Genomic DNA, 57,671 nt, shown 5'->3' with positions numbered 1-57,671 from the left:
CCGGACGCGAGCAGCATCGTGTTGTTCGGGCCGGGCGTGATAGTCGTGACGAGCGCGAACAGCATGCCGGCGGGCAGCGCGCTCAGGGTGAGGAATTCCATCGCGGATTCTCCATGCGGTTCTGGACTGGGATGGAGGTCAGTTTAGCGACAGTTTTCTGTACAGTACCGGTACAGTTTGGTTGACGAATGCCGGTACGGGGGAGTGATGGGGTTGGAAGGGGGCGCGGGCTTGTTGTTGTCTCTTAGAAAAGATGTCCGCGGTCTCAAGAAATTGTCTTTGAATAAAAGACTGAATTCCTCGATTACTGGTTGCACTCTATGAGCTTCGATGAAAATATGATCGAAGAATATTTGGCTGCGGGTGACATCAGCGCAATGCTTGGTCAGCGGCATCGTGTCGTTTCGATCGCATGAGAGGCACTCAACTGCAGATTCGCATCCGAGGTTTTGGCTCGCGACAGATATTTTTTCTCAAGTACGGAGAGATGCGTCCCCAAAAGCAACAGAGCCGGCTTTGCGCCGGCTCTGTTACGTAAGCGTGCCTCGATTACAGGGGCGAATCTCGTCGGCCTTCGCGGGGCCTGCGTGGTCACGGCGAACTGATGATTGAGCAGTTCGCCGAAGCAGCGCGTATCTAACTTTCTTTCTGGATCCGGTCTTTGATCCGGTCAAGGTCTTTGGACGGTCCAAACGCACCAGAAAGGATCGGCAAATCGCTTGCCACCAGGCTTTCGATATTCAATCCCTTCAGTGCAACGTTGCCGACTAGTCGGTGCGCCATGGCACCTGCGTTGCCCTTGATCGTTTCCGTCCCGAACTCATGGAACCGGCTCATCAGGCCGCGTGCAAGGTCCGACCGTGTTTGGCCATCATGTATCAGTTTTTCAACAACCTGTTCGGTGTCGAAAACTGCGGCCGACAGAGCTTCGCTGTTCTGCACGCTCAAGGCGCGCGGAATCACGTCAACAAAGAATCCTTTGCCAAATGCATCAGAGCGTGAGACGGCTTGCCTCCAAAGTCTCGCCCGTTGTTCGTCAGGGACGGCACCGTCGACGAGCAGGTCGATCAGCAACATGCGTCCGCTGTCACCCTGAGCAGAAAGCCACACATTCAATGCAAAGTCTGCGTCTCCAGGCGCCTGAACGGCACCGCGACGAAGCAGCACAATGGTCACTGTCCGGCGCGTATCGTCTCCGGTGTGCCGTGATACGGCCTGCCATGCCTCACGGAGCGCTGCGATCTGTCCGGGCTCGCTGGTGTTCACCGTGCCGACGAGTGCATCAATCTGCTCGACCGACAGGTCGGGATATCGCCGGAAGAACGGTAACGCGGAATCAGGTTCGACCCGCCAAAGAGCGCATGCAGTCTCGATGATACGCACACGTTTTTCTTGCCCAACCAAGCCGCGGTCGAACATGTCGGACACGGAGTGGAGCACATCGTCCTTCATCACTGCCATGTTATTGATTGAAGTGGCGCAGGCCTCGTCAAACAGGACGGATGGGTCATATGGCGCGAGTGTCGGGGCAGACGCTGGCCAGCGGCCAACCATCCGTCGATGCAGGAACGCGTAGCTCGCTGGATGATTTTTGGCTTGCTGGAAAAGTTGCTGTAGCGAGTTTCCAAGTGTTTGGGGTGTTGCATAAGCGAGCACTGTTGCGATGGGCGGAAAAATCGCTTCTAGATAGTTACTGTTGCCGCTGCGGCTGGCGAGATTGCCTAAAGCGCTGTCCAGGTGCCCCTTGAATGGCGCCTTGTCCCAGCCGGGGGCGGGAAGCCCATCGACGAACGCGGAGTAACGGCTCGCCGTGGCATCGTTAATCGGTTCCGTAGTCAGAATAGCGTTCACTGAATTCATAACTGCGACCTTGAGGCTGTCATCCTCTTGGGGCAGAAGCTTCGTCAACATCTCAAGACACGGCAGGGGAAGATCGGAAATAACCCGTGGAGCCCATGTGGTCAACACTGCGGTGGCCAGTGCAGGGTTCACCCGACGCAGTTGGGAGACGACGTCGCACGCGTGTTGGGCTAGCACGTCTTCGCGGCTCCATGCTGTTGCAAGCGTGACCAGTTGTTGCAGCGCGCTGCCGTCAAGCGACTGTATCCGCGCCACAACCAGTTTCATCAACTCTGGGAATGCCTCATGAACGTCGACATCGGAACTGTCGTCTGGGATGTCCTGCAGTAGACGGGTGACAAATGCACTGACAAGCGACGAGATTTCAGCATCGGTGGCGAACCCATCATTTGACACGGCAACCTGCCAGGCGACTCCGACGGCATCTGGCTGCCTGAGCCTCATAAACCGGCATACGATTGGCCATGTTGCTCGCCGTGCCTCTTCCCCAACCGCCATCTGCGCCGAGAACACGTTTTTGGCTCGCTGCGTTGCGGCGTCCATGTCGAATGCTGCCGGCTGATCTTTTTCAAGTTCACTCGCAAGTGCTTCCGCGTAACGCGTCCCCAAAGAACCAGCGATGCTGCCAGTATCGGTTGAGAGCCAGGCTTCCAGCTCATCAAAGCTGAGCTGTCTGGAGGCGTTGGGAACGCGAACATTGCGAGCCAACAGCCAATCGAGGAACTGCGTGTCTTCCCTCGCTTCGAGGCCCTGTTCTCCACGCACACCGATGGCAAGCGCAACAATAGTTCTCACCATCTCTATCGCCTCGTCCAGACTCGGCGTTTGCCCGGAGTCAAGCTTGAGGCTCAGATCTTCGTCTCTTGCCATCGCGTCACCAATGAGACGGGAAGTTACAGCGCGCTTGTCGGAACCCGCAGCTTTGACGAGCAAATTCTTGATTCGTACAGGTCCGAGTTGCGATCGCAGGCTTGGACTTTCATCAAGCGTTCTGCAAAGTTCGTTGAGTACCTGTGCGAGGGGAGGGTCTGGAATTCGATCGACTACGTCCGCCATTACACGTGCGCCATTGGTGCGACGGACTTCCGTTTCGCCTCGGAGATCTTCAAAGAGGTTGTACAGATTCTTTGCCTGATCGACGCTCAAAGGCGAAAGATCATGATGCCTGCCCAGCCCCTCCAGAACACCATCGGTGTCGCCGGAGATGAATGCGTTTCGCAACTGCGCAATCTTTGGTCCGAGCCGCCGAGAGATAGGGTCTTCGGAGAGCAGTAGCAGGCTCTCCAGCGGCTGAGCCCATCGAACACCTACGAGCCCCGCGAGAAATTGACGCAGCGGCCTGAATTCCGGTCGTAATTGCGGCTTTTGTTTAGCGGAAGCCTCCTCTCCACCAGAGGCAGGCTCGGGGACCAGATACTTGTCGGCCAGGATTCGCTGGATCGACTCAGGACGCTCAGACAGACTCTGTCCTCTCACGACGACTTCGGTGAAATGAAAGAGAAGCTCGGGGTCATCCTGCAGTTCGCGATAAAAATCCGGGAAACTCACCTTCATGGCCGAAAGTGCGCCAAGTGAGATAGGGTGGTCAGTGACGGCCCCTTCGTGCAACCCGCCTGCACGATCGCTACCCACTCCATCGGCTTCACGCTTTTTGGCCAGCCACCACGATTGCTCGAACGCGTTGACAATTTGCAGCGCATTTCGCGGATCCTGCACGCCGACATGAATCATTCTGTCAACGACGGGTGCTAGGGGTACACCGCGCGCTGAGAGATCGGCTGCAACACCACCCATGCTGACCAATTTCCGGGTAGCAAACTCTCGCATGTCGTTGTGTGGTGGCGGCGGGATCTCCAGACGGAACTGGAAGATTCGGTCGAGGTACCGCCGGGCGTCAAACCGGTTGAACACCGTCGCGGGCAAATCGGCCGAGCGTCGGCCCTTGGCCAGCGCATCCGCGATCTTTCCTTCGTCACATGAAATAACGAATACCAGGCCGAGTCCATCTGGCAGGCGACCTTTGGGAATTTCCATGAACGTGCGTACGCCGTCCAGGCCGAGCACCATCTCTTCAGCAGACAACCGGTCGAGATCATCGACAAACACAACCAGCCGTTCACACTTCCTTCCATCCCGCCCGTCTGGGGATCTGTTTTCTCCGGCCTTGTAGCGGGACAGTTGTCCGAGCAACATATCCTCGTACTGCTCCGAACTCGTGCTGGGAAGCATAACCCGAGTCATGGCGGACGCGGCCTTCACCTCCGGTGGTTTCACATGCTTGAGCACGTATCCAAAGAGAAACGACACACACAACGATCCGGCCACTTTGGTCACATCTTGACCGGCGCCGAAGATCCAGTTGACGGCGGCGAGGACACCGACAAATGCGACCATTACCGCGAGCACGGCGGGAATCGGCAACAGCCAGGCGCGAAGCGTTTCCAGGCAGTATTGAAGCGCGGGCTTAGGTTGCTCCGAGACGTGGCTAATCTGGCGGAAGAGCCGGTCCTGCAGGCTTTCCTCGTGCCCGCCGAGCTCAAGGAATACGTGGCGTAGCAATGCTCGTTTGATGTCCTGGTCGCGCCCTCCGAAGCGCCATGCATTGAAGGTTATGCATTGAATTTTCTCCGATCGCTTCGTGCCTTGATGCTTAGTGGCATCGTTCCGAAGCTCTTCCATGTACATCTCTTTGATGCTGCTCTTGCCCGTACCCCAGCCACCGAGAAGGCCAATGCTGAAAGGCGTCGGGTGATCGCTTGATTCAATCAGACTACGTAACGCCAGTGCAAAATGACGATGACCAAACGCGTCGAGTTGAGTGTCCGCGATCTCCCGGTCCAGAACGGATGGCATCTCATTGGTGGTGGAAGTGTCTCTTTTCATTATCGTGTTTTAGTGGCATTGTTTTAAATTAAAATGAATCATAAGCCAATGCGATATTGTTGAGCGGCTATCGACATATGACTTGCCCCGCGGTTATCTCGCCTCCGGCATCGTCTAGACAGTTTTTTCGGCCCGGATGAGTGCATGGTAGCACCATAGTAGGTAAACTCATGCGGTTGCTGTTTGTGTGGCGTCGACGTGCCGCACAGCCTTGTCCCGTATCCCTTATTCTTTTCTTTTGTCGCGTCATTTGAGTTACACATGCCGAGCGGTAGTGTGTCCTCGTGCCCTTGATTTGGTTGCTTGGAGCTAGCCGTAACGTTTCATTGTCAGAAAATATCAATCGCCGACGTCGACGGAAATCACTAAATAACAATGTTGATTGGAAAGATGCCATCTAAACAAGCTGAGTACTCTGTTTTGTTGATATCGGTGCTCTCCAACGAGAATAACTGAAACTTTATGCTGATTACGGAAGAATTTCTGGCGGCGGGTGCAAGCGCCGGTGGTGGATATACGCGTCGACAGATAGAGTTGCTAGGGGTGCAGCCTGTAACCGGGTGGAAGAAAGCAGCCATGGGTACTGAAATCACTGAGGAGGCTGCGCAGGAGTTCATAAGTCTTGCGGGCTTCGGTAGTAAGAAGCATAAACTTGAAACCACGCCGGTCAATTGGTGTGGAGCCGCCTCACCTAAGGATATTTATCTGTATGTCCTCGAACTGGAGGAAGGACACTTTTATGTCGGCCTGAGCGGCGTCCTGGACCACCGATGGGGGCAGCACGAGTCCGGCGTCGGTGCAGAATGGACCAAGCGATACAGACCACTGCGACGCATTTATGCCATCAACACCGGTACTCGGGATACGCATAGCGCCGAAGCCATGGAGAACGAGGCTACCATCGCATTGATGTCAGAGCACGGCATTGAGCGGGTGCGCGGTGGACATTTTTGCCAATCCGATCAGGCAAAAATGGAGGTAGCTCTGCGAGCAACAGGAGCATGGGATCGCATCAAGCAAGCTCAAGCATCGAGAGCCGCATGGAGTGTGGACGCATCGTGGAGCGAGGCACTCGATGAATTTTTAAATATCGCCGTGCAGTATTACGATGCCGGCGCTCCGGAAAACTTGCGCGACAACGTATTTGCCGCGGCATATCGTTTGACGCGATACGGCTTTTGGCGGAAAGAGTTTGCTCCCGGACTGGCGTGGGATTTCTGGAATCCCAAGGGCATACTGCCAGTGCTTCTATCGTTCAAGCACCATCGCCCGGTGTCCAGCGGGCTATCCTCGTCCTACGATGTACTGGCTGCCGCATTGAACCGTGGGCGAGGAGGCAAACATCCGATGCGGCGACTCTTCCTCTTGGCTTGGCAGGCATACCAACCGCCGACAACCGACAAACAGGCCATCGCAGTTGAGCGATTCATGACATACCTTGGCGACGATGAAGAGTACGACTGTACGTACGACGATTTCGTGTCTGTCTTGCTCCCCGAAACGAGGAACTTGCTCAGAGCATGAGGGAGATCGTCACGAGCGCAAACATCCTGACGGACGCTGGTATAGACGTCGTCGACTCTCGTCCCTGGTTCAGTCTCCCGAAGACGCGCGCCGCCTTGTTGCTGCGCTGTCGTGGAGGGCAGCCGCCCAACGTGGGCGGCGGCATTCGACCCGAAGCGCTCAGTCGTGTGCGGAAAAATAAACGGCCGGATTGCGAAGCTCACTAGCTGATCGGTTCAGTTCAGAACCGACGGAACGGCCGCAATCGGACATATGGGACTCTAAATTTTTCCAAGCCTTTGCCGATAACAAGGCGATTGACGAACGAACAATCCACCAGAGACTGAGATCGGACGAGAATCAAGAAAATGATCAAGAACTCGATAGATGCAGATCGTCTTATCAGTGCGCTTAAGCGAAAGCTCGATGTTCAAAGTACACCCGAACTCGGGAAGCTATTGGGCCTTAGTCAGGCCAATTTCCGCGATTGGGAAACAAATGGGCTGACTGAAGAGAAGCTAGCGCGCGCCATTGTAAAGGCGATACGGTCTAGCGAGCAGAATGAACGTATCAAGATAGCGAAGGAAGCGATTGCCAGCCTACGCAACAAATTCGACGCCGGGACGAACGGGCGATTCAGTCGCGAACTCGGTATCTCTGCCGGGACGGTAAGCAACTGGTTGAAGTACGGCCTAACGGGCAGAAAACTATCCGATGGGCTGTTGAAGGCGAGGCAGCGTGCAGTCAAGTCGGCACATGAATGCGCGATTGCGCCGGTCGTTGAATATTTTCAGCTTTCGGCTTATCGAAGATCAGCTAACGGGACCGCAGAACTGTTTCCAACGCGGCCGCCGAACACAACCAAAGCGCTGCTGGGCCTTAAGAGCGCGCTGGAGGAAAGTCACGGAATATATGTCTTTTACGACTCGCGGGGGCGCGGTCTGTATGTAGGCAAGGCGCAACGCCAAAGTCTGTGGAAAGAGATGAATCTGGCCTTCAACCGGGACCGCGACACGACCCAACGCGTATATCGCGTTCAGCATCCGGAGCGCGGCGAGTTCAGGACTTCTGATGAATATGCCCGTCAAGTAAGGCTGACGAGGCGCCATTTGAGCCACCTTGCTACGTATTTTTCCGCTTACAAGGTCGACGATGCGCTGATTAACGAATTGGAGGCTTTACTCGTCCGGAGCTTCGCAAACGACCTTCTCAATGTGAAGATGGAGCGCTTCGGCAAATGAATGGAGCAGCGCGGTCGGTTTCCGCGGTGGCTGGGAAGGCCGTTGCTCGTCATGCGTGCCGGCCGAACACGCCCTAATCAAGACCAAAGTGGACACGTGACCTTTGAGATAAAAAAGGCACTATCAATGGCTTTCAACTGAGAATATTCGAACCCATGAATTCACAGGAACTGGTAAGCGATCTTGAAACAAACATACAACATCAGATCAAAAAGATTGGGCGTCTCTACAGCCAAAGGGAGATAACCAATCGCCAGTATTTCAATGAATATGCGAATCATAAAATTGAATTCGACGAAGGAAATGCGCTATTAAATCAGGCGTATTCCGATGCCGTGCTAAATTCAATGGGGTCGCTCATCGACTATTATTGCATCTGCTGCGCCCTGAAAATTGGAATTCCCCTTAAGAAAATAAAAAAAGTACAGTATCGTGCTCTTACCAATAAGTTTCTGATTGAAAATTCATCGCTTTCGAAGTCAGATAAAGCGACGGCGACAATCGGCGAGCTGCAAAGCATATTCAATAAAAAATACCCGGAACTCGCAGCGCTTGGCGGCCATGGATACTGGATGGGTTTTATGGGTGAGGCGATATCACACACCCTGAAAGAATACGGCGCGCTGGATCGTAGCCAGTTTGAACCCCTCTACCACGCATCTGAAGCTCGACTGGAGCTCGATCCTAAAGTAGAGAAATATTATCACTACATGCGTCCTCTGTTTTGCAATATCGCCAACAGGTCGGGTGTCAGGCATAATGTTTACACTGATATCAATAACTTTCTCAAGCACAACGCCGTTCCCTATCTTTCGACGAAGATAGAAATTTTCGAGGAAGAGAGGCGTTTTTTTTCATATTTCGAAATCAAGCATGCCCACTGTGATTTCCTAAAGGATGGGATCCTGAAAGATCTTGTCGGAACCAGCTTTGAGAAATTGAAAACCGATCTGGAGGCGAAACACGCCAGTGGAAAGTACGGCGCTTACCTTTGCGGCCTGGAGCAAGCGTGGGGGCTTGGGCCGGTCCTCGACATAGATTTCGTCAATGGCTATATCAGCCCAGATAAGAAGACCCTGTATTTTTTTGTGGATACGGTCCTGATGGCAAAAACCGAAATCGCGACCTTGATTGATGCGGGCGGTAGCTTGTTGCAGTCACTGCAGGCACTTACGCGGGAAATTGATCGCGGCCTGAACTTCGAATTTTAATCTGCATCAGGCCATCGCTGTCCCGGATGCGCTGGCGCGTTTATCCGTCAGCATCTTTTTTCGAGTTTGCCACCGTTGTCGAGCCGACCGAGTACGGTTTCGCTCGGCTGCTTTTCCCGTCGCCCCGTCAGACCGGCGTCATGCTCGTGCCAACCGCTTCCCCAATTCATTTTTTCGACGCAGTAGTACGCACCGACGTGTTCAGCGATCAAACCGGTGTATTTCGTGTCGAGCATCTTCGATACGGCAAGGCGCCCGCGCGCGCAGCCCAACGTTGAGACGCCGGCTCAGGCGGTTGAAGCGAATTAAGCGCGCAGTGCTACCGAGCCGGAATTGATACTGAAACCTGTGCTGTAAGCAAGGCGCTCAGTCGGCAAGGAGGCGCCGCGCCAAACTTGTTGCACCAGTAACGGATCGTTTCGTATGTGACCACGACACCAGGCTCGAGCAGCAACTCCTCGATGTCCCGCAGGCTCAGGTTGAACCGGAAATACCAGCGAATCGCACAGTTAATGACGACAGCCGGGAAGCGGTGGCCATGATAAAGCGATTTTATCCTCTTTATTGTTTCATTTTACCGCTCTATCGCCTCAAATTTTACACTGCCAAAATAAGTGCATAGTGCGTTCTATTGCAGATATAAATTTATTTTCATGCAAATCAGGTTGCAGTATTAGTGAGCGATTTATAGAATCAGCCTTTATACAAAGACGTGAAGACGCTGCTTTTTGCGGCATTTTCCGGGGGACGCACGATGAAAGCGGCTTGCATCGCTGGATGGGCGGCGTTGATGCTTGTGGCCAACGAACCCGCGCTGGCGCAATTGGCCGCGCAGCCTTTTCTTCCTCCGCCAAAGCTGGCAGAGAAGGGGCCGCTGGAAGCGCTGGCGACAATCGAGAAGCAACCCTCTGCGACGACATGCAATCCTTCGGGCGATATCACTCGTGACGGGCAGACCGTCGCGCTGAACCTGCGGGTCGAAAAGCGAGAGAACAAGATCTACAACCCCGGCAATCCCAACGGAGCGGAGGATCGCGTCAGGCTGCGGTCGTATGGCGGCTGCCTTTCCGGCCCGCTGCTTGAACTGAAACCCGGCAACACGCTGCGGGTAAATCTTGATAACCGGCTGGACAAGAATGACCCGAGCTGTCCTGGCGGGCACGATCCGGCGGGCGGGAAGCCAGGCTGCTTCAACACGATCAACATGCATTTCCACGGACTGCATGTATCGCCTGCCGGAAACAGCGACAATGTTCTGCTCAATGTCGGCCCGCAAACAAAATTCGAATACGAGATCAACATCCCGTCCGATCATCCATCGGGCACCTTCTGGTACCACGCGCACCGCCACGGCTCGACTGCGCTACAAGTCGCGAGCGGAGCGGCAGGGCCGCTGATCGTGCGCGGCAATCGGCGCTACGTTGGTGCAGCGCCGGGAGACATCGATACAATCCTGCACGACGCCTCGGGACGGCCGATCCCCGAGCAAATCTTTCTCTTCCAACAGATTCCGTACGCCTGCTTCGACGACAAAGGCCAGATCATCCAGGCGAAAGGCCAATGGTCATGTCCGGCTGGAAAGGTCGGTGTCGTTGAAGACTTCAACAAGCAACTCTCTTCGGCAACCGTATGGGACGACAGCGGCCGGTTCACAAGCATCAACGGCGTTGTCCAACCGACGCTACGTAACGTAGCCGCTGGGGAAATTCAGCGCTGGCGCTTCATCCACGCAGGCATCCACGACACGATCAACTTGCAGATCGTGCCGATGGTTACGAATACGCCCGAGTCCCGGGCGGCACTCGCGGGCGTACTGGCGGGTTCGCGCAAGGAGCAGCTGGCCGCGATCGCGGCACTCTGCCCGGTGCTTGTGCCGGACAAGAGCAAGCCTGTCGATCTGGTGCCACAGTTTGAAATCGCATCGGATGGTCTGACCCGTACGGCCATACGCGCGATCGGCGTCGACAAGAAAAGCGTGAGCGGCGGCATCGGCAGCAATTTCCTGCAGCCGGGCTATCGCAGCGACGTGTTGATCGCGTTTCCGCGGCCAGGTACCTATTGCATCCTGAACCAGGCTGCAACGCCCGAGGAGCGCGCCAACGCTGGCTCCCATGGCGGCGGGCAAGGGCCAAACGAGACGCAACTGCTTGCAACGGTGGTCGTGTCGGACGGCAAGCCTGTGACTGGCGATCTCAAAACCTATGTCGAGCAGGCTCTCTACGACGGGAACAAGGCCGACAAATCGCTTCCCGCCGCAGCCTTGAATGGACTGCTGGCAGGTGACCTGACACCCTGGCGTGCCATGGACGACCTCAAGAACGTGGCTGTCAACCCCGATGTGCAGAAGGTCGATTTCTTCATCGGCAATCCACCCTTCCCGCCGGCGCCGCCTGCCACGCCACCCGCCAAGCCGGGTGCGCCCTGGACTGGACCGTTCGGTTTCTACATCAACTACAAGGCCTACGATCCGGACCGCGTCGACTTCACGCGCCAAGTGGGCACCACGGACGACTGGGTGCTCACCTCGCAGGGCGAACCGCACATCTTCCATATCCATGTCAACCCGTTCGAGGTGATGGATGTCCGCCACGCGCCGCCAGGAGCGCAGCCCAAGAGCATCTTCGGTCCGAACGGAGAGTGCCTGGTTTCACCCGACGAGGTCGGCCTGCAAAACCAGTATTGCGGGATGTGGCACGTCTTCAAGGACACCGTCTTCGTGCAGAACGACTACCAGGTGCTTGTGCGCACGCGCTACGACCGTTACATCGGCGAGTTCGTTATCCACTGCCATATCCTCGATCACGAAGACGGCGGGATGATGACCAACATCCGCATTGTTCCGGATGCGACGGCCCCCGGCGGCGGCATCGGCATGGTTGGCATGAATCACGCGAATCACGACCATCCGGCCGGCGACTTCCCCTAAGCCCCCGTCAGGTTTTCCACACCCCGGAGCTTAGCGACACCACCGCTCATGCGTGCGGTGCCGATTGGTCTGCGCCTTGATTTTTCTTTCGTCGAAATACTGCAAGGAGATATACATGGCATCCGGCCTGGCAGCTTCAGTCGTCGCCAATCCCTCCTGGTATGGACCGCTTCCCGTATGAGTTGATGGGCAACCCCGCCATCGAGGTAAATATCCCGCTGGAGACAGGCTGACGGACCAGGCACCTCTTCGCAACAGGCGCCGCAGTGAGCCCTTCCCGGAGTGACCTTGGAGGTACGCCATGACGCAAGAGCGTCCGCCGTTCCACATCACGATCCCGATCTATCCCGGTGTTGACCTGCTGGACGTGGCCGCGCCGGTCGAGCTGTTCAGTTGGACGGCCGAAACCTGGGCCACGCGGGCGACGACGATCACCCTGGCTGCGGAGCACCTGTCTCCGCTCAAAACTCGCGATGGCCTGACCCTCACGCCACAGCGCCGATTTGCCGACTACGCTGAACCTGAATCCCAAACCCACTTGCTATGGGTACCAGGCGGGAATCCGAGTGCCCTGCAGCAGTTGATGCAAGGTGGCCCGTATCTGGACTTCCTGAAGGCGCAGAGCGCTGGCGCGGACTACGTCTCGTCTGTATGCGAGGGTGCCATGCTGCTTGCCGCCGCAGGTCTGCTCGATAATTATTGGGCGACCACGCATTGGGCGTTTATCCCTTGCCTCAGCCGATTCCCCGCGATCAAGGTAGCCGAAGGCTTCCCCCGCTATGTCATCGATGGCAACCGGATCACCGGCGGCGGAATTTCGTCAGGACTGGACGAGGCGCTGGCCATCGTAGCGTGTGTCGCAGGATCGGATGTCGCCAAGGAGGTTCAGATGACCACACAATATTTCCCGCAACCGCCTTTCGAGCAAACCATCGTTCCGGCCACGCACTGCCCGCTCGATCCGTGATGCCGATGGCGAAGTGCCTTGTTGACCTTCATTGTACGGACTTTACGTCTGCCGCGTCGCTGGTACGACGGCTGTCCATCGACTACGTCGATCGCGATTTCTGGATCAAGAATTCACCTGAGGAGCTGACTCTTCTCATGGACGCGATCGAGGCATCACTAGCGCTCCGGTCCGCACTCACCTGGCGCCAGATGCATGTGTGATTCGCGAGCCAACCCTCACGCTGCAACAGCACGTGAATACGGCGATAGCCGTAGCGGCGCTTTTGTGCAGGCAATGGCGCTCATCTGGTCGGTTACCCCGACGCAGATGGGCAATCTTCCCACGGACGACTTTTCTGAGAATTCCCGTGCCCAAGGACACTTTTTCTGAGACGTGCGCCATGCAGTCGTCTCAAAAAAGATGTCCAAGTCCTTGATTTGTCCAGGGTGCCAAAGACAACTTTTCTGAGAGCCCACACTTGTTGTTGTCTCTCGGAAAAGATGTCCGCAGTGTCAATATGTTGTCATTTGAATAAATGACCACACTCTATGAGTGAAGAATGCGATCTGCGTTTCCTTATAAAAAAGACTAGAGACGAGAATATTGGATCGCGGGGCATCTCACACCATGCTCGGCTGACAACGCACTATCGTCGCGGTCGCATTGGAGTCACACAACGGCCATTTCACGTCCGAGGCTTGTCCGCATGAACTTGCGACGCGGTCATTGCTCCGCCGCCATACCGAACCCGGTGCAGCATGCAGTGGCATTTTGACCACCAACCTGCTCGCAGCTTCGAGGCGTCAATCCTTGCGCTTGTGTTGCGGCAGTACCCACAGCATCCGACCGACGGCTTCGGCCTGATTCCGCGAGTGTGTCTTTTCATAGATGGCACGCAACTGGGTGCGAACCGTCGCAAGCGACACACCCGCGCTGGCTGCACATTCGTCAGGCGTCTTGCCGCTGATCAACGCTTCAGCGACCGCGGCTTCGGCGCTCGACAAGCCGAACGACTGCCGCAGCTGTTGTGCGACGACGAGCGGGGTGGCGCTGCGTCGCCTGACCGTGACCAGCATCGTCGCATCGCCGAAAGTGGCTTGGAGCGCTTGTCCGGACAGTACCGCGATGCTGAGAAAAATTTCATGCGCTGCGACCGACGTGCCGGAAAGGGCAAGGCTTTCGCTCTTGCGGGTCTTCGCGACGCGCGTCAACGCCGCCTTGAGCGCATCGTTCTGCGGCGCGCTCGTCGCGCTCAGGTGCCCGTTCTCGAGCTTGAGGCAGGTGGTGGCGCGCAGCATCGACTCCGCCGCCCGGTTGACGAACACGACGCGCGAGTGCCTGTCCAGCGCAAAGACGGATAGGCCCAACTCCTCCATCAGTTCGGCACCGAGTGTGGCGTCGCGGTGCAGCACGCTCGCGTCTCGCCACAGGTTGATCGAGCGTTGCAGGTGCCCCGCCATACCGGTCAGGGCCGCGCGTTCTTCCGACGAATACGGCGTCCGGCCGTGCGCTCGCAATAACCCGAGCAGAATGTTGTCGCTGCCGGGGCGCGCGAAGCGAATCCCCATCAGGTAGCGAAATCCCGCCGGAATCTGATAGTCCTGGAAGAACTCGCTGCGCTCGACGTCGCGCTCGGTCAGGTGATCCTGGCAGCAAACGAATTCGCCGAGCGGTGCGTTCTCGACGAAGCCGCGGCGCGGATCGAGCGCGCCGTAATACCGCTCGTAGCGCGCGATGATTTCGTCGAATTCCACGCGCGGCGAATATATCGAGAATTGCGGGGCATTGCGCGCGGCGTCCCAGCTGAACATGTGAAAAACGTTTGCGCCGAGCGATTCGGATACCCGATGAAACACTTCAAGAAAACCGTCCGGCTGCAGCGCGGCCTCGTAGAGGTCCCCGATGAGTTGGTCCCGTTGCATGTTTCCCCCGTCGCTGCGCGATCTTCGTATGTGGGTTTTGTCTGACGATATTGCTTCGAATACCGAATTTTATTCAGACTAACACGGGTTATTTGCGTTTCGCACCGTGTTATTTCCCGATTTTCATTCACCTGAATGATGATCGTAAAAAACGGTTTTGCGAGAATCCCGGCCATCCAGCGTGCATGAGCGGTGCATATGACACGCATCAACCAGAAGGATCTCGGGGGAAACGCAATGAAACTCACGCCTGTCGTATCCGGTATTGCAGTGCTCGTCCTGTCGGCTTGTGGTGGCGGCAGCAGTTCATCCTCGCCGCCGTCGGAGCCCGCCGCGCAGACGGTCAGTGGGGTCGCGGCCTCAGGCGCTGCAATGCAGGCCGCCACCGTGAAACTGGTCGATGCGACCGGTAAAGCGGTCGACTGCCCGGCCGATGCGTCAACCGGCGCGTTTCATTGCACGGTGACGGGCCTGACCGCGCCTTTCGCGTTGTCCGCATACGGCAACGTCGCCGATTCACAGGCCACGCTGATCGCGCTCAGCGCCACGGCCGGCACGCAGACGATCAACATCACGCCGATCACGAACGCGATCGCCGCCACGATCATCGGCGACAATCCGACCAAGCTGCTGGCCGACACCGGTTTGCTGCAAAGCAAGGTCACGGCCCAGGCCGTTGCCAGCACGGTGCAGGCCTATTCTTCGGCGCTGGCCGACCTGCTGGCCGCCACCGGCAATACGGGCGTCGACCTGATTTCCGGCCCGTTGACCGCGGGCGCGCCGGGTCTTGACCGGCTGCTTGACCAGGTGAAGATCAACGTCCTGCCGGACGGCGGCGTCCAGATCAGCTCGGTGGCGGGCGCGTCCAGCGATACGCCGGTGCAGCTTCAGCTCGCACCCGGCGTCGCGCCGCAGGCGAGCGACAAGGCCAGCCTGCCGGCCGCCGCGACCATCAATGGCGCGGTCGTGTCGAACCTGCCGAGCGCGAGCGATCTGGCAGCATTGCAGAGCGCGCTCAACCAGTGTTTCGCCGGTTCGACCGGTTCCGCGCGCACGGGCGGCAGCGTATCGGCGTGCGGCCAGATCTTTGTCAACAACGTCGCGTCTGGCGCGCTGAATGCAGGCGTGCCCGCCGCGTACCTCAACAACGGGATGTCGGTTGACCAGGAGTTCGGTGCGCCGGCCGGCGGCACGCCGGGCATCGTGGCCGACGATGCGATGAACAACGCCAGCTTCAGCTTGCCGGAAGTCATCCGTGTCGTTGCCAGCGACACGATGTGGGTCAAGCTCGCGTGGACGCGCAGCGACGGCATTCGCGACGGCATGCAGCAGCACGTACAGCTTGCGGTGAAGGCGGGCAGTCTCGCCAACGGCGATACCGGCTGGCGCGTGGTCGGCAACCAGCGCGCGGTACTGAGCAAGGTCAATGCGAACGCGCAGAAGTGGGACTGGCTGAATCCGGCCAATCCGTCGACGGGGACCAACGCGTTCGTCGATTCGCTCAACCTGCAGGTGGGTGCCGTCGACGCGGCCGGCACGGCGGTGGACTTCGCGATCGTCAACGGCCCCGGCCTGCGCAACGGCGTGTTCCTCCAGCCGTCGAGCGGCACTTGCGACACGCTGAACATCCGTGCGCAGATCGCAAGCGGGCAGACGCCTGCGCAGCTCGCCGCACTGGCGAAGAATGCGCAGTGCCGCAACAACTTCCGCCTGGCCGGCGTCGCGCAGGACCCGGCCAACCAGGGCCTGTTCACGTGGCCCGGCGACGCGCCGCGCAACAATACCGCCTGGGCGAAGCCGCAACTGAGCGCCGCCGAGCTGGCCAACATCAAGCCGTTCAGCGCCTATACGATCGACGTCTACCAGAACGGCAACACGTCGACGCCGGCCAAGCACTACACGGTTCGGCTGCGCACGCCGTCGCCGACGCCCGATGCGCTGCGCCAGTACGCGTGGCACGATCTGGCGCAGTCGACGCGCGACAAGCTGACGCCGGGCTCTGCCGGCACGTTCGCGGGCGGCGCGACTTTCCCGCTGGCCTGGACGTCGAAATCGGGGCTGCCGTTCGTCAAGCGCGGCAACGTGCAGATCCGCGCAACCGCGGCCGGGCAGACGGCGGCGGTGTTCGTCAACGGTTCGGCATCGGCGACGCCGGTCCAGCCGGGCGCTGCGGTGACGCTCAACGTGCCGGGCGATCAGGGCGTCGCGTTCCCGTCGGTGGCCGGCTGGACGGGCGGCACGGACTTCTCGTTCGTGAACCTGAGCTGGTCCGACCCGGCCGACACGCTCTTCACCGAGTCCTTCGAGTACGACCGGTAACGGGTAGCCGGGCGGATGCGCCCGGCGAGCGCATGGCCGGCGGGATGGTTCGCGATCCCGTCGGCTCGTTCGCATGACGACGCGGCCCGAAAAGCGTCGCACACACCATGTGAGCTGCGTCCAACCATTGAGACATCGAAGGCCGCAGCTACTCAATCGCGACTGACCTTCCCTTTTCTCGAAGACTGTCCGACCACGCATAGATACGTGCACGCCACGGTTGCTCGACGCGCGTATGCAGGATCTGCGCTGTTCCGTAAGAGACCAGGACGAATGAGCCGCCGATTAACACCGGCGACGTTGCACGCGACGCGAAATAGTCAAGCAGCGGGCGGAAAACATCGTGCACCAGATAGACGGAGTACGACACCGCGCCGAGCCATTGGAACACGCGCAGCGAGAACAGGCGTGCGACCGGCCCCTGATCGGATGACAGCGCAGCGACGAGTAGCGCGAACACGAACGGTGCGGCAAACGAGGCAACGGAAAGGCTCATGCCCTTGTAATCACGCGCGCTGACTACGATCACCATCATCGCCAAGGCGAGAGCAAGGCATTGCGTCAGCGGGCGCGTCAGCTCGACGACTGCGCGCGTCGTCCGACAGTGCGCGATCAGCGCGCCGAGAAAAAAGCCCGCGAGGCATCGCGCCCACCCATAGTCGAACAGCAGATTGAAGCATCCGCCAGCGCTTATGCACGAGGCTGATCCGATGGAGGCGGCGACCGCGACACCATAGCCGAAGGCCGCGAGTGCGACGAACGTAGCGACGCGCGCGCGGCCGCGTAGCGCGAGGCAAAGCGCACCGAACAACATATAGACGAAAAACTCGCAGCTCGTCGACCACGTGACAGGCAACCCGACCAGGTGTCCATAGAGCGGCAGCCCTTGCGACATCGTAAACACAGCGAATAATTCGGTGGGCGACGGCAGGGAGGACCGAGCGGCGAGCATGCCACCGGATAGCAACGCAGAGCCATTCAGCAGCGCGAACAACGCGATGCTTGCGACCAGTTGAGTTGGGTACAGGCGGCCGAAACGACGAATCATGAAGATGCGCCACGCAAGACCATCGGTCATGCGTTCGCTGTAGGTCGTCGCGATGACGAAGCCGGACAGCACGAAGAACAGATCGACGGCGAGATAGCCGCCTTGTAGCCAGCGCATGCCGTGCCACATGAACTGCATATGGAAAATCACGACGAGCAATGCAGCGGCTCCACGCAGTCCTTCAAGACTCGATATTTTCATTTTTATCCCCGCCCGCGAATTATTTGTCCGAGGAAGTGAATGAGCCTCGGCAAAGAGTGTGCTCATGAGGTCACGAACACTCAATAGGGGTTTCCGATCTTGAAAACTAACGATGGAATCGATGCGCCAGAGTGGTGACGTGAGGCGGGATTTGCGACCCGTCAGGCAGTGAGTCTCGCGTTGATATTCTCGGAATCCAGCCAGGCTCGACGCCATTGTCCGACGGCTCAATGAACGTCCACGCAAGACACTAAACTTCGATATACCGGCTAAACGATTCCACCAAGCTGTTGCATTGACCTGTTGAATCCGTCGTGTCCGGCGGCACGCTGACCGCGATGGAGATATCGGATTTCGGACGCCGCACCTAGATGATTCGGTTCCATGACCCGCTTTCCGCCTTTTCAGGCTCGACGAATGCCCAGATCGAGCGGCAGCAGGCGCAGCGACAGTACATGGCCGAACCCGCCGAATCGGATCCTTCGGACGAAAAATGAGGCTGAGGAATTTCGGAGAGAGTGCTGTTTGCGAGGGCCGCGTCACGACGACGGGCGTATTGCTGAGACTCCTCGTGTGATATGAATGCTTTGGGTTCGCCGATACCGAGACAGTGTACGCAAGCCGGAATCAGACGCGCGATCGCACCGTTGCTTTGCGCTTCACTGCCTCGCTTGAGCTTCAGCAATTCACCGCGCGGGATTTGGGCGTCCGCACGCGTTCTTTCGCCGTCCAGCCACACGCGCAACTGATGCAGGTCGATATCTCGTTCGCGATAGCGGCGGAGCATGGTCTGAATATCCTGGTCCATTGTGGTCACGCACCTGATTTTCGACGGGTGTCGTCCGGCCGAAACAGCATTGTAGATTTGTTTCCGATCATCGAGATCCACTTGCTTTGATCGATCCCGACAGGAGATTTCCTTTGAATACTGCGGCTGCATCAGGACAGAACCGCAGTTCATGTCGGCATCCATCTTTTTGAGCTGCGCGTCGCCGCAAATCAGGTGTTCGACATCGGTTTTGGCCAGATCGCAGTCGCCCCCCTTCCACGACCATGCCGTCGCGCCGCGCAACTGACGCTTCCGGCTACCCTCGTAGCCGTATCGACATCATTGCGCGACGCACGCGGAAGATCATGGCATTCAACGCTTGTCCAGCCAGTCATTGACGTAACTGGCCACATCCTTCCAGTTCTGATCCACAATCAGCACGTGGCATTGCCCTTCGAACTGACGGAAATCCGCGACCGACGATGCATCGCTGTATTGCTTGAAGTACTTGAGATTGAGCGCGGCAGGGATGATGTGATCGTCTTCCCCGCCAATCAGCAGCAGCGGCCCATGAGGCTTCGTGAAGTCGATCTCCGCCACCTTGCTGCTGGTGCCGCGCCTGACCCGGCGCGACCCGGGCACCGCATAGTCGCGGATGTCGCGCTCGGCGTCGGCCGCGCCGCGCTCGCCGGCCACGGTCGAGAAGCGGGCGAACAGGTCGGTCTGCTTGCCGATCTGCGAAAACACCCTGGCGCGCGTGTACTGCGTGATGTCGCCGTTCACGGTAAAGATCCCGAACGAGCCTGAGCCCTTCGCTTGCATGCGGCGTTCAGGGATGACTTCACGATGGAAGTGCGCCAGCTTCTCCCAGTGCCACAGATCCTGCAGCAGCATGGCTGCGAGGGCCGGCGGTCTGCACGTCCTGGCCGTCTGCAACGGGTGCGCCGGTGGTGGTGGTGAGTTTATTCATCGATGAACTCCTTCCTGGGGGATGAAACCGAACGGCGCGAACGCTATTCCGCAGCTGGGTATCGAAATTTTCGGAACCGATCGGGCAACGTCGGTTCGTTCTCGCAAGCCGGAAATAGGTAGCCTGATCGTCAGGAATACGATACGTCGCGCTTGTTTCAGGAATTCGCTTCCCTTGCCTTGCCGCGCTCGGCCGGTGTCACGCCGAGCCCACTCTGGACGGCCTCGAAGCGCGAACCGACCTTGAGCTTCTCGAAGATGTTCTTCAAATGCCACTTGACGGTCTCGGGCGCGACGCGCAGTGCACGTCCGATTTCCTTGTTCGACATGCCGCGGGCGATGTGATTGAGGATCTCGATCTCACGCGCGCTGAGCAGGTGTCGGGCGTCGCGCACGTCGCCGTCGTCCGCCGGAGTGCGGCGCGGGTCGAACGCGGCGAGCAGCCGGTCCACGAAGGCCGGTTGAACGCCGTCGCGTTCGGACGCTTCGCGGCGCAACTTCGTCAGCAGGCGCAGCATCGGTTCGCCTTCATCGACGAAGCTGCCGATCATGCCGTTCGGCTGCGCGTAGCGCAGCGCGTCCGTCAGTGCGGCCGACGCCGCTTCTTGCGCGTGTTCCTGCTGGAGCGCCACCGCGTACAACAGCGACATCCGCGCTTCCAGGTAGGTCATCCCGGCACGGGAGAGCGTGGTCCTCAACTCGCGCAGCCGTTCGGCGGCGCGATCCGGCCGGCCTGTCGCGATGTCGAGCCGTGCCTGGATCTCGCACCCGCTTGCCCACGTCTCGATGAAACTGCCCATCGGTGTCGGGATCTGCTCGGGCATCAGCGCGTCCAGTGCGTCGGCGGTTTCCTTCGCGCGATCTATCCAGCCCTGCTGCAGACACAGCCGCACGATTTCCGCGTCGCACGACGCACGCATGCGCAACCAGTGTCGGGAGGCGGCGATTTCGCTGGCCTGCTTCAGGCACAGTAGCGCGGACGCGATATCGTCGTTGCGCGCATGGAGCCTCGCCGCGGTGCGGCAGTAGCTCGACAGGGAGCCCAGCGGGCACGCTTCCGCCGTGATGGCCGAGCGATCGTTGATCAGTTGCCGCGCGCGGGACAAATCATTCTGCTCGTAGCAGAGTGCCGCCAGGTAGCCCGCCGGAACCGCCGCCGCCGCCGAATGGCGCAACACGTTCGCTTCCGCATGCGAGATCGCGGACTCCATCAGCACCATCGCTTCCGGTAGGCGGCCGTTCACCAGCAGGTTCAGCCCGAACATGCATTCGCGGTAGACGTTGGCGTAGATGAAGTCGTGATCGTCGGCCGGGACGGCGGCCGCGCCGAGCCTGAGTCGTTCGACCTCGTCGAAGCGACTGTCGTAGATCAGGCCGAAGATGTGCGCCGTTTCCCCGAGCCGCCTGACCCACGCGGAGGCGGGTAACGACGAGAGGACGACTTCGCGTCCCAGCTCGAGCGACCGGTAGCTGTCGTCGTCGAAGCCGGAGATGGCCGCGTCGACGGCAATCATCTCGATCGGCAGCGCCGCGTCGGGTTCGCCTTCTGCTCGTGTGCGATCCGCATGATGGCGCGCAAAGTCGGATTGCGCGTGTCGCAGCACGTCGCCGGCCTCCGGCATGCGCATCAGGAACGCAAGCGCCCATGCATTGGCGAGTCGCAAGCGCAGCCGCGACTTCACCAGTTGACGCGGCAGCTTGCCGATCAGGCTCAACAGCGTGTTCACGTCGCTGCGATCCATCAATGCGGCCGCGCAGTTCTCGACCCAGATCGCGGCCTGCAGCGCGTCACCGGCGGCGAGCGCGTGACGCACGGCGTCCGGCCATTGCCGCGCGTTCGCGAACCACTCGCCGGCGCGCTGGTGAAGCCGCGGCAATTCATCGGCCAGTTGGCGCGCGGCACGCCGCCTCAGCGCGTCGGACAGCAGGGCGTGATAGCGGAACCATTGCCGCTCGTCGTCGAGCGCACGGATAAACAGGTTGTGACGCTCGAGCCAGTCGAGCTTCTCCCAGCTGCGAGCGCCCGCACCCATGATGGCGTCGCAGAGGCCGGGGCTCAGGTGATCGACGATCGATGTCCGCAGCAGAAACTGATATACGGGACGCGGCAGGTGCGACAGAACAGCGTCGTCGAGATACGTGTCGATGCCGAATCGATTGCCGGCGAGATCGCGTGCGACCTTGGCAGCATCGGTTTCTTCCTTCAGCGACAGTGACGCGAGTTGCAGGCCCGTGATCCATCCTTCGGTGGCGTCATTCAGCATTTCGACGGCGCCGCGGTCGAGCGGCGCGGTGCCGGTGCGCGCGAAGAACGCCTGCGCATCGTCCGCGGAGAAGCGCAGATCCGATTCGTCGATCCGCAGAAGCTGGCCATGCGTGCGGAACTGGGCCAGCGCCAGTCTCGGCTCCCCGCGCGCGCCGAGCAGCACGTGGAAATTGGCGGGCGCGTAGCGCAATAGGCGCGACACCACCGCACATACCGGGGGCGACGTGAGCCGGTCGAAATCGTCGAGGATCAGAAAGACCGGCTTGCCGCACGCGGCGATCTCGTTGAGCAGCACGGAGATGACGGTCTTGCCGGGCGTCATCGGATCGCTGCGCAGCAGCTTTTCGGCCTGCTGACCGATGCCGCCCGTTCCATGGTTCAACGAAGCGACGAGGTAAGCGCCGAGCTGGTCGGGATTGTCGTCGTCATGGTCGAGGCTCAGCCACGCGACGAGCTGATGGCGGGTGCGGAGCACTTCGCACCATTCGGACAGCGTCGTCGTCTTGCCGAACCCTGCCGGTGCGATCACCAGCGTGACCGCGTGTTCGGCCGCGGCGGCCAGCTTTTTCGACAGCGTCCGCCGCGCGACTCGGAACCGGGGCGGGCGCGGTGGCGCCATTTTCGTCTGTATCAGCGAGAGATTCCAAAGAGGCTCATCGGATTCGGACGGCAAGTTCATGGGGGGAAAGTCCGGAATGCACCACATCATGATAATAATAGTCGCCCCCACGACGATGAGGGTTTTCCCACGGTAGGGGGGTGATCGCGTGGTGCCCCCCCGTCGCCAGGCTCCTGCCTCCCCTTTGGAGGGGGGCAAATCCCCCCGGCCTGCTCTTAGTCTTGCATTCATTCCACGTCGGTCTGGCGCCTCGATACGGTAATCACCGTTTCGCATGACGTCGTGAAAGACGTGCTGTGTCGAATCAAGCCCTACCGGAAGTTCGTCAAGGAGTCCTTTTTGCCTACCGCATCGCCGATCGATCGGAATTCATCGACCTGTACCTGCATGCCGCCGATCACGCACGCGGGCACGATGAGGTTCGCCTCCTGACGCACGTGCGCCATCGCGAGCGTTGCCGTCAGTCGACGCGATTTGCGCGCGCCATTCCCACCTTCAGCCGCATCGGCCCGTCGTGGCCGCAACCGCAACGTTGGCCGGCGCGGGTCATCGTGGGCAGTGACGGCTCGCTCGCCTCGGTAGCGAATGCCGGATGGCCCGCGACGATTGCCTGTCGTTCGACATTCAATGCCGTCGATGAGGGCCACGGACGTGTCGTCGATCGCGTCGACGCGTGTTCAGTTTCTGCCGGACGTGACGAGTCCGGATCGGGAAGTCTCCGTGCGGTGCGAGAACCGGCCGCGACGGACGTGTTGTGACGTGTAGCGAAAGCGCCGATCGGCATCCCGCCGTGACGCGACATTGAAAATAACGATCTGGGTTTGGAGGATAGACATGAAATCGACATGGCGTCAGGGAACGCTCGGCCTGGCCATTGCTGCGTCGCTGGGCGCGACGTCCGGCGTGGCGCATGCCCAGAGCAGCGTCACGCTCTACGGGGTGCTCGATGCCGCCGTGCTCTACACGAACAAGTCGCTGAATACGAAGACAGGCGCGAACGACGGCCACAAGTTCGCGATGGTCGACGGTGCCGCGGCGGCATCGCGATTCGGCTTGCGGGGCGTGGAGGATCTGGGCGGCGGGATGAAGGCGACGTTCGTCCTCGAGAGCGGCATCGACATCCCGAGCGGCGGGTTCGGCAATTCAAACGGCAACATGTTCGGCCGTCAGGCATGGATCGGGTTGAGCGGCGATTTCGGGTCGGTCAAGGCCGGCCTGCAATACTCGCCGTTCGTGCTGTCGCTGATCGGAACCGACCCGCGCGACGTGGCCTATTTTGGCAGCGGCGCCGTCATCTATGTCGACAGCGTGCTGGTGACGGGGCTGTTCAACCAGAACGCCGTGTCCTACACGAGCCCGGACATCGCCGGCTTCCAGGGCAGCGCGATGTTCGGACTGGGCGGGAAGGCGGGCGATTTCCAGGCGGGGCGGCAGTATTCGGCGAGCCTCAAATACCAGCGAGGCGGGTTCCTCGTCACGGCAGCGCTCTACAACGGCAACGCGGGTGGTACGGCGGGGACGCCGATTCCGAGCACCGTGCCGTTTACCGGTCGTACCATCGGCGCGGCATACAGTGTCGGCAACCTGACCGTCAAGGGTTCCTACGCGCTCTACAAGGTGAGCGGCGGGTTCGACAGCCGAGTGTACGGCGCCGGGGCAAGTTACTTGATCACGCCTGCCGTCGAAGCCGATGCGGGCGCCTGGCTGACGAGCGACGGCAACGATACCGCCAATCGGTCGGTGCTGACGGCGATCGGCTTGAGGTACTTCCTGTCGAAGGCGACGACGGTCTACGGGCAGGTCGGGGTGGTCCACAACCATGGCCTGATGAATACCGGGCTTGCGATCAACGGCGCGTTGCACGAAGGGCGTGGGACGACCGTCGGTACGGTGGTCGGCCTGCGTCATACGTTCTAGGCCGGCACGGCACGTATTCCCGAAGACGGATTTTTCGGGAGTACCGTGCCTGCGACACTTTTCCGCGACGGGCGACGTGCGGCCCTTCCGGAACGGTGTCCCGGTCGCGGGTCACGCCCCGTCGCGCACCGCCATCGCGAGCGGCATCATCGCCGGCCCGATGGAGGCGAGCAGACGCTCTTTCGATACCCCGTCGCGGGATTGAACGGAAATGCCGTGCAGCTGCGTCGCATAGAAATCGGCCAGCGCGTTGATGTCGGCGCCCCGCTTGAGCTGCCCCTGTTCGGCTGCAAGCTGCAGGCGCTCGGCGATCGACTGCGTGCGTGCGCGCCGATGGGCGGCCAGCCATTCCATCACACCTTCGTTTTCGGCCGAGTAGTTGGTCGCGGCGGAGACCACCATGCAGCCGTGTGGCTGGCCGCGCCGGGTATAGGCGGCGACGGCATCGCGCAGCATCCGTTCGACGGCCGCGCGGACATCGGTTTCCTCGCCGAGCGCACGATCGGCGAAGCCGCCCTCGCCTTGCTCGTAGAGCGCAATGGCCTCCTGGAACAGGGCTTCCTTGCTGCCGAAGGCGGCATAGATGCGCGCTGACGCGATGCCCATCGCTTCGACCAGGTCGGACATCGACGTGCCTTCGTAGCCGCGTCGCCAGAACGCGAGCATCGCGCGTTTCAGCGCCATGTCGCGATCAAATTCTCTCGGTCGTCCCGCCATATCCCTTTCGTCCGTCGTCACATCGTGCGCCGATTTTATCGCGCGTCGTGTTGACACGCACCGTCCCGCTATTCTATTCTTTGTCGATCAACAAACAATAGGAGTTGATCATGCGTACCCTCAAGGGCCCCAGTCTCCATCTCGCGCAGTTCGCCGACGATGCGGTGCCGTTCGACAGCTTGCCGAATATCGCGCAATGGGCCGCCGGCGTCGGCTTCAAGGCGCTGCAGATTCCGGCGTGGGACAGCCGGCTGTTCGACGTCGAGACCGCCGCGGAGAGCCAGGCCTATTGCGACGACGTGAAGGGCATGCTGGCTGTGCATGGGCTGGAGATCAGCGAACTGACTACCCACATCTTCGGGCAACTGGTCGCCGTGCATCCGGCGTACGACGCCATGTGCGACAACTTCGCGCTCGAGGCCGTGCGCGGCAACCCGGCCGCGCGCACCGCATGGGCGCTGGATCGGCTCACGCTGGCGGCACGGGCTTCACGCCGCCTGGGGCTGACCGACATGGGCACTTTTTCGGGCTCGTTTGCGTGGCCCTACCTGTTTCCGTTCCCGCAACGGCCCGCCGGCCTGATCGAGACGGCCTTCGACGAGCTGGCGCGCCGCTGGCGGCCGATTCTCGACGTCTGCGATGAAAACGGCGTCAACCTTTGCTACGAGATCCACCCCAGCGAAGACCTGCACGACGGCGTCAGTTTTGAGCGTTTCCATGCGCTGGTCGGCCAGCACGCGCGCTGCAAGATGCTGTTCGATCCCAGCCACTTCGTGCTGCAGCAACTGGACTATCTGGCATACATCGATATTTACCGCGACTTCATCCGCATGTTCCATGTGAAGGATGCCGAGTTTCTGCCTTCGGGCCGTCAGGGGATTTACGGCGGCTACAGTTCGTGGCTCGAGCGTGCCGGCCGTTTCCGGTCGCTCGGCGACGGTCAGATCGACTTCAAGGCGATTTTTTCGAAATTTGCTCAGTACGACTACACAGGATGGGCCACCCTCGAATGGGAGTGCTGCCTCAAGGACCAGGAGGACGGCGCGCGCGAAGGCGTCGCGTTCATCAACGACCACATCATCCGGGTGACGGAGCGCATCTTCGACGACTTCGCCGGTGCCGCGGTCGATCAACGGCAAATCCACGACATGCTCGGCATCGCCTGAGCCGGCCCCCCTTACGAGGAACAATCGATATGTCCGCTCAACTCCAGTCGTCGTCAGCCGACGCTCAAAACTTTGCTCATCAATACGTGCGCATCGACGGCCAGCGCGTCCATTGCGTCACGGCCGGCGCAGGCACCCCGGTCCTGCTGATTCCGGGATGGCCGCAAACCTGGTACGCATGGCGTCATGTGATGCAGGCGCTCGCCGCGCACGGCTTCATGGCCATCGCGGTCGATCCGCCCGGCACCGGCTATTCCGACCGGCCGCATGCGGGTTACGACACGGGCCACACGGCGGCCACGCTGCATCGCGTGATGGCGCAGCTTGGCTTCGATGTGTATCAGGTGGTGGGCCACGACGTCGGCATGTGGGTGGCCTATGCGCTGGCGAGCGATCGGCCCGAGGCCGTGAAGTCGCTGGCGCTGACGGAGGCGGTGATTCCCGGGCTGGCGCCCGCGCCGTCGATCTTCGCTCCGCCGGAAGAGAACATCTTCCTGTGGCATTTCATGTTCAACCAGCTGGCCGATCTGCCCGAGACGCTGATTGCCGGACGTGAGCGGGCCTATCTGGAGTTCATGTTCAACCGCTGGTCGTTCCGGCGCGATTGCGTGGCCGTCGATGTGTATATCGACGCCTATGCGGCACCGGGCGGCTTGCGCGGCGGCTTCTCCTATTACCGCGCGATTCCGGAGACGATCCGCCAGAACCAGGAACGGGCGCAGCACAAGCTGACGATGCCGGTGCTCGCGATCGGTGCCGAACACGCCACCGGCGATGCGCCGCTGGTCACGATGCGGGACAACGCGACGGATCTGCAGGGCGCCGTCGTGCCCGATTGCGGTCACTTCATCATGGAAGAGGCGCCCGACGCGTTCATCGGTCATCTGCTGCCGTTCCTGGAACGGAGCCGCTGAACATGCCGATCGACGACAACATCGCCGCGCTGCTGGCGCGCCTGGCCCTGGCCGAGGCGCCTACGTCGCTGGACGCGTTGCGCCAGGCGACCGATACGACTCTGCGGGGCTGGCATGGACCGCTGGAAGCGGTCGACCGTCCGGAAACCTTCGAGGTGCCCACACGCGACGGGCGGCAGATTCGTGTACGGGCCTATTGGCCATCGGTCGCTTCGGCGCACGCGGCTCCGCGGCCGGCGATCGTTTATGCGCACGGCGGCGGGTGGTGCCTCGGCACGCTCGAGCTTTACGACAATCCTTGCCACGCGCTGGCCAACGCGACGCAATGCGTCGTGCTGTCGGTCGATTACCGGCTTGCGCCGGAGCACCGGTTTCCGGTGCCGCTGGAGGATTTCTGCGATGCGCTGGACTGGGTGTTCGGCGAGGCGGCCAACCTGGGGCTGGACCCGGCGCGCATCGCCGTCGGCGGCGACAGTGCCGGAGGCAACCTCGCGGCGGCGGCCTGTCTGGTCGCAAGGGAGCGGGGCGGGCCGTCGATCGCACATCAGCTGTTGCTGTACCCGCCGCTGGATGCGTCGATGAGCGCGACGTCCTATCGGACTTTCGGGCAGGGCTACTACCTGACGCAAGAGATCATGCGGGTTTGCTTCGACCTGTACCTGACCGATCCGGCCGACGGCAGCTCACCCTGCGTGTCGCCGCTGCGGGCGGCTTCGCTCGAGGGTTTGCCGCCGGCCACGTTGCTGGCGTGCGAGTACGACCCGGTGCGCGACGACGCGCAGGCTTATACAGAGCGATTGCGGGAGGCCGGTGTGCCGGTCGACTGTGTCGTGCTGCCGGGGATGATCCATGCGTGCATTCACATGGTCGGCGTGACGGCGGCAGCCCGTCAGGTGTTCGATGTCGCTGGAGCGCAGATGCGCAGGGCCTTCCAGCCATGAGTGCATTGCATCGCGTGGATGGTCGTCCGGTCTGGCGGCCGCACGACATCAGGAAGGCCGGCGAGTTTTCCGTGATGTCGACGGACTTCCTGTGTGACGGGCTACGCAGTCGACGTATTGACGTCCGACAGCAGGTTGACTAGATTCGTCACATGAACGCACTTTTCGTCACGACCACGACTACCACTACCACCACGACCGCCAATGGCGGGCCGGGAGGAGGTTGCGCGTCGTAGGCCAGTGTGTCGAACCCACCCCAAGCCCCGCCGGAAACGGACGGGGCTTTTTTCATGCTCCGTCTGGCCGGCATCGAACGTCAGCGGAGAACATGATGGATGATTGCGATCGCCGAGTGTCCGGCGACAGAGTCGACCCGTTTCGCCAGAAGGGCAACAAGCCGGTCGCATGGCTCACCGGAATCGCGGAAGGCGTGCCGGCGTCGACACGGATCCTGCTGATCTTCCAGTTCCTCGTGAATCTGTCGGTGTTCGGGTCGCTGCCGCTGCTTGCCGCGTTCCTGGACATGGAGCGCCATCTGGACGCGAGCAGCGTCGCCAGCGTCCTGACGGTGAATCTGCTGGCGAGCCGGCTGCTGCCGCTGGTGCTGGGTGCGTCGACGGATCGCTTCAGCAGTCGCGTGCTGACCACGCTTGGCCTGCTGTGCCGCGCGGCGGGGTTTGCCGGATTCGCGTTTGCGCTATCGCTGCCGGGCCTGTTGATGTGGGCGTGCCTGTCCGGGCTTGGGGCCGCGCTTTACGAAACGACCGCGTATTCGATTTTCGGTTCGCTCGATGGCGCCGTGCGTCCAAAGGTGTTCGCGCTGAACAACCTGGCGCTCAATCTCGGCGCGTTGATCGGTCCGGCGCTGCTGCTCGTCGTGCCGAACACGAACGGGGCGCTGCCGTTTCTCGTGAGCGGCGCGGTGTTCACGGCGCTCGCGCTGATTGCACCGTGGATCGCGGGGCGAAGAAGGCGCAACGCGGGCGCGGTGCATCCGCTGCGCGGCGTGCTGGTCGCGTTTGGCGACAGGCGGTTTCGCCGGCTCTGCTGGGCGCTTGTCCCGTTCTGGACCGTGTACACGCAGATTTACGTATTCATCCCGTTGACCTTTGCACATGGCGCCCACGGCTATGGCGGCGTGAGACCGTTCTACATCACGAATGCGCTGATCGGAATCGCTACCGCCTGGCTCGGCATGGGCTGGTTTCAGCGCACGAACTGGCGCTCGATGATGGTGATCGGGCATGCCGCGTTGTGCGGCTGTTTCGCGATTGCGGCACTGCTGTTCGCCCGCGATCGGGGCGCGGATGCGTCGCTCGTGATCCTGATCGTGATCGCGATCGTCTTCACGTTGGGCGAAAGCCTGATTCTTCCCGCGTCGAATATTGCGCTTGCCGACCTGACGACGGACGGCAATGCCGGCAGCTATTTCGGCGCGTCGGCGATTTCGTGGGCGATCGGCGGGATGCTCGGCAACTTCATCGGTAGCGTCGCCGCAGGCTGGACGGTGCTCGCGCCGGGGTGGGTCATGTTCATGGGGATTGCGCTGGCCGGCCTGCTGGCATTCTGCGGCGGGCGGCAGGAATAGCCATGGCGACGGTCGATGCAGCGTGAACTACCGGCGCCCCTGAATCCGCGCTTTTGCACACTTGAACCAAAGCCGCATCGCACCGACACCGCCCGCCACCGGAATTCGCGGCAGCAGGAACGGATCGTCGGATGCATCGGCGCAGCCACGCCGGGTCGTCGTCGCGTTGCGGTAGCCGGCGGCGGCGACCTGGTCGCGGACGCGCGGGTCCAGGTCGCCGTACGGGTAGCAGAACGATTCGACATGCTGGCCGCTCAACGCTTCGAGCCGCCGCTTCGATTCGGTGACTTGAACCTCCGACACGTGCGGCGGCACGTACGACAGCGCGACGTGATCGAGCGTATGCGAGCCGATTTCATGGCCGTGATCGCGCCATGCGAGCATGTCCGCGCACGTCATGAGCGGCGAGCGTGCGGTATCGGCACCCGCATCCCAGTCGTTCTCGCCGCCGAACCGGCCGGCGACGAAGTAGCAGGTTGCGGTGAAGCCGAGCTCGTCCAGCACGGGCATCGCATGCGTCAGCACGTTGAGAAAGCCGTCGTCGAACGAAATGCCGAACACCTTCCCGCGGCGCTCGCCGCGCAGGTACGGCTGCAGTTCGCGCACGCTCAGGCCACGGTAGCCGAGCCGCCGGAACAGCGTCATCTGGCGGCGGAACGCATCGGGCGCGACGCTCAGGCCGCGCAGCCGGTCGGGCGGCGGCGGCAGCGTGCGGATCTGGTGATACATCAGGATCGGGTAGCGCGTGGCGGACAGCGGCATGAGCGGGTCGCGAGAACGGGGAATTACGCGGCCTTGCGGAAGATCCGCAGGGTCTTGAAGTCGCCGATTTCGACGAAATCGGCATTCGCGGCCCATTGCTCGATGATCGGCTCGGCCTTCCGGTACGCCGACGAGCCCTTGTAGAACAGCAGGTGGCCGTCGCGCGCGGTATGGCGAGCGAACAGCTCGAGCACTTCGGCGTCGGTCTTCGCGCCGTAGCGACTGTTCGTCTCGTCGCGGAATTCGCACAGATGGAACAGCGTGACGACGTCGAACGCCGGCAGCAGGTCCGAATTGCTCGTATAGATGTCGCCGAAATAGGCCAGGTAGGTCTTGCTCACCTCCGGCTGCCGCGTGACGAGATCGACATACGACTTGTATTCCTTCGGCGATGCGGTCACGCCGAAGACGGTGTTGTTCAGGTGCGGCCGCGCGCATTCCACGCCGACATGATGGTGGCCGCCGGTGCCGAAGTGATAGATGCGGATGCCGTTGAGGCGCTCGGTTTCCAGCCATTCGACGAAGTGCACGTCACACGGGCACTCCTGCGTGCGCAGGTCCCAGTACTTCTTCCAGATGTTCATTGCCATTAAACGGACCTCAAGGATGTCACCCAACGATTGGGGTTGTGTCGAATGGAGTTCTGATAGACGGACAGCGTCGCGTCCACGAAGCGTTCGAACGAGAACTCGCGCTTGCCTTTCAGCCGTGCGCTGCGCCCCATCGCACGCACGCACGCGGGCTCGCGCACGATCGCGCGCAGGATTTCCCCGATCGCTTCGGGTTCGCGCGGCGGGACGACCCAGCCGTCCACGCCCGGCTCGACGTTCTCGGGCAGCCCGCCCACGCGCGTCACGATTGCGGGGCAGCCGAGCGACATCGCTTCGCGGCACGCGTACGACAGGCTCTCGTGGTACGACAGCACGAACGACACGTCGATGATCGAGAACGGCGTCCGCACGTCGTCGAGGCGGCCGGTGAAAGCGGTGCGCGCGGCCATGCGGTGGTGCGCGATCTGCTCGCGTTGCTCGCCGGTCGGCTCCGCGCCGACCAGCAGCACGCGAAACCGCTCGCGCTCATGTTCGGGCAGGCGGCCCAGCGCCGCGATCAGGTCCATCCAGCCTTTTTCCGGCGCGGTGCCGGCGCTGCTGCCCAGCACGATCGCGTCTGCGGCGGACGGCCCGAACAGCGCGGCCTTGCGGCGCCGGATTTCGTCGCCAGCCAGGCGTTCCGCGTCCTGCCGGCGCACGCCATGCTTGACGACCGTGACGTTGCCGTACGGCGACCGGAGCGCGAGCATGCCCGCCACGTAGTCGCTCACCGCGATGGTGTGGTCGGTTGCCAGCCGGGCGCGCAGCACGTTGCCGAAGCTGTCGGCGCGATAGGTGTTGTGCTTGGTGAGCACGACCGCAGGCCGATACCGGCAGCCGAGCAGCGCGAGCATCACCTGCCGGTGATCGGCGGACCCGTTGACGTGGATGACGTCGAAGCGCTCGGCGACGATCCGCTGGCGCAGCCGGACGATTTCCTGGCACAGCCGGTTCCAGCGCGGCTTGAATTCCATGTCGAAGATCGCCACGTCGGGGCTGTCCTGCAACAGTCGCGACAGGCGGCTGCCTTCAGGTGACGCGACGGTTACGCGATGATGCCGGCTCATCGCGGCGGCGAGATCGCGGACGTAGGTGTCCTGGCCGCCGCCGTAGTCGCCGTGGAAGTTGGTATACAGAATGTTCATCACGATGCCGCCTTTTCTCGATCATTCATTTGGCAGGACTGCTGAGAAAATGAATGCGTCAACCTGTTGAAAGCAGTGACTCGAACCCGGTTCCGTGTTGCCGATGCGCGATTGCGCATCGACGCCCGGGCGTGGCGTCACCGCGAATCGTTTCCAAATATTACAGACGCATTACGTACCGTAGTGTCAAGGTCTGCGCATCTTTGTGTGAATGTGTCGCGATCGCTTGCGGTGTCGTCACGCAGCGCGATACGGCCGGGGAGGAAGGAGGGAGATCCGGCGACGCGGTTTCCTGCCGCCGGCGCGTGAACCGGGGCGATCCCGGCGTGAACGACGATGTGGCCCGATTACCGTCCTGGTCACGCAGGAAGCGGGCAGGATCGCGACAAATCGCGCCATTTCGGCGGCATCCGGACGCAGATCAACCCCGCCGACTTTCAGAATTGAAAGCAGGGGGGCCATTTGCGTTAGAATGCCCCCCCTGTCCGCCATGGCGACAGCCAAAGGCGGACTTGTCGCACCCAGAGAGACGTGGGTTTCGATTCGTAGCCGGGCGCGAAAGATGTGCCAGCCGTTAGCAACATAAGCTTTGTGATTTGGATTACTAATGAAGAAGAAGCACAACATCACCAAGTACATCGTTGTCGCGATGATTCTTGGTATCGCAGTGGGTTACGCCTGTCATAGCGCGTTTCCCGACCCGAACATGGCGAAGGAGGTTGCCGGCTACGTGTCGTTGCTGTCCGACATTTTCCTGCGCCTGATCAAGATGATCATCGCACCGCTGGTATTTGCGACGCTGACCGTCGGCATCGCGCAGATGGGCGACGGCAGCGCGGTGGGCCGCGTCGGCGTCAAGGCGTTCGGCTGGTTTTTCATCGCGTCGTTCACGTCGTTGCTGCTCGGCCTGCTGACCGCAACGATCCTGCAACCGGGCAGCCATCTGAGCCTGCCGCTACCGGCGTCCGATGCGGCCCTCGGCCTGAAGACGGGCGCGTTCACGCTGAAGGACTTCGTGGTCCACCTGGTGCCGAAGTCGATCGCGGAAGCGATGGCGAACAACGAAATCCTGCAGATCGTCGTCTTCTCGATCTTCTTCGGCACCGCGCTGTCCGCGCTCGGCGAGTCGGGCAAGCGCCTGACCGGCGTGATCGACGATCTCGCGCAGGTGATGCTGAAGGTGACGGGCGCGGTGATGTGGTTCGCGCCGGTCGCGGTGTTCGCGGCGCTGGCGTCGACGATCACGACCCAGGGGCTCGGCATCCTGCTCACGTTCGCGAAGTTCATGGCGAGCTTCTATCTGGCGCTGGCGCTGCTGTGGGGCGTGCTGACGCTCGCCGGCGTGACGTTCCTCGGCAAGCGTGCGTTCACGCTGATCCGTCTGATCCGCGAGCCGTTCCTGCTGTCGTTCGCGACGGCGAGCTCCGAAGCCGCGTATCCGAAGCTGCTGGACGCGCTCGACCGCTTCGGCGTGAACCGCAAGATCTCGAGCTTCGTGCTGCCGATCGGCTATTCGTTCAACCTCGACGGCTCGATGATGTACTGCACGTTCGCGGTGCTGTTCATCGCGCAGGTGTATGGCATTCATCTGCCGCTGGGCACGCAGATCACGATGCTGCTGATGCTGATGGTCACGTCGAAGGGGATGGCGGGCGTGCCGCGCGCGTCGCTGGTCGTGATCGCGGCAACGCTCAACCAGTTCAACATGCCCGAAGCCGGGTTGCTGCTGATCATGGGCGTCGACATGTTCCTCGACATGGGCCGCTCGGCCACCAACGCGGTCGGCAACTCGATCGCGGCGGCCGTGGTCGCGAAGTGGGAAGGGCAGCTTGACGACCCGCGCGACGACAACGATCCGGACAACGGACGCGTGATGAAGGTGAAGGTGCCGGAGACCTCGGCATCGGCATGATGCACGGCAGTGCGGCAGCGCAGCGATAGTCGCGCGTCGCCCATTCCGCGGTAATGGACGATCGCCGGCCTGGATCCGATATGGATTCAGGCCGGCGATTTTGTTTTGGGACGATGATTCCGTCTTGAATGCGGTCGTTTTCTCAGATTCTCTGATTGATACCGGCGCTCGCCGTTTCAATCCGTCGTCGTTGAACACACGGCGATATTCCGCAGGCACAAGCCTGATTTTCCCGATCCCCGATTCGACGTGTAAGTGACCATTCACTGTCGCGCAGTCGCGCTTGCCGTCAGCACGCAGGGGCGCCGCCGGCATTGCCATCGAAGCCGAATCCGTGAAAAGCGCAACAGCACGAACGATCCGCAATTTTTTTCGATTTATATAACGCTATTCTCGCGCTGCGCATTATCGAACACATGCTGCACGTAATACCGACTGCGCCGGATGATTCAGGGGAAGAATTTACGCATCGCGGTTTTCAAGCCATCCGGCCGGCCCTTCATGTGAATGTCCGCATCATTCAGGAGAGCATCCGTCATGGTCGCCAGACAACGGTTTCAGGCTGCGCTTCTCGCCGCAGCGATCGCCGCGATTACCCCTCCCGTTCACGCAAGCAACACCACTGACTGGCTCGCGAACACGTACGGCACGCTCGCGGCCCACGTCGGCAACGTTGCGCGCGCGATGTGGGTCGCGCCCGAAGGCGTGATCTATACGGCTTCGATGTGGGACGAGGATGAGGGCGGTGTCGCGATCTACCAGAACGGCAAGAGCGCCGGCTCGATCGGCGCGCACGCGGAGTTCCAGGGCAGCGCGATCACGGGCAACGCGACGTCGCTGTTCGTCGCGCTGCAACCCGGCAAGACGTACGGCAGCGGCGCGGTGGGGCGCTACAACCGCGCGACGAAGTATCGCGACCGCGTCATCCAGGTCAGCGCGGCGACCAACCAGCCGCGCATCGACGTCGTCACCGGGCTCGCGACGGCCGGCTCGCTGCTCTATGCGAGCGACTTCTACGGCAATCGCGTGCGCGTGTTCACCACCGACGGCGTGTGGCAGCGCGACATCAACGTGGCGGGGCCGGGCGCGCTCGCGGTGGACGGTGCGGGCAACGTGTGGGTCGCGCAGAAGAGCGCGGGCTCGATCGTCGGTTTCAGCCCGGCCGGCGCGCTGCTGAACACGATCCGGATGCCGGCCGGTTCGCAGCCGTCGGCGCTGTATTTCGATGCGGCGGCCGGGCAACTGCTGGCGGGCGACGAAGGCCCCGACCAGAACATCAAGCGCTATACGGTGTCGGGCCGGCCCGCGCTGGCCGGCACGTTCGGCGTGCGCGGCGGCTATCTCGACACGACGACGGGTATCAAGGGGCAGGTCGGTGCGCAGCGCTTCACGCGCATCGTCGGGATCGGCAAGGACACCGGGGGCAATCTCTATGTGCTCAACAATCCGTGGGGCGGCAGCTGGGATCTCGGCCGCAACGGCGCGACCGACATTCATGCGTACAGCAGCACCGGCAGCCTGCGGTGGACGCTGCAGTCGCTGAACTTCGAAGGGATCGCCGCGCCGGACCCGGTCACCGACGGCGCGCTGTTCTATGGCGGCACGCACGTGTACAGCGGCAGCGCGGGCGGCAAGTTCGTCGCGAACACGGTCGATCCGTTCACGTATCCGGCCGATCCGCGCATCAACATGAGCGACACGCAGCGCGACGAGCATTTCGGGCTGCTCACGTCGGTGGGCGCGAACCGGATTCTCGTCGCGGCGGGCCAGAATCCGCCGGTCTTCTACTTCTTCCATTTCAACGCGGCGAACGGCTACATCGCGATTCCGGACGGCTCGATCCCGGGCCCCGCGTTCAACACGACGCGGCGCGTGACGAGCGGCTTCAGCATCGACAGCAAGGGCGGCGTGTGGGCCGGCCTCGACAAGACCGGCGCGATTACCCATTACCCGCTGACCGGCTTCGACGCGAGCGGCAAGCCGTCGTGGGGGCCGGGCGTCGCGACCCGCGTGCCCGACAGCATCCAGCCGCTCACGCGCATCGTCTATCTTGCGGACAGCGACACGATGGTGCTCGCGCAGGGCGCGATCGGGACCAACGACTGGACGTCGATCGGCACGCGCATCGAGGTGTATCACGGCTGGAGCGCGGGCAACACGACGAAGCCGGACCCGGTGATCACGCTGCCGCACAGCGGCGCGAAATCGATCGACGCGGTGGGCAACCATCTGTTCGTCGGCTACTGGTTCAGCAGCAGCGGGCCGCTGTGGCCGAACGTCGACGCGTTCAACCTCACCACCGGCAATCTCGACACCACGCTGGTCAACGCGAGCCCCGCAACCGTGGATACCAGCAGCGCGATCGATGCGATGTACAGCATCCGCGCGTACCGCCGGTCGAACGGCGAGTACGTGGTGATGAAGAACAACGTGAAGGGCAACAGCATCACCGTGTATCGCTGGACGCCCTGACTTTGATGACGCACGCGCGGCTGCCCCGACCTCGGTCGGCGCCCGGGCTCGCGAAGCCATGATGTGATTCATCGCGATTTCGCGGGATTTCCATCGCGTTTCCACACAATTTCCACATCACGCGTTCGTAATGACCGGCGTGCGCAACGCGCGCCGCACCGCCCGCCGGGCGGCTGTCCTGAACCTCCCGACGCGGAAAACCGGATACGGGCACAATGACAGCGGCATCGGCGGCACTGCGCGTGCTCACGACGATGAACCGAATCGACTGAAGGGTTGCGCCGGCGCATTGCCGCGCCGGTGCATTTGCGCGGCAACCCCTGCCGCGTTTTTTGAGCCGAAGTGACGAAACAATGAAGATGAAAACGACACCGAACCGCCTGTTGCTGATCGCTGCGCTGGCCGGCGCACTGAGCGGGTCTGTCCACGCAGAGACGGCGGCGACCACGGCGACCGTTGCGACGGTCAACGGCACGCCGATCACGCAGGCCGACGTCGATACGCTGCTGCGCGCGTCCGGGCAACCCGACTCGCCGCAGATCCGCCAGGCGATCAAGAATCAGCTGATCACGCGCGTGCTGGTTCAGCAGGCCGCCGAGAAGGCGAACTATGCCGACAAGCCCGAGGTCAAGGCGGCGGTGCAGCAGGCGAAAGCGAATGCCGAAGTGCAGCTTTACCTGCGCGACAATGTGAAGCCCGAGCCGGTGACCGAAGAACAGGTCAAGGCGCGCTACGACGAACTCGTGGCCACGCTCGGCAAGAACGAGTACAAGCCGCGCCTGATCATCGTCCAGGATCCGGTGACGGCCGCGACGGTGCTGAGCGAGTTGAAGGCGGGGAAGTCGTTCGAAGGGCTGGCGCGCCAGTACAGCATGGCGCCGAGCCGCGATACCGGCGGCGAGCTGCCGTGGGTGAGCTTCCACACGCCGGCGGCGGAAGGCAAGACGTCCGGCTTGCCGTTGCCGGTCGCGCAGGCGCTCGAGAAACTGAAGGTCGGTACCGCGACGAGCGATTCGATCCCGGTCGATGGCGTGCGGGCAATCGTGAAGCTGGACGCGAAGCGGCCGACGCAGGTGCCGGGCTTCGCGACCGCGAAGCCGGGGCTTCAGCAGCAACTGCAGGCGGCTGCGGTGGAGAAGGCGAGTGCGCAGATGATCGGCAACTTGCTGAAGGACGCGAAGATCACGCAGTAATGCGGCGGCGTTCAAACGCCGGACGTCACGCGCGCCAGATCATGCTCGCGCTCGTTTCGGTTTCCGACTCGCTGCGGAAGCCGAGCCGTTCGTAGAGCCGCCGCGCCGGGTTGCCGTGCAGCACGCTGAGCGACACCGGCACGTGCGCGCGTGCCGCGTCGTTCAGCAATGCGTTCAGCACGGCTTCGCCGATGCCCCGGCCCTGGTGCGCGGGGAGGATCTGGATCTGGTGAACGTGCCACTCATCGGTGGCGCGTGTCACCTTCAGCAAGCCGATGGCGTCATCGCCTTCGCAGACGATCATCGCATCGTCGAAATGCGCGCGGACGCGCCGGTCGTGCGCGTCGTCGTCGGTCGGCATTCCAGCGCGTTGCAGGTGTTCGGTCATCGTGAGGCGACGCAGGTTCAACAGGAACGGCAGGTCGGCGGCAGACGCCGGGCGCAGGCGGATTGCGTGTGTCATCGTGCGGACTCGTTCGTTCGGGAATTCGGGATCGTCGACGGGAAGATCGAACCCGGTAGTGAATGATTGCCGATGGCGGGCAGCCGGTCAAAGCCCCGGCAACTGAATCTGCAGGCCGGCCGGACGATGTTCGAGGACATCCGTCACTTCGTATTCGGTTTTTGCTCCGTCCGAGGTTTGCCACTGCTGCATGCGGACATTGCACACGAGCACGTCGCCCTTGCTGAAGCTGATCTGACTGTTGTTCACGCGCGACAGGAAGCCGGCATCCGAGATCGCAGCGTGAATCGTCGACGTGCCGTCGTACAGCCGCCACTTGTTGTCGTCCTTGAATGCGAGCGACACGATCGAGAACGCCATCTTTCGATGCTCGTCGAGGATGAGCGAGTCGGCGGGTTCCGGCGCGTGAAACCACGCGATTTCGTTACGATCGACCGTTTCGACTATCTCCGTATCGGTGCCGACCGCAAACACCACGATGCCTTCGCGTGCGAGCGGTGCAAGCACTTGCTCGATAGCGTGGCGCACGCTGACGTCGCGCAGCAGGGTGAGGACGGGCAGGTCGATTTCGAGTGTGTCGCCTTCGACGTGCAGGATGGCGGTGTGGTCCTGCATCTGCACCTGCAGGATCTCGCGCCCGCGCAGCCATTTGAGAACGGCGAAGAGCCCCTTTCCCATCCTGGGCGCGGCGATGCCGAGCGCGGTCAGGATCGTGACCGCATTGGCGAGCGCCGTGCCTTCGTTGCCGCTCAGCATGTCGCGCATGCGGCCGAGCAGCGAGGTCGCGAGCGTGAAGTCGATGCCGAAACTGCCGGTCTTGAAGCTGCCGCGCACGTTCACCTGCGGCCGAACCTGATTGCCGCACAGCGCGCGGGTCGATGCGTCGAGCAGATCCCCGATGGCAAGCAGCGCGGGCGCGAGTTCGCGCACGTCCATTTCCGACGATTCGAGCGCGGGCCCGTCGTATGTGGCGCGAAATCGGCTCATGGCGCCGAGGGGGCCGGGATCGGCCGGGCCGGTACTGTTTTCATGGCGTGCGGTCATGTGGAAAGTGGGCTGATGACGTGGACGATACCGGAAGCGCATGCTTTCGGATGCCTTTCATGCTAGGTGCGAACCACCGACCGCGGGCGTTTTTGGCCATCCGGCCAAGACGACGCTTTGACGTGTCCCCACCGTACCCGGCACACGCCGAACTTTTCCGATACTTGCCCGGTCACAACCGCCAGCTTGCGGGCGTGCCGGCGCCCCGCACGCGCGTCCGGCCCCGGTATTCCCCGGCCCGCCCCGTCCGCATATCATTCGCACATCGCGCACCTGCCGACCGCAGGCGCAGCACACAGGGATTCTCGATGGACACCAAACGATCGCGGCCGGGCCTCGTCGCCGCGCTGCTCTGGGCGGCGCTGTATCTCGCGACCGGCTACATCTCGCACCAGTTCAACGGCCCCGTCCGGCTGACGGGCTACATCTGGCTGCCGGCCGGCGTGACGGTCGGCGCGTTCATGCTACGGCCGATGCGCGAATGGCTGACGCTGGCAGGCGCGTTCCTGGTCGGGCAGCTCGCGCTGAGCGGCATCGAACACGGCAGCCTGGTCAACGCGGTGCTGTTCACGGTCGATGAGGTCGGCGCGGCCGCGCTCGCGGTGTGGCTCGTCCAGCGCGTGCGCTTCTCGCTCGAAGGGCTGTATTTCCTGCGCTCGGTGATCCTCGCCGGCCTGATCGCGGGAGTGGTCGGCGCGATCGGCGGCGCGGCCTGGTACACGGTGGTCAAGGGCGCGCCGTTCTTCGACGTGTGGTCGGTGTGGGCCGCGTCCGATTTCGTCGGCGTGCTGCTGGTCACGCCGGTGCTCGCGTCATGGTCGCGCTTTCGCGCGCACCGCTCGGGTGATCACGAGCGCTTCGACCTGGTGCTCGGCATGATCTCGTTCGTGCTGGTCGTGGTCGTCGCGCTCGTGATCTTCGACGGCGACACGTCGCAGAGATTCGGCACCGGCGCCGGCTTCGCACTGACGTATATCCCGTTGTTCCTCACCGTCGCGGTGACGCTGCTGCTCGGCGGCCGCGCGGGCTCGTCGTCGGTGCTGGTGCTCGCGCTGATCGTGATCGAGCAGACCGCGCAGGGCGACGGCCCGTTCGCGTCGTTTCACGAGCACTACGGCAGCGCGCTGCTCGAAGCGCAGCTTTATCTGGCGGTCGCGTCGCTGCTGGTGCTGACGGTGAGCACGCTGAAGACGACGCGCGAACGCGTGCACGAGCACGCGGCGGTCCTGCAGAACAACATGGAACTCGCGCTCGCGAGCGCCGGCCAGATCGCGTACGTGCTCGATCCGGAATCGGGGCGGATCGAGTGGAGCGGCGACGTCGAGCGCGTGTTCGGCGTCGGCGTCGCTGCGGCCGAGATCGCAAGTGTGCCGCTCGTCCTCGAACGCGTGCAGCCGGGCGACCGCGCTGCGCTGCGCGACTACTGGGATGCGGAGATCGCGGGCGAGGATCGCGCGTCGCTGTCGCTGCGTATCGTGCAGCGCGACGGCGGCACGCAGACGATCACCGATCACGGCGCGCCGTTGCTCGATTCGAATGTCGACGTGACGGTGGTGGCGGGCGTCTGGCAACTCGAGCGCGTGTGGCCGGCGGCGGACGAATGAGCGGACGCGCGTCATGACAGGCCGCACGGGCGTCCTGCTGATCCACGGGCTCGGCGGCACGCAATACGATCTCGGCTCGCTGCACAAGGCGATGCGGCGCGCGGGCGGCAATACGCACATGATCACGCTGCCGGGGCACGGCACGCGCCCCGAGGATCTGGTCGGCGTGCGCGCGGAGGCGTGGCTCGACGCGGTGACCGAGCAGTATCGCGCGCTGGAAAACGAGTACGACACGCTACATGTCGCGGGCATGTGCATGGGCGCGCTGGTCGCGCTGCTGCTGTGCCACCGCGTGCAGCATGCGCGCGGCCGGCTTGCGTTGCTGGCCACGCCGGTGTTCATCGACGGGTGGTCGACGCCGTGGTACCGGGCGTTGCGGCATGTGCTGTACCGCGTGCCGGGTGTGGCGGAGCGGATGCGCGTCGAGGAAGGCGATCCGTTCGGCATCAAGAACGCGACGATCCGCGCGATCGTGAAGAAGAAGTTCGAGCGTGAGGACAGTTTCCACTATGCGTGGGTGCCGCTCGCGTGCGTGCGGCAGGTCGACCGGATGCGCGACTGGGCGCACGAGGCCGCGGCCGGCACGCCGTGCCCGACGCTCGTGCTGCATGCGCGCGAGGACGAACTGACGAGCCTGCGCTCGGCCGATTTCCTGCTGGAAAAGATGCCCGACGCGCGCGGGATCGTGCTGGAGAACAGCTACCACATGATCTGCGCGGACAACGATCGCGACGACGTCGCGCGCCACGTGCTCGAATTCTTCGGGTTCGATCCGGCGCATGCGGTGAGCCCGGCGATGGCGCGCAGGATGGGGCGGCTGGAGTCGTGAGACGCCGTGCGAAGCGAGCCGGCGGCGCGGCTGCGGCAGTGGCCGCGCACCCGGTCTGGATTGACGTTGAATTGCTGCGACCATGAATCAATTTGAAGAACTGGCCGGGCGGATCGAGGCGATGCAACGCGAATTGAACAGCGAGCGGTTTCTCGCGCTTCGCATCTACCGGCGTGACGCATACATCTATCAGCTATCGAGTACCGTGAATCATTCGATCGCTTGCTGGTTGAGCGACAACCATGTGCCGTTGAGGATACTCATCGACAGGGGCCGGAGCTTCATGGAGGCGGTTCCCCCCGGTCCGGACAAGCCCGGCTGGGAGGCGTACTACGATCTGGTGAAGACCTATTTCGATACGATGGAAACGGCGCTGAACGTCCTGGAAAAACACTAGCGCGGGAAGAACCGGGATATCCCGGTTCGCGGTGTGGTTCGGTCAGTCGTACTCGACATGGGAAGCGAAGGACGGGTATTTCTGCGCCATGTCCCGCAGGCAGTCGTTCATCAGCTTCGCGTCACGGGGAAAGCGGCGTTCAAATTCAGGCCAGCCTTTCAGCCGGAGAACAAGCGGCATATCGACAAGCGCGGTAATGGCATCCCAGAACGCATCCCAGTTTCTTCCGTACCAATCCGGGAAATTCAAGCTCTCCATCAACCGCATGTGCAGCTGCGCGGTTGATTCAATATCGCCTAGTTCAATTTCTACCAGCTTGTCGCGTGCCATCATGGTCTCCGACGGACAGGTCGCGCAGTATTCATTTTCCGACCCGTGCGAAGCATGATAGCGCGCGGTTAGCCGTCAGGCGCTCGGCCGACGGGCGAGCCGCTCGCGGATCTCGGGCGACGCCAGGCAGGTCGCCACGGCTTCGTAGCCGGGCGCACCGGGGTAAGGCGCCACGCGCGAAGGCGGGCTGTGATTGGCCGGGCACAGCAGGAGGGTTTCGTCGGGGCCGACCGCCGACAGATCGAGGATCGCCGACGAGCGCGTCAGGAGGAACAGCGGACGCATGCCGGCGGCGGCGCGTTCGCGCAGATGGGCAATCAGTGCCTGTTGCGTGAGCCGGTCGAGATCCTGTTCGATCATGTCGACGACCAGCGCGCGCGGGCCTTCGGCTTCGAGGCTGGCGAGCAGCGCGGTCAGTGCCGCCGATGGCTTCGCGCCCCTTTCGGCCAGCAACGCCGATGTGCGGTCGATACGCGACTTCAATGAAGGATCGGCGCGTAGCGCGGCAAAGGCATCGGCACCGTCGTTTTCCAGCCGGTCGAGGCCGACGAACACGGCACCGGGCAGTGCGTCGGCGAGCCGCAGCGCCAGCCGCGTCTTGCCGCTGCCCAACGAGCCGATGATGTAGTTCAACGGCCGGATATCGCGACACTCGAACCATTCGCCGCCCCACGGCCACGGCAGGCTGAATGCCACGCCGGCGCCGCTGTCGTCGACGAGCCGCGTCAGTTCGCCGTCGGCCGGCATCCGGCCGCGAGCGAGGCCGGCGCGAATCGCGCGCACGCGGTCGACCTTGCGCACGAGATCCTGAATGCCGTGATCGAGCGCCGCTTCGTGAGCGGCCAGCGCGTCGTCCAGGCTGCGCGCGTCACCGTCGAGCACGCTCGCCACCTGCGCGAGACTGAGGCCGAGCGCCCGCAGCGCCGCGATATCGGCCGCGCGGGCGAGATCGTCCGGGCCATACGCGCGGTAGCCGGCCGGCGTGCGTTCCGGCGCGACGAGGCCGTGCCGCTCATACAGCCGCAGCGCCTTGATCGATACGCCGAGCCGCGCGGCGGCCGCCGATGCGTTCAAACGGGGCGTGGACGTGCCCATCCGTCACCTCTCTCTGCTGTCGATTCGTTGCGCTCAGCATAAAGGCGATCCCAAGGGCCGGGTCAAGCGCGATCACGCGTGAATCGGCGAAGACACCGGCCGCGCTGCGGGTCAGTCGGCGGCCGCGAACTCCTCCCGCAGCGCCCGATACAGCCGCCGATATCGCGCGAGCCGTGCAGCCAGCAGATCGGCCGTGGCGGAATCGGGCGCGACCGTCTCCGTGACGGGCGGCGCGACGCAGACTTCCGCGAGCGTATCGTCCGTTGCGGCCAGGCGTGCAAGCCGCGCGGCGCCGAGTGCCGCACCGACCGCACCGTCCGCATGACGCCGCATCGCGAGCCCGGTCGCATTCGCGCACAGCCGCGCCCAGAATGCGCTCTTCGAACCGCCGCCGATGAACGACACCGCGTCGAGCGTCGTGCCCGCCGCGCGCAGCGCGTCGTAGCCGTCGGCCATCGCGAACGCGACGCCTTCCATCACTGCATACGCGAGATCGTACGCATCGTGTTCGTTGGACAGCCCGAAGAACACGCCGCGCGCATGCGCGTCGTTGTGCGGGGTGCGCTCGCCACCGAGATACGGCAGGAACAGCGGCGCACGCGCCGGCTCCGCGCGTTCGGCACGCGCGGCGAGCACGCCGGCGGTCGTGCCGTGCGCGCGTGCGAGCCAGTCGAGGCTCGCGGCGGCCGACAGGATCACGCTCATCTGGTGCCAGCGCCCTTCGACGCAGTGGCAGAACGCATGCACGGCGGCATCCGGGTTCGGCGCGAAGCGGTCGTTGCCGGCGAACAGCACGCCCGACGTGCCGAGCGACAGGAAGCCGCTGCCGGCGCCCGTCACGCCCATGCCGATCGCGGAGGCCGCGTTGTCGCCGGCGCCGCCGGCGATCGTCACGGGCCCCGCGATGCCCCATTCGCGCCGCAGCGTGTCGCGCAGCTGCGCGGCGGGGGCATTGCCTTCGACGAGGCGCGGCATCTGCGCGCGCGACAGCTCGGTCGCGGCGAGCATCCGGTCGGACCAGTCGCGGCGCGCGCAGTCGAGCCACAGCGTCCCCGACGCATCGGACATCTCGGACACGAATTCGCCGGACAGGCGCCAGATCAGGTAATCCTTCGGCAGCAGCACCTTGTGCACCGCGCGGAACACGGCGGGCTCGTATTTCGCGAGCCACATCAGCTTCGGCGCGGTGAAGCCGGGCATCGCCATGTTGCCGGTGATCGTGCGCGATTCCGGCACCAGCGCTTCGAGCTCGACGCACTCGGTGCCGGCGCGCGTGTCGTTCCACAGGATCGCGGGTCGCAGCACCTGGTCCGCGCGATCGATCAGCGTCGCACCGTGCATCTGCCCCGAGAGCGCGATGCCGCGCAGCGCGGCGAAGCCGGCCGGATGCGCGGCGCGCACCGCCGCGATCGCATCGAGCATCGCGTGCCACCACGCCTGCGGGCTTTGTTCCGACCAGTGCGGATGCGGGCGGCTGATCGACAGCGCGGCCGAGCCGGTCGCGAGCGGGACCGAACGGGAATCGGTGAGGAGAACCTTGACCTCGGACGTGCCGAGATCGATGCCGAGAAAAGTCACGTGTGAAGCATCCTGTCTGGGGCGCGCGGCGGCGCACGCCGAAGCGGCGGCGCGTCGTCGCGGCCGTGCGGTTCGTTGAGCCGGTGCAGCGCGCGGAACCTCGACGGCGGCACCTGCTTCATCGCGAGAAACTGACGGTTGAAATTCGACAGGTTGTTGAAGCCAACCCGGTAGCAGATGTCGGTCACCGTCAGGTCGGAAAACATCAGCAGCTCGCAGGCCTCGTTGATGCGCAGCCGGTTCAGGTAGCGCACGAACGACGAGCCGGTATGGCGGCGGAAAAAGCGCGTGAAGGTGCTGACGCTCATGCCGGCGAACGCGGCGACATCGGTTTCGCGCAGAATCCCGGGCAGGTTCTGCTGCAGGTACGACAGCACCTGGTTGATGGTCGACGACATGTAGTGCTGCGCATCGCTGCGGTAGCCGGGGCCCGCGAGCACGCGCCGCTCGCGGCACGACGACAGCCGGTCGAACAGCGACATCAGGATCTCGACGCGCCGGCAGCCGTGCGCGTTCGCGAGTTCGAGCATCAGCGGCGCGACGTCGAGGCCGACGCGGTCGGGAAACTGCACGCCGCGCGCCGCATCGTCGATCAGGTCGATCACCGGCTGCAGCTCGCTGAACGCGCCGACCATCTTCTCGATCGCATCGCGCGAGAACTGCAGCACGACGTCGCGCGACGGCACGCGTTCGCCGTCGGGGAGTTCGCTGACCCAGTTGTGCGGCAGGTTCGGCCCGGTGACGATCAGGTTGCCGGGGCCGAAATCGCCGATGTGATCGCCGACGAACATCTTGCCGTGCGACGACTGGATCAGATGGATCTCGTACTCGGGATGGAAGTGCCACTTCGCGACCGAATGCGGATAGTCGTGGATCCACGCGCGGAACGATTCGTCGCGGTGGGTGGGAACGATCTCGAGATCCGGGTTCATCGTGTGCTCCGTCGGGGGCGTGCCGGCGCGCTACGAACGGGACATCGACCAGCCCGTCGCGGCGGGCGGCGTGGTGCGCGACGCGGCGGCCGGCGGCGCCGCGTGCGCGATCGGGTTCGCGTCCGGCAGCGTGACGTTGCGCTCGGTGCCGGCGTCGAACAGATGCAGGGCTTCTTCGTCGAAGCGGAACGCTACCACGGCGCCCGGCGCCGGGGCCATCGGGGCCGGCACGAGGGCCGCGCACGGCTGGCCGTGCCAGTCCAGCGTGACGAGCGCCTCGGCGCCGAGCAGCTCGACGAGTTCCACGGTGCCGGTCAGCGCGAGCGTGCCCGGGGTCGGATCCGGTTCGGTGACGAGCCGCAGGTGGTTCGGCCGGATCGCGGCCTTCACCTGCTGGCCGTCGTGCAGCCGCGCGAAGCGCGGCGACGCGAGCGGCCAGCGCGCGCCGTTGCAGTCGAGCAGCACGTTCGCGCCGAGGCGCTCGATCGTGCCGTCCGCGAAGTTCATCGCCGGGGTGCCGACGAAGCCGGCGGCGAAGAGCGTGTGCGGTTGCCCGTACAGCTCGGCCGGCGTGCCGATCTGCTCGATGTGGCCGCCGCGCATCAGCACGACGCGGTCGGCCAGCGTCATCGCCTCGAGCTGGTCGTGCGTGACGTACAGCGTGGTCGTCTTCAGCCGTTGATGCAGCCGCTTGATGTCGCCGCGCAACTGCGTGCGCAGCTTCGCGTCGAGGTTCGACAACGGCTCGTCGAACAGGAACACGGCGGGCGTCTTGATCATCGCGCGCGCGATCGCCGCGCGCTGCTGCTGGCCGCCCGACATCGCGCGCGGGCGGCGGTCGAGCAGCGCATCGAGGCTCAGGATGCGCGCGACGTCGCGCACGCGGCGGTCGATCTCGCCGGCCGGCACCTTCAGGCGCCGCAGGCCGAACGCGATGTTGTCGTACACCGTCATGTGCGGGTACAGCGCGTAGTTCTGGAACACCATCGCGACATTGCGCTCGCGCGACGGCAGGTCGTTGACGACCGCATCGCCGATCACGAGCTCGCCGCCGGTGATCGCCTCGAGGCCCGCGATCATCCGCAGCATCGTCGACTTGCCGCAGCCGGACGGGCCGAGCAGCACGATGAATTCGCCGTCGGCGATCTCGAGGTCGAGCGGGTGCAGCACGGCGGGGCCGCCGTCGTAGTGCTTCGACAAAGCCTTGCAGGTGATCTGGGCCATGGCTCAATCCATTTCGATCTGAATCTTGACGTCGCGCGGGTGGCCGCTCGCCGCTTCCTCGAACGCGCGCACGCCTTCGGAAAACGGGAACGTGCGCGAGATGAACGGCTTCACGTCGATCGCACCGGACGCGATCAGCGCAAGCGCGCGCGGAAAGATGTTCGCGTAGCGGAACACCGATTCGATGCGGCCTTCCTTCGCCTGCAGCGCGACCACGTCGAGCGGCACCGGGGCGACCGGCATTCCGATCAGCACCGCGCAGCCGCCCGGGCACATCAGGTCGACGAGGCCCGCGTACGCGTTCGCGCTGCCGCTGGCCTCGAACACGACGTCCGCGCCCCAACCGCCGGTGGCTTCCGCGACGGCTTCGGCGAGCGGCTGCGTGCGCACGTCGACGGTCGTGACGGCCGGGTTGTCGGCGAACAGCGCGAGCTTGTCGGGCACGACGTCGGCGAGGATCACGCGCGCGGCGCCGCCGGCGAGCGCGGCAAGCGCCGTCATCGCGCCGATCGTGCCGGCGCCGATCACGACCGCGAGGTCGCCCGGCTTCATCGCCGCCTTCTTCGCGGCCTGCAGGCCGATCGACAGCGGCTCGACGATCGCGCCTTCGGCGAATGACACGTTGTCGGGCAGCCGGTACGTGAACGCGGCCGGATGCACGACGTACGGTGTCAGGCAGCCGTGTATGGGAGGCGTCGCCCAGAAGCGCACGTCGGGATCGAGGTTGTAGAGCCCGCGCAGCGTCGCGGGCGAATCGAAGCGCGGCACGCCGGGCTCCATGCACACGCGGTCGCCGACGCGCAGGTGCGTGACACCGGTGCCGGTCTCGACGACGGTGCCGGACGCCTCGTGGCCGAGCACCATCGGCGCGTCGACGCGGAATGGGCCGATCCCGCCGTGAACGTAGTAGTGCACGTCGCTGCCGCACACGCCGACCGTATGCACCTTGATCCGGACGTCACCGGGGCCGACCGCCTGCGGCAGGTCGATGTCGCGCAGCGCGAGCTCGCGCGTGCGTTCGAGTACGAGCGCTTTCAACACATCCTCCTTATTTTCCCTTGACCATCGAATTGAGCAGGCGGCTCAGCATGCCGACGAACACGAGCGGCGGCAGCGCGAGCAGCACCGTCGACGCATTGATCACGCCCCACGGCACTTCCTGGCCGAGCGACGTGAACGCGGACGCGACCACCGGCAGCGTCGCACTGCGAGACGATGTCAGCGCGAGCGCGATCATCAGTTCGTTCCAGACCAGCACGAAGCTGAACACGATGCCGCCGAGCAGCGTGCTCGCGCACACCGGCAGCGCGATATGCCAGAACACCGCGTACGGGCCGTAGCCGTCGAGCGCGGCGGCTTCCTCGATCTCGCGCGGCAGCCGGCGGAACACGGGGATCGACAGCCACGTGATGGTCGACAGCGTGACGAGCAGGTACGTGACGATCATCGACAGCTTCGTGTCGTACAGCCCGAGATCGACCCAGATCGCGATCAGCGGCAGCGCGACCGCGACCGGCGGCAGGAAGCGCAGCGACAGCAGGAAGAACTGGATGTCGCGCTTGCCGCGTATCGGGTACCGTGCGATCGCATACGCGGCCGGCACGCCGAGCACCGCGCCGATCAGCACGGCCGCGCCGACGATCGCGATGCTGTTGCCGAGCCCGATCAGCACCTCGGGGCTCGACAGCACCTGCTCGTAGTTCGCGAGCGTCGGCGTGAAGATGAAGCGCGGCGTGGGCGTGACGATGTCGAGCAGGTGCTTGAGCGAATTGAGCACGGCCCAGAACAGCGGGAACGCGGCGACGAGCAGGATCGCGCCGGCGATCATGACGGTCGACAGGTGCGAAACGGTCGCGGCGGTGCCGCGGTGGGCCATCAGTCGTCCCATTTGTTGACCCTCTTCCAGATGAGCGTGAAGACGAGCGTGGTCGCGACCATCATCAGCACGGCCATGCCCGACGCATAGGACACCTTGCCGGCGAGACCGATGCCCTGCTGGTACGCGTACAGGTCGAGCGTCTCGGTCGCGATGCCGGGGCCGCCCTTGGTCATCACGTAGATCAGGTCGAACGAGCGCAGCGACTCGACCATCTTGATGAACACGAGGCTCACGAGCGGCGCCTTCAGCATCGGCAGCGCGATGTACGCATGGACCTGCCACGTCGTCGCGTAGTCGAGCCGCGCGGCTTCGAGCGGCTCGGGCGGCAGCGTCTCCAGCAGCTTCAGGATCACGACTGCGAAGAACAGCCCCCATTGCCATACGTCGACCAGCGCGACCGCGTACAGCGCGAGATGCGGATCGGCGAGGAACGCGGTGTTCTCGATACCGAGCATGCCGAGCAGCCAGCTCAGGATGCCGGTGAGCGGCGCGTACATGAACTTCCAGATGAACGCGGCCGATACGCGCGGCAGCAGCACCGGCATGATCAGCACCAGCGATGCGACGCGGCGCCAGCAGCCGTGCACGCGCTCGAACAGGAACACGGCGAGCGCGATCCCGACGAGCACCGCGCCGGCCACCGTGACGACTTCCCACAGCACCGACACCTCGATCGCGTTAAGGAAGCGCCGGTCGGACGCGAGCCGGATGAAGTTGCGCAGGCCGACGTATTCGCTGTCCGGGTAGCGCAGCACGCGGTTGCGCAGCGCGAGGTTGATCGCGGCGACCGTCGGGACGAGGCTCAGGACCGCGAGCAGCGCGAGCGTCGGCGCGAGGAACACCCACGGCAGGCTCGTGCGGTCGCGGCGCGCGCGGCCGCGCCGGGCGGACGGTGCGGAAGGCGGGGAAGGGGCCGGACGGACGCCAAGCGCGCGTCCGCCGGCGCCGTCATTTGCGAGCGCCATGTTCGAGCGCATCCTTCGCGTACTGGGTCGCGTCGTCGAGCGTGCCGCGGCTATCCGTCTGCGTGCCGGTGAACACCTGCTCGAGCGCGATGCCGAGGTTGTCGCCGATGTCGGGCCACTGCGGCGTGCGCCAGATCGTCACCTGCGTGACCGGGTTGGTGTCGTTCAGCCCGGCCTGGATCTGCGGCGCGACGTGCTGCTTGAAGTAGGGGCTCGCGATCGTGCTCGTGCGGTTGTAGTCGCTGAACACGCCATTGCGCAGCCGAGCCTGCTCCTGGTCCTTGCTGGTCGCCCACGCGATGAAGCGGCCGGCGGCCATCCGCGTGCAGTCGTCTTTCGCACCGACCGCCGAGATCGCGAAACCGTGGCCGTAGGCGGCCGACGGCAGCGGCGCGGGCGGGCGCGTGTAGCCGACCTTGCCGGCCACGCTCGACTTGCTCGCATCCTCCATCCAGTCCGCGAACGGCGTCGATTCGATCATGAACGCGACCTTGCCCGAGCGGAACGCTTCGAGCGCGTTGCTCCAGTCGTAGGTCGCGGCGCCCGGCGGCGCGTACTTGAACAGGTCGCTGTAGAGCTGCGTGGCCTTCACGGCGGCCGGCGAGTTGAACGCGGGCTGGCCGCCCTTGTCGGTCCAGGCGCCGCCCATCCCGAGCATGAACGGCGACCAGCGCCACACGTTCATCCCCGAGCCGCGCTGGCCGCGCGCGACCCAGCCGTACAGCTTCGGCGGCGCGTTGAGCTTCTTGATCGCGGCGACGAGCTGGTCGAGCGTCTTCGGCACGGGGATGTGCGCGGCGTCGAGCAGGTCGCGGCGGTAGAACAGGAAATCGCCGCCGCCGATCAGCGGCGCGAAGTACGCGACGCCGTTGTAGCTCGCGACCGCACGGCGGCCGGGCAGGAAGTCGTCGTAGTCGTATTCCTTCGGGTAGTACTTGAGGAGCGGCACGATCCAGTTGGCCGACGCGAATTCGGCGACGTTCGCCTCGTCGACGTAGTAGATCTGGTACGAGCCCGCGCCGGTCGACGCGTCGAGCCGCGATTTCGCGCGGCGGTCGTTCTCGCCGAAATAGCTGATCTCGACCTTGGTGCCGCTCTTCTTCTCGTAGTCGGCCAGCGATTTCTCCATCACCGACAGGCCGAGGCTCTTCTGCGCGAGCACCCGAAGGGTCGGCACCTTGCAGACCTGCGCGGCCGCGACGCCCGGCAGACAGGCGCCAAGCAGCACGCCGGCTGCGACGATTCGCATCTTGTTCACCCGTGTCTCCTTGATTCTGCTTGTTCGAATGCCGTCGATGACGGCAGGAACAATGGTGTGACGGGGGCGATGCGATCACCACATCAAAAGAATTCGCCGACCGATACTTTTTGCTCAGGGTCGGTCGTGCGATGCACAAAATGTGGTGGTGGGGCGAGAGGCGGGCCGGTGGCGGCGTGACCGAGCACGTTCGGCCCGCGCGTGGCACCATCGCCGGCATTGCGCCTGCGCCCAGTCGAAACGGATGATGAACAAATTTTCCGACATGAGTACGTTCGTGGCCGTGGTCGAGGCGGGAAGCTTCTCCGAAGCCGCCCGTCGTCTCGGTACCACCAAGTCGATCGTCAGTGCCCGTATCCAGAAGCTCGAGCGGCGCCTGGCCTGCACGTTGCTCAAGCGTGGCCGTTCGCTGCAGCTGACCGATCCGGGGCAGCGGTTCTTCGAGCAATCCCGGCAGCTTCTGCAGGAACTCGAGCGCATCGAGGGCGAAGTGAACGAGGCCGGCTCGAGCCTGAGCGGCAGCCTGAAGCTTTCCGTGCCCGTGACCTTCGTCGCGCGCTATCTTGCGCCGCTGCTGTCGCGATTCGCGGACATGTATCCGGCGCTGTGCCTCGACGTCGAAGCGGACGACCGGCTGTCGAACCTTCAGGATGGACACTTCGATGCGGCGATCCGTCTCGGTCCGCTCGCCGACTCCAGCCTGATCGCCCGCCCCGTCACCGTCAACCGGCACCTGATCTGTGCGAGCCCGGGCTATCTCGAGCGGCGCGGCATGCCGGTGCATCCCGACGACCTGCCGCAGCATGATGGCCTGCTCTATCTGAATCGCGAACCGCATGGGATGTGGAGCCTGCCGCTCGAGTACGAAAAGCAGTCGTTTCGCGTCAGGGTGCGGATGCGGACCGATTCGGGGTTTCAACTGCTAGCCGGTGCGATCGCCGGGCTGGGGCTCGCGATCCTGCCGACCTTCCTGGCGTCCGAAGCGCTGGTGTCCGGCGAGCTCGTGTCGGTGCTGCCGGAATATGCGCCGTCCGGCGGGCAGGTCAACGTCGTCTATCGCAAGACGGTTCGCACGTCGCCCAAGATCCAGGCGCTGGTCCGGTTCCTGGAGGACGAGATCGGCCACCCGGCCAGCTGGGACGTGCCGTTGATCGAACGCGGCCTGCTTCCGCATCCTTCGCATACTTGAGCATGCAGCCGACTCGCCGGCGGGGGCGGCGCGCATGACGGGCAGACGCGCGCGTTCGGAAAAAGCGAACCAACGGTTCGGTTTCCGCTAGCTATCCGGTCGCGGGGCCCGACCGTACTGTGGCACACGCATTCAATGGAGAAAGCGTCTGCCATGAAGAACACCACGCTGCATCATCCCGCGCGCCGCGTCATGCTCGCGCAAACCCTCGCCCATTCGGCCACGCTCGCCGTCGGTTCGCTGCTCGGCGCCGACGCGATCGCGGCCAGTGCGGCGAACTCGTCGAGTTCGTCGAACGCGTCCGGCTCGGGCGCCGCTGACACATCGCCCCGCACCAGGACCGGAACCGGCCCGCGAACCGTCGATGTGCTGGTCGTCGGCGGCGGCTCCGCCGGTGCCGTGATGGCGGCCCGCCTGAGCGAGAAGGCCAGCCGCCACGTCCTGCTGCTCGAGGCCGGGCACAACTATGCCGCGTGGGACTACCCGCACGTGATCGCCAGCAGCGATATCGTCGGTGGCGATTCGCGGCATGAATGGGGCTATCGCACGCAGGCCGGCTACATCGATCACCCGATCAACGCGCTGCGCGGCAAGGTGCTCGGCGGCAGTTCGGCGATCAACGGGGCCGTCGCCATTCGCGCGCGGCCGCAGGATCTGAAAAACTGGAATCTTCCCGGCTGGTCGTACGAGGAGATGCTGCCGTCGTTCCGGCGGCTCGAGCATCGCGACAACGACAGCGTGTCGCACGGCCAGGCGGGGCCGCTGCCGGTGCGTCAGCTGACGCGCGAGGACATCACGCCGATGCAGCGCGCGTTCGTCGATGCGACGATCGCGAACGGTTATCGCGCGATCGAGGATTTCGACGGCGCGGACGCCAACGGCGTCGGCCCGTATCCGATGAATATCGTCAACGGCGTGCGCGTCAACACGGGCATGGCCTACCTGACCAATGAGGTCCGGGCGCGTTCGAACCTGACGATTCGCGGCGGCGCGCTGGTCGATCGCGTGCTGTTTGCGCAAGGGCGGGCGATCGGCGTGCGGCTCGACAACGGCGAGGAGATCCACGCGAACGAGGTGGTCCTCAGCGCGGGCGCGTATGGCAGCGCAGCCATTCTGCTTCGTTCGGGCATCGGGCCGGGTGCCGACCTGCGTGCGCTGTCGATTCCCGAAGTCGCCGCGTTGCCGGTGGGCCAGCGCCTGAAAGATCATCCGTTCTACTACAACGCGTATGCGGCACGCCCCGACCGGATCGGCGATCAGTCGCCGTCGATCGGTGCGTTCCTGTGGACGAACAGCTCGACGGCGCAGCACGGCGATCTCGACCTGCACATCACCGCGACGCACCTGTTCCCGCACGACCAGAGCCCGACGAAGGTCGGCTTCGTGCTCGCGGTCGCGCTCACGCGGCCGTTGTCGGTCGGCAGCCTGAAACTCGCGAGCCGGCAGGCAGGCGATGCGCCCGTGATCGACCTGAATTTCCTCGGCGAAGCGCAGGATCGCGCGCGGCTGCTCGAAGGCATCAAGCTGGCGCGCCGCATCGGCCGCACCGCGCCGCTGTCCGGCCTCATCCATTCCGAACTAAATCCGGGGCCGGGTGCGGAATCGGACGAACGGATCCTGGCGTCGGCGCGATCGACGCTCGATACGTACCACCATCCGACTTCGACCGCGCCGATGGGCGTCATCAACGATCCGCATGCCGTCGTCGATCTCGAAGGGCGGGTGCACGGCGTGAGCGGCCTGCGTGTCGTCGACGCATCGATTTTTCCGGATGCGATTTCGGTCGCGACCAACATCACCACCATTGCGACGGCCGAGCATATCGCCCACCGCTACAGCTGACCGGGGAACGTCATGAATGTTGCTGCTCCCGTATTGCACTGGATCGACGGCGAGTGGGTGGATTCGCCCGCGCATCGCGAATCCGTCGATCCCGCCACCGGCTCGGTGATCGGCCGGTATGCCGACGGCGGCGAGCCCGAAGCGCGCGCGGCGATCGACGCGGCGCTGCGCGCGTTTCGCGATACGCCGTGGAAACGCGATGCCGCACTGCGCGCACGCGTGCTGGACGAACTGGCCGCCGCGTTCGAGCGGCATGCCGACGCGCTGATCGAACTGCTGGCGCTGGAGAACGGCAAGATCAAGCCCGAAGCGCATTTCGAAGTGTCGATGGTGCCGTCGAAGCTGCGCTACTACGCGGCGCTGGCGCGGGCCGAAACGGGCCGCAGCGGAACGCCGCGGCCGGACGTCGTATCGCTCGTGCTGCGCGAGCCGATGGGTGTCGCCGGCATCATCGTGCCGTGGAATTCCCCCGTCGTGCTGATGGTGCGTTCGCTCGCGCCGGCGCTGGCGGCGGGGACGACCACGGTCGTCAAGATGCCGGGCCAGACCGCGCAGACCAATGCGCTCGTGTCCCGGATCCTGTCCGAAGCGCCGTCGCTGCCGCGCGGCGTCATCAACCTGTTCAGCGAATCGGGCGCGGACGGATCGAAGACCCTGATCGCCTCTCCCGACGTGCCCGTCATCAGCTTCACGGGCTCGACCGCGACGGGGCGCGCGATTTCCGCCGTCGGCGCTCAGCGGCTCAAGCGCTTCGGTCTCGAGCTCGGCGGAAAGACGCCGCACCTGGTGTTCGACGACACCGATCTCGATGCGGCATTGCCCGTCATCGAAAAATCGCTGACGGTGTTTGCCGGGCAGTTCTGCATGACCGGCTCGCGCCTGCTGGTACAACGCGGCATCGCCGACGCGGTGCGCGCGCGTCTCGCGCAACGCCTGGCCGCGGTGCGGGTCGGCCCCGCCGCCGATCCGCTCAGCGACATGGGGCCGCTCATCGACAAGCCCAACGTCGAGCGCGTGAATCGCGAGGTCGAAGAGGCGATCGCGGCGGGTGCGAAAGTGGTCGTGCGCGGTGGCCCGGTGACCGATGGCGAACTGGCGCGCGGCGCCTTCTATCGCCCGACATTGCTCGAAGTCGATAGCGCCCGGCTCGATATCGTCCAGAAGGAAACCTTCGGGCCCGTCATGACGATGCAGGTGTTCGATACCGAGGCGGAAGCCGTCGCGCTGGCCAACGACAGCGAATATGGCCTGGCCGCGGCGGTCTGGACACGTGACGTGCAGCGTTCGATGCGGGTTGCGCGGTCGCTTCAGGCCGGCACGATCTGGATCAACGACTGGGCGAAGGTCTACGACGAATTCGAGGAGGGCGGGTATCGGCAATCCGGCCTGGGTCGCCTCAACGGCGCCGCCGCGATCGACGACTTCATCGAATACAAGCACATCACGCTGACGACCGGAGAAGCGCCGTGAAAGCCAAGATCGTACTGGAAGAGCACCTGTCCACCGCGCTCAACAACAGCATGTGGGACGCGTCCGGCGAAGCCGCGCGCAACGGGAAAGCCTATATGGACGACGTCGACGCGCGGCTGCTCGACGCGGACCGGCGGATCGACGAGATGGACCGGTGCGGGATCGACGTCGCGGTGCTGTCGCTCACGTCACCCGGTGCGCAATCGATTCTCGATCGCGCGGCGGCTGTCGATTTCGCGAAGCGGACCAACGACGAGATCGTCGAGCGCTACACGTCCGTGCATCCCGGGCGCCTGCAGGCGTTCGCGACGGTCGCGCTGCAGTCGCCGAAGGATGCGGCGGACGAACTCGAACGGGCCGTCGTCGAACTCGGCATGCGGGGCGCGCTGGTGAACGGCTATACGAATATCGGCGACGCCGACACCGCGCAGTATCTCGACGAGGCGCCGGTCTGGGAATTCTGGGAGCGTGCGGCCACGCTCGATGTGCCCGTCTATCTGCATCCGCGCGAGGCATTGCCGAGCCAGCAGCGGATCTACGAAGGCTATTCGTCGCTCGTCGGCTCGGCATGGGGGTTCGCGCATGAGACGGCCACGCATGCGATCCGCCTGATGCTGAGCGGCCTGTTCGATCGCTATCCGAACCTGACGGTCATCCTGGGGCATCTCGGTGAAGGGCTGCCGCTGATGCTGCCGCGCCTCGAGCATCGACTTCGCATGCAGCGGGACGGTGCCGGGCTGGGGCAGGCGAAACGCCCGGTCGGCGAGTATTTCAGCAACAACTTCTACGTCACGACGAGCGGCCACTTTCATACGAAGGGGCTGCTCAACACGATCAGTGAAGTTGGCGTCGACCGCGTGCTGTTTTCCGCCGATTACCCGTACGAGAGCATGCAGACCGCCAGCGAGTGGTTCGACCACGCATTGCTGAGCGAAAACGACCGGGTCAAGATCGGCCGTACGAATGCGGCTCGCCTGTTCGGGTTCTGATTCCGGCGGCATCTGAAAGCGGGACACGTTCTGCTTTCGTGACGGCACGCGGCGCGCTCATGGGCGTCGCGTGCCGTTTCTCGTCGTGGGGTTGGGTGCGTGAGCGTCAGTTTGCGTGCCCGTCAGCGGCAGCCGCACCGACGTCGATCCGATACACCCGCAGCGCGTTGTCATGCCAGATCGCACGGCGCGCGGCGTCATCGAGATCCATCATCGCACGAGCGAACGTGCGCAGCAGCGCGGGATACGACACGCGCAGGCCGGCCACCGGAAAGTTGCTGGCGAACAGGCAGCGCCGCGCGCCGAAGATCGCGATCGTGTCGCGGATGATCCGCGCGTTGTCCGCCTCGTTCCATACAGCGTCGCGCAAGCCGAGTTCGGAAATCTTCACGACGACACGCGGCGACGCGGCAAGCGCCTCCATGCCGCGCCGCCAGCGCGCGAGCCCCGCATCCGAGCGATCCCACGGCAGCCCCGCATGTTCGAGCACGACGTCGACATCGGGCGCATCCGCCAGCAGCGCGGCCGCGTCTTCGAGATGCCAGAACGGGACGCGCAGATCCCAGCACAGGCCGTGCGA

At 63.5% G+C, this 57,671-nt stretch carries 45 protein-coding genes and 3 pseudogenes (1 of these 48 running past the window's edge); 22 read left to right on the top strand and 26 right to left on the bottom strand.

Translation table 11 applies throughout. The features are described 5' to 3' along the window. Both G3O06_RS09485 and G3O06_RS09480 read right to left on the bottom strand, forming a co-directional pair. On the bottom strand, positions 1-101 hold the start of the coding sequence (locus G3O06_RS09485; protein WP_174967827.1) for a LysE family translocator. 514 nt of this gene lie to the left of the window's left edge; only the first 101 of its 615 coding nucleotides appear in the window; it begins with the start codon at positions 99-101; the stop codon falls past the left edge of the window. A gap of 535 nt (positions 102-636) precedes the next feature. Then, positions 637-4,743: a P-loop NTPase fold protein gene (locus G3O06_RS09480; protein ID WP_205815838.1), complete on the bottom strand. Its 4,107-nt coding sequence runs from the start codon at positions 4,741-4,743 to the stop codon at positions 637-639. 462 nt (positions 4,744-5,205) lie between these two features. On the opposite strand from G3O06_RS09480, the gene G3O06_RS09475 reads away from it, so the two are divergent. The 3 genes from G3O06_RS09475 to G3O06_RS09465 all read left to right on the top strand — a co-directional run bounded on the left by G3O06_RS09475 (position 5,206) and on the right by G3O06_RS09465 (position 8,698). Then, positions 5,206-6,267, top strand: a complete 1,062-nt coding sequence (locus G3O06_RS09475; RefSeq protein WP_205815837.1) for a GIY-YIG nuclease family protein — start codon at positions 5,206-5,208, stop codon at positions 6,265-6,267. Positions 6,268-6,614: 347 nt separating this feature from the next. Beyond that, a complete protein-coding gene (locus G3O06_RS09470; protein WP_205815836.1) occupies positions 6,615-7,487 on the top strand; it encodes a hypothetical protein in 873 nt (290 codons plus the stop codon). Positions 7,488-7,642: 155 nt separating this feature from the next. Beyond that, complete coding sequence (locus G3O06_RS09465) at positions 7,643-8,698, top strand: hypothetical protein (protein WP_205815835.1); 1,056 nt, start codon at positions 7,643-7,645, stop codon at positions 8,696-8,698. Between the two features lie 47 nt (positions 8,699-8,745). On the opposite strand, the gene G3O06_RS09460 is transcribed toward G3O06_RS09465, so the two are convergent. Together G3O06_RS09460 and G3O06_RS09455 are read right to left on the bottom strand one after the other, a co-directional pair. Beyond that, positions 8,746-8,934, bottom strand: a complete 189-nt coding sequence (locus G3O06_RS09460) for a hypothetical protein (RefSeq protein WP_205815834.1) — start codon at positions 8,932-8,934, stop codon at positions 8,746-8,748. A 146-nt stretch (positions 8,935-9,080) separates the two neighbouring features. Continuing rightward, positions 9,081-9,263 (bottom strand): annotated as a pseudogene (locus G3O06_RS09455) (IS6 family transposase); the annotation flags it as partial. Positions 9,264-9,410: 147 nt separating this feature from the next. Between G3O06_RS09455 and G3O06_RS09450 the strand changes: the two are divergent. Continuing rightward, positions 9,411-11,624, top strand: coding sequence for a multicopper oxidase domain-containing protein (locus G3O06_RS09450; RefSeq protein ID WP_205815833.1), 2,214 nt, complete (start codon positions 9,411-9,413; stop codon positions 11,622-11,624). A 301-nt stretch (positions 11,625-11,925) separates the two neighbouring features. After that, positions 11,926-12,591, top strand: a complete 666-nt coding sequence (locus G3O06_RS09445; protein WP_205815832.1) for a DJ-1/PfpI family protein — start codon at positions 11,926-11,928, stop codon at positions 12,589-12,591. Between the two features lie 184 nt (positions 12,592-12,775). Here G3O06_RS09445 and G3O06_RS48970 read toward each other — a convergent pair. Further along, a pseudogene (locus tag G3O06_RS48970) lies at positions 12,776-12,868 on the bottom strand (IS3 family transposase); the annotation flags it as partial. 508 nt (positions 12,869-13,376) lie between these two features. Next, positions 13,377-14,495, bottom strand: coding sequence for a helix-turn-helix transcriptional regulator (locus G3O06_RS09440; protein ID WP_205815831.1), 1,119 nt, complete (start codon positions 14,493-14,495; stop codon positions 13,377-13,379). Between the two features lie 237 nt (positions 14,496-14,732). Between G3O06_RS09440 and G3O06_RS09435 the strand changes: the two genes are divergently transcribed. Continuing rightward, entirely contained in the window at positions 14,733-16,814 is a 2,082-nt protein-coding gene (locus G3O06_RS09435; RefSeq protein WP_205815830.1) for a hypothetical protein, read from the top strand. Between the two features lie 148 nt (positions 16,815-16,962). Here G3O06_RS09435 and G3O06_RS09430 read toward each other — a convergent pair whose 3' ends face one another. The 4 genes and pseudogenes from G3O06_RS09430 to G3O06_RS09415 all read right to left on the bottom strand — a co-directional run bounded on the left by G3O06_RS09430 (position 16,963) and on the right by G3O06_RS09415 (position 22,686). Beyond that, positions 16,963-18,129 (bottom strand): acyltransferase, encoded by a 1,167-nt coding sequence (locus G3O06_RS09430; protein ID WP_205815829.1) that lies wholly within the window; start codon positions 18,127-18,129, stop codon positions 16,963-16,965. 301 nt (positions 18,130-18,430) lie between these two features. Then, the gene (locus G3O06_RS48965) at positions 18,431-19,135 is read right to left on the bottom strand and encodes a hypothetical protein (protein ID WP_241019692.1); all 705 of its coding nucleotides are present in this window, start codon (positions 19,133-19,135) and stop codon (positions 18,431-18,433) included. Positions 19,136-19,474: 339 nt separating this feature from the next. Further along, positions 19,475-19,802: pseudogene (locus tag G3O06_RS09420) on the bottom strand (catalase); the annotation flags it as partial. A gap of 157 nt (positions 19,803-19,959) precedes the next feature. Beyond that, complete coding sequence (locus G3O06_RS09415; protein WP_205815828.1) at positions 19,960-22,686, bottom strand: LuxR C-terminal-related transcriptional regulator; 2,727 nt, start codon at positions 22,684-22,686, stop codon at positions 19,960-19,962. Between the two features lie 296 nt (positions 22,687-22,982). Between G3O06_RS09415 and G3O06_RS09410 the strand changes: the two genes are divergently transcribed. Then, on the top strand, positions 22,983-23,444 hold the full coding sequence (locus G3O06_RS09410) for a hypothetical protein (protein ID WP_205815827.1): 462 nt from the start codon (positions 22,983-22,985) through the stop codon (positions 23,442-23,444). Positions 23,445-23,520: 76 nt separating this feature from the next. Beyond that, positions 23,521-24,603, top strand: coding sequence for a porin (locus G3O06_RS09405; protein WP_205815826.1), 1,083 nt, complete (start codon positions 23,521-23,523; stop codon positions 24,601-24,603). Positions 24,604-24,714: 111 nt separating this feature from the next. Here G3O06_RS09405 and G3O06_RS09400 read toward each other — a convergent pair whose 3' ends face one another. After that, the gene (locus tag G3O06_RS09400) at positions 24,715-25,320 is read right to left on the bottom strand and encodes a TetR/AcrR family transcriptional regulator (protein WP_174917860.1); all 606 of its coding nucleotides are present in this window, start codon (positions 25,318-25,320) and stop codon (positions 24,715-24,717) included. A 110-nt stretch (positions 25,321-25,430) separates the two neighbouring features. On the opposite strand from G3O06_RS09400, the gene G3O06_RS09395 reads away from it, so the two are divergent. The 4 genes from G3O06_RS09395 (at position 25,431) to G3O06_RS09380 (ending at position 29,929) form a co-directional block, all read left to right on the top strand. Beyond that, on the top strand, positions 25,431-26,486 hold the full coding sequence (locus G3O06_RS09395; protein WP_205815825.1) for a sugar phosphate isomerase/epimerase family protein: 1,056 nt from the start codon (positions 25,431-25,433) through the stop codon (positions 26,484-26,486). A 29-nt stretch (positions 26,487-26,515) separates the two neighbouring features. Beyond that, positions 26,516-27,400 (top strand): alpha/beta hydrolase, encoded by an 885-nt coding sequence (locus G3O06_RS09390; protein WP_205815824.1) that lies wholly within the window; start codon positions 26,516-26,518, stop codon positions 27,398-27,400. Between the two features lie 2 nt (positions 27,401-27,402). Next, on the top strand, positions 27,403-28,341 hold the full coding sequence (locus tag G3O06_RS09385; protein WP_205815823.1) for an alpha/beta hydrolase: 939 nt from the start codon (positions 27,403-27,405) through the stop codon (positions 28,339-28,341). 352 nt (positions 28,342-28,693) lie between these two features. Next, complete coding sequence (locus G3O06_RS09380) at positions 28,694-29,929, top strand: MFS transporter (RefSeq protein WP_205815822.1); 1,236 nt, start codon at positions 28,694-28,696, stop codon at positions 29,927-29,929. Between the two features lie 27 nt (positions 29,930-29,956). Here G3O06_RS09380 and G3O06_RS09375 read toward each other — a convergent pair whose 3' ends face one another. From G3O06_RS09375 to G3O06_RS09365, 3 genes are read right to left on the bottom strand one after another with little or no spacing between them, the layout of a single operon-like run. Further along, on the bottom strand, positions 29,957-30,691 hold the full coding sequence (locus tag G3O06_RS09375; RefSeq protein WP_205815821.1) for a polysaccharide deacetylase family protein: 735 nt from the start codon (positions 30,689-30,691) through the stop codon (positions 29,957-29,959). 23 nt (positions 30,692-30,714) lie between these two features. Then, on the bottom strand, positions 30,715-31,281 hold the full coding sequence (locus G3O06_RS09370) for a hypothetical protein (protein ID WP_241019688.1): 567 nt from the start codon (positions 31,279-31,281) through the stop codon (positions 30,715-30,717). Then, positions 31,281-32,426: a glycosyltransferase family 4 protein gene (locus G3O06_RS09365; RefSeq protein WP_174989009.1), complete on the bottom strand. Its 1,146-nt coding sequence runs from the start codon at positions 32,424-32,426 to the stop codon at positions 31,281-31,283. The genes G3O06_RS09370 and G3O06_RS09365 overlap by 1 nt, the downstream gene beginning before the upstream one ends. Before the next feature lie 607 nt (positions 32,427-33,033). Between G3O06_RS09365 and G3O06_RS09360 the strand changes: the two genes are divergently transcribed. The 3 genes from G3O06_RS09360 (at position 33,034) to G3O06_RS09350 (ending at position 38,003) form a co-directional block, all read left to right on the top strand. Further along, positions 33,034-34,338, top strand: coding sequence for a dicarboxylate/amino acid:cation symporter (locus G3O06_RS09360; RefSeq protein WP_174967871.1), 1,305 nt, complete (start codon positions 33,034-33,036; stop codon positions 34,336-34,338). 537 nt (positions 34,339-34,875) lie between these two features. Further along, on the top strand, positions 34,876-36,810 hold the full coding sequence (locus G3O06_RS09355; RefSeq protein ID WP_174917825.1) for an SMP-30/gluconolactonase/LRE family protein: 1,935 nt from the start codon (positions 34,876-34,878) through the stop codon (positions 36,808-36,810). Between the two features lie 353 nt (positions 36,811-37,163). Then, a complete protein-coding gene (locus G3O06_RS09350) occupies positions 37,164-38,003 on the top strand; it encodes a peptidyl-prolyl cis-trans isomerase (RefSeq protein WP_205815820.1) in 840 nt (279 codons plus the stop codon). Positions 38,004-38,028: 25 nt separating this feature from the next. Here G3O06_RS09350 and G3O06_RS09345 read toward each other — a convergent pair whose 3' ends face one another. Together G3O06_RS09345 and G3O06_RS09340 are read right to left on the bottom strand one after the other, a co-directional pair. Beyond that, positions 38,029-38,466 (bottom strand): GNAT family N-acetyltransferase, encoded by a 438-nt coding sequence (locus G3O06_RS09345; protein WP_174967874.1) that lies wholly within the window; start codon positions 38,464-38,466, stop codon positions 38,029-38,031. Between the two features lie 87 nt (positions 38,467-38,553). Then, positions 38,554-39,510 (bottom strand): hypothetical protein, encoded by a 957-nt coding sequence (locus G3O06_RS09340; protein ID WP_205815819.1) that lies wholly within the window; start codon positions 39,508-39,510, stop codon positions 38,554-38,556. 308 nt (positions 39,511-39,818) lie between these two features. Here G3O06_RS09340 and G3O06_RS09335 point away from each other — a divergent pair, with 308 nt between their 5' ends. The 3 genes from G3O06_RS09335 to G3O06_RS09325 all read left to right on the top strand — a co-directional run bounded on the left by G3O06_RS09335 (position 39,819) and on the right by G3O06_RS09325 (position 42,340). Continuing rightward, positions 39,819-41,114 (top strand): MASE1 domain-containing protein, encoded by a 1,296-nt coding sequence (locus tag G3O06_RS09335; RefSeq protein WP_205815818.1) that lies wholly within the window; start codon positions 39,819-39,821, stop codon positions 41,112-41,114. A gap of 13 nt (positions 41,115-41,127) precedes the next feature. Continuing rightward, the gene (locus G3O06_RS09330) at positions 41,128-41,943 is read left to right on the top strand and encodes an alpha/beta fold hydrolase (protein ID WP_205815817.1); all 816 of its coding nucleotides are present in this window, start codon (positions 41,128-41,130) and stop codon (positions 41,941-41,943) included. A gap of 82 nt (positions 41,944-42,025) precedes the next feature. Beyond that, the gene (locus tag G3O06_RS09325; protein ID WP_205815816.1) at positions 42,026-42,340 is read left to right on the top strand and encodes a hypothetical protein; all 315 of its coding nucleotides are present in this window, start codon (positions 42,026-42,028) and stop codon (positions 42,338-42,340) included. A gap of 42 nt (positions 42,341-42,382) precedes the next feature. Here G3O06_RS09325 and G3O06_RS09320 read toward each other — a convergent pair whose 3' ends face one another. The 9 genes from G3O06_RS09320 to G3O06_RS09280 all read right to left on the bottom strand — a co-directional run bounded on the left by G3O06_RS09320 (position 42,383) and on the right by G3O06_RS09280 (position 51,601). Beyond that, positions 42,383-42,670, bottom strand: a complete 288-nt coding sequence (locus G3O06_RS09320; protein ID WP_205815815.1) for a barstar family protein — start codon at positions 42,668-42,670, stop codon at positions 42,383-42,385. Positions 42,671-42,745: 75 nt separating this feature from the next. Then, entirely contained in the window at positions 42,746-43,765 is a 1,020-nt protein-coding gene (locus G3O06_RS09315; RefSeq protein WP_205815814.1) for a MerR family transcriptional regulator, read from the bottom strand. Positions 43,766-43,876: 111 nt separating this feature from the next. After that, on the bottom strand, positions 43,877-45,343 hold the full coding sequence (gene xylB / locus G3O06_RS09310; protein WP_205815813.1) for a xylulokinase: 1,467 nt from the start codon (positions 45,341-45,343) through the stop codon (positions 43,877-43,879). Further along, positions 45,340-46,275, bottom strand: coding sequence for an AraC family transcriptional regulator (locus tag G3O06_RS09305; RefSeq protein ID WP_205815812.1), 936 nt, complete (start codon positions 46,273-46,275; stop codon positions 45,340-45,342). Before G3O06_RS09305 ends, xylB begins: the two co-directional genes overlap by 4 nt. Before the next feature lie 30 nt (positions 46,276-46,305). Then, on the bottom strand, positions 46,306-47,499 hold the full coding sequence (ugpC, locus tag G3O06_RS09300; protein ID WP_174917815.1) for a sn-glycerol-3-phosphate ABC transporter ATP-binding protein UgpC: 1,194 nt from the start codon (positions 47,497-47,499) through the stop codon (positions 46,306-46,308). A gap of 3 nt (positions 47,500-47,502) precedes the next feature. After that, positions 47,503-48,537 carry an NAD(P)-dependent alcohol dehydrogenase gene (locus G3O06_RS09295; RefSeq protein WP_174997718.1) on the bottom strand — a complete coding sequence of 345 codons (1,035 nt, stop codon included), beginning with the start codon at positions 48,535-48,537 and terminating at the stop codon, positions 47,503-47,505. 10 nt (positions 48,538-48,547) lie between these two features. Then, positions 48,548-49,375 (bottom strand): carbohydrate ABC transporter permease, encoded by an 828-nt coding sequence (locus tag G3O06_RS09290; RefSeq protein WP_205815856.1) that lies wholly within the window; start codon positions 49,373-49,375, stop codon positions 48,548-48,550. Then, positions 49,375-50,343, bottom strand: a complete 969-nt coding sequence (locus G3O06_RS09285) for a sugar ABC transporter permease (RefSeq protein WP_241019683.1) — start codon at positions 50,341-50,343, stop codon at positions 49,375-49,377. The genes G3O06_RS09290 and G3O06_RS09285 overlap by 1 nt, the downstream gene beginning before the upstream one ends. Then, positions 50,327-51,601 carry a sugar ABC transporter substrate-binding protein gene (locus G3O06_RS09280; protein ID WP_205815811.1) on the bottom strand — a complete coding sequence of 425 codons (1,275 nt, stop codon included), beginning with the start codon at positions 51,599-51,601 and terminating at the stop codon, positions 50,327-50,329. The genes G3O06_RS09285 and G3O06_RS09280 overlap by 17 nt, the downstream gene beginning before the upstream one ends. A 247-nt stretch (positions 51,602-51,848) precedes the next feature. On the opposite strand from G3O06_RS09280, the gene G3O06_RS09275 reads away from it, so the two are divergent. From G3O06_RS09275 to G3O06_RS09260, 4 genes are all read left to right on the top strand, one after another. Further along, positions 51,849-52,790 (top strand): LysR family transcriptional regulator, encoded by a 942-nt coding sequence (locus G3O06_RS09275; protein WP_205815810.1) that lies wholly within the window; start codon positions 51,849-51,851, stop codon positions 52,788-52,790. 153 nt (positions 52,791-52,943) lie between these two features. After that, a complete protein-coding gene (locus G3O06_RS09270; RefSeq protein WP_205815809.1) occupies positions 52,944-54,632 on the top strand; it encodes a GMC oxidoreductase in 1,689 nt (562 codons plus the stop codon). Between the two features lie 12 nt (positions 54,633-54,644). After that, the gene (locus G3O06_RS09265) at positions 54,645-56,102 is read left to right on the top strand and encodes an aldehyde dehydrogenase family protein (RefSeq protein WP_205815808.1); all 1,458 of its coding nucleotides are present in this window, start codon (positions 54,645-54,647) and stop codon (positions 56,100-56,102) included. Continuing rightward, positions 56,099-57,091, top strand: coding sequence for an amidohydrolase family protein (locus G3O06_RS09260; protein WP_174988959.1), 993 nt, complete (start codon positions 56,099-56,101; stop codon positions 57,089-57,091). Before G3O06_RS09265 ends, G3O06_RS09260 begins: the two co-directional genes overlap by 4 nt. 106 nt (positions 57,092-57,197) lie before the next feature. Here the strand turns inward: G3O06_RS09260 and G3O06_RS09255 are convergent. Then, a partial coding sequence (locus G3O06_RS09255; protein WP_205815807.1) for an amidohydrolase family protein occupies positions 57,198-57,671 on the bottom strand: 474 nt, incomplete at its 5' end.

This window comes from Burkholderia sp. Ac-20345, from assembly GCF_017104825.1.
Lineage (GTDB): Bacteria > Pseudomonadota > Gammaproteobacteria > Burkholderiales > Burkholderiaceae > Burkholderia > Burkholderia lata_B.
Note: the sequence above shows the minus strand (reverse complement) of the source record. Positions and strands in the feature narration are given on the sequence as shown.

Coding starts and splice junctions, on each gene's coding strand:
- G3O06_RS09480 (WP_205815838.1), bottom strand. CDS start 4,743: ATGAAAAGAGACACTTCCACCACCAATGAGATGCCATCCGTTCTGGAC.
- G3O06_RS09475 (WP_205815837.1), top strand. CDS start 5,206: ATGCTGATTACGGAAGAATTTCTGGCGGCGGGTGCAAGCGCCGGTGGT.
- G3O06_RS09470 (WP_205815836.1), top strand. CDS start 6,615: ATGATCAAGAACTCGATAGATGCAGATCGTCTTATCAGTGCGCTTAAG.
- G3O06_RS09465 (WP_205815835.1), top strand. CDS start 7,643: ATGAATTCACAGGAACTGGTAAGCGATCTTGAAACAAACATACAACAT.
- G3O06_RS09460 (WP_205815834.1), bottom strand. CDS start 8,934: ATGCTCGACACGAAATACACCGGTTTGATCGCTGAACACGTCGGTGCG.
- G3O06_RS09445 (WP_205815832.1), top strand. CDS start 11,926: ATGACGCAAGAGCGTCCGCCGTTCCACATCACGATCCCGATCTATCCC.
- G3O06_RS09440 (WP_205815831.1), bottom strand. CDS start 14,495: ATGCAACGGGACCAACTCATCGGGGACCTCTACGAGGCCGCGCTGCAG.
- G3O06_RS09435 (WP_205815830.1), top strand. CDS start 14,733: ATGAAACTCACGCCTGTCGTATCCGGTATTGCAGTGCTCGTCCTGTCG.
- G3O06_RS09430 (WP_205815829.1), bottom strand. CDS start 18,129: ATGAGCACACTCTTTGCCGAGGCTCATTCACTTCCTCGGACAAATAAT.
- G3O06_RS09415 (WP_205815828.1), bottom strand. CDS start 22,686: ATGGCGCCACCGCGCCCGCCCCGGTTCCGAGTCGCGCGGCGGACGCTG.
- G3O06_RS09405 (WP_205815826.1), top strand. CDS start 23,521: ATGAAATCGACATGGCGTCAGGGAACGCTCGGCCTGGCCATTGCTGCG.
- G3O06_RS09400 (WP_174917860.1), bottom strand. CDS start 25,320: ATGGCGGGACGACCGAGAGAATTTGATCGCGACATGGCGCTGAAACGC.
- G3O06_RS09395 (WP_205815825.1), top strand. CDS start 25,431: ATGCGTACCCTCAAGGGCCCCAGTCTCCATCTCGCGCAGTTCGCCGAC.
- G3O06_RS09390 (WP_205815824.1), top strand. CDS start 26,516: ATGTCCGCTCAACTCCAGTCGTCGTCAGCCGACGCTCAAAACTTTGCT.
- G3O06_RS09385 (WP_205815823.1), top strand. CDS start 27,403: ATGCCGATCGACGACAACATCGCCGCGCTGCTGGCGCGCCTGGCCCTG.
- G3O06_RS09375 (WP_205815821.1), bottom strand. CDS start 30,691: ATGCCGCTGTCCGCCACGCGCTACCCGATCCTGATGTATCACCAGATC.
- G3O06_RS09370 (WP_241019688.1), bottom strand. CDS start 31,281: ATGGCAATGAACATCTGGAAGAAGTACTGGGACCTGCGCACGCAGGAG.
- G3O06_RS09365 (WP_174989009.1), bottom strand. CDS start 32,426: ATGAACATTCTGTATACCAACTTCCACGGCGACTACGGCGGCGGCCAG.
- G3O06_RS09360 (WP_174967871.1), top strand. CDS start 33,034: ATGAAGAAGAAGCACAACATCACCAAGTACATCGTTGTCGCGATGATT.
- G3O06_RS09355 (WP_174917825.1), top strand. CDS start 34,876: ATGGTCGCCAGACAACGGTTTCAGGCTGCGCTTCTCGCCGCAGCGATC.
- G3O06_RS09350 (WP_205815820.1), top strand. CDS start 37,164: ATGAAGATGAAAACGACACCGAACCGCCTGTTGCTGATCGCTGCGCTG.
- G3O06_RS09345 (WP_174967874.1), bottom strand. CDS start 38,466: ATGACACACGCAATCCGCCTGCGCCCGGCGTCTGCCGCCGACCTGCCG.
- G3O06_RS09340 (WP_205815819.1), bottom strand. CDS start 39,510: ATGACCGCACGCCATGAAAACAGTACCGGCCCGGCCGATCCCGGCCCC.
- G3O06_RS09335 (WP_205815818.1), top strand. CDS start 39,819: ATGGACACCAAACGATCGCGGCCGGGCCTCGTCGCCGCGCTGCTCTGG.
- G3O06_RS09330 (WP_205815817.1), top strand. CDS start 41,128: ATGACAGGCCGCACGGGCGTCCTGCTGATCCACGGGCTCGGCGGCACG.
- G3O06_RS09325 (WP_205815816.1), top strand. CDS start 42,026: ATGAATCAATTTGAAGAACTGGCCGGGCGGATCGAGGCGATGCAACGC.
- G3O06_RS09320 (WP_205815815.1), bottom strand. CDS start 42,670: ATGGCACGCGACAAGCTGGTAGAAATTGAACTAGGCGATATTGAATCA.
- G3O06_RS09315 (WP_205815814.1), bottom strand. CDS start 43,765: ATGGGCACGTCCACGCCCCGTTTGAACGCATCGGCGGCCGCCGCGCGG.
- G3O06_RS09305 (WP_205815812.1), bottom strand. CDS start 46,275: ATGAACCCGGATCTCGAGATCGTTCCCACCCACCGCGACGAATCGTTC.
- ugpC (WP_174917815.1), bottom strand. CDS start 47,499: ATGGCCCAGATCACCTGCAAGGCTTTGTCGAAGCACTACGACGGCGGC.
- G3O06_RS09290 (WP_205815856.1), bottom strand. CDS start 49,375: ATGGCCCACCGCGGCACCGCCGCGACCGTTTCGCACCTGTCGACCGTC.
- G3O06_RS09285 (WP_241019683.1), bottom strand. CDS start 50,343: ATGGCGCTCGCAAATGACGGCGCCGGCGGACGCGCGCTTGGCGTCCGT.
- G3O06_RS09275 (WP_205815810.1), top strand. CDS start 51,849: ATGAACAAATTTTCCGACATGAGTACGTTCGTGGCCGTGGTCGAGGCG.
- G3O06_RS09270 (WP_205815809.1), top strand. CDS start 52,944: ATGAAGAACACCACGCTGCATCATCCCGCGCGCCGCGTCATGCTCGCG.
- G3O06_RS09265 (WP_205815808.1), top strand. CDS start 54,645: ATGAATGTTGCTGCTCCCGTATTGCACTGGATCGACGGCGAGTGGGTG.